We start from the raw sequence: 57,671 nt of genomic DNA, 5'->3' as shown, positions 1-57,671 counted from the left end.
TTTGGTGCCGGAGATACTCCTTCCAACAACGCATTAAGCATCCGTCATACCACCAGAAACTTCCCCAACCGGGAAGGCTCAAAACCTGGAAGCGGACAGATATCCTGTGTTGCTCTTATGGATGCCAGATCTATTGCAGCAACTGCAGCAAACGGCGGCTATCTCACCTCTGCCGAGAAATATGCAGACGGTTACGAAGTCCCTGCTTATGAATTTGATTCCTCATCTTATGACAGAAGGGTTTATCAGGGATTTGGGAATCCACAGGAAGAATCTGAGTTAGTAAACGGTCCAAACATCAAAGACTGGCCGGCGATGAGTTCTTTGACCGAAAACATCATGCTGCAGGTATGCTCAAAAATCATGGATCCGGTTACAACTACAGATGAATTGATTCCATCTGGTGAAACTTCATCTTACCGCTCCAATCCACTGGGACTTGCGGAATTTACCTTGTCCCGCCGTGACCCGGAATACGTAGGACGTTCCAAGAAAGTAAATGAACTGGAGCAGATTCGCAAAAGCGGTGACTGTCCGTTAGAAGCCAGTGAAGACCTTAAACGTGCCTTTCATGCACTCCGCCTTTATTTAAATCAGCCGGAGCTGAAAGCCTCAGAAACAGAAATCGGAAGTGTTCTATATGCAGTAAAGCCAGGAGACGGCTCCGCCAGAGAACAGGCCGCAAGCTGTCAGAGAGTACTTGGAGGCCTGGCAAATATCGCCCATGAGTATGCAACCAAGCGTTACCGCTCCAATGTGATGAACTGGGGAATGCTTCCCTTCCTTCTTGATGAAGAACCGGATTTTGAAGTAGGTGATTTTATCTATGTAGCCGGAATAAGAACTGCCCTGGATGGAGATATGAATCACATTCCTGCCTATGTAATTAAGAATACCGAAGGAAATCCTATTCGTGAAATCAACCTTCATATAGCGGATATGACACCGGAAGAACGTGCAATTGTAAAGTCGGGATGTCTGATTAATTACAACCGCGAAAAAATTCAGAAATAGCATTATCAAAAGCCCCTGTTGGGAAACCGGAATCATATCCTTTCCCTGCAGGGGCTTTTTTATGCAGAAAGAATCTGCCTTTCTTTTTGGGGGTGAATCATTAAATCACTTTCACTCAGAAATATCATTCATTGTCAATAAAATCAATCACCGATGATATTACGAATCCGTACGGGTGTACGGTAATTCCAGGTGGATATCTTTATACCGCTTCTTCTGCTGGCAGCATTTACAATCTGACCATTTCCAATATAAATCCCCACATGATTGATGGTTCCTCTGCTATTGGCATAAAATACCAGATCTCCAGGCTTCATATCCCCGGATTTAACTGCAGTTCCCATACCTGCCTGAGAACCGGAATAGTGTGGAAGTCCGATACCAAAATGTGAAAAGACTGACATGGTAAATCCGGAACAGTCTGCTCCCTTTGTAAGGCTGGTGCCGCCCCATACATATGGATTGCCGAGGAACTGCAAGGCATAATTTACGATCTGCGTTCTCAACGATGCCTGTGCGTTGGCTTTTTCTTCCAGAGGCGAGAATTTAACCGCCTGCGGAAGGGAATACCGTACATCCACAAAATCAGTGGCTACATAGGCACTGCTGTCTTCTTCCAGTTCAATTTCAACCCAGCCGTCAATCTGCTTTAAAACAGGGTAACGTTCATTATTGGATAACTGAGTCCATATCTTGGAGTCCGTGCTTGGCTCAGATCTTGCATTGAGCATATCAGTGCTCACAATGGCCATCAGCTCTGCTACCTGCATGGCCTCATCCTTCGCTGCCTGTCCCGTTAAAATGTAATCAGATTTCACATAACCGGTTATGCTTCCGGACTGGATCTTATACCACCCGTCAGCAGTCGTCTCCAGGATATCGCCTGCCGCTTTACTCGGCATCTTGGCAATAATCTTGCCATTTTCATTAGGTTCTTCTCTTACGTTTAAATAGTTATCCACATCAGATATTCCAATGTTTTTATAATAATTAAAGACCATAGCCTTTAAATCCAGTTTTCTCGCTTCATTTAAGGAATATTCCAGCTTTACAAAATCCGAAGACAAATAACCGGAGGCAATCTGTACCCAGCCATCCGTCTGCCCTAATACTTCATACCGCTCATTTTCCAGAGCCTGCCCCACAGAATCCGAATCTTTAGATGGTTCTTTTCTGATATTCATACTGTCAGCACTGACTACTGCTCTTAACTTGACCAGACTCTCTGCTTTTTTCTTCGCTTCCTCTCCGGTAATCACATAATCGGATTTGATATACCCTTCGATTCCTCCGGAAGATATCTTATACCAGCCGTCTTCTGTCTTTTCCAAAATATCGCAGGCACCGTCTCCCTGCAGCTTTCCAATTACCTCCGCTTCTGTACTTGGGGCTTTTCTGACATTTAAATAACCGGTTGCTTTTACAATTCCAAGATCTTTATAGGATGCTATAACTTTCTTGATTTCTTCTGCTTCCCTGGCTGCTTCTTCGGAAGACTTTGCACTGTCCCCTGATTTACCGGCTTCCCGGGAAAAATCAGCAAGCTTTGACCCATCGGAAGCGGTAGCCAATGCTGCGGGAGCCGCTGCTCCGTTTCTTTTCATAGCCACTCCGGCTGCTGTGACGGCTGCTATCAGAATAACACCGGCACCGCCAATGATCAAAAACTTTTTATAATCACCTTTATTACGTTTTTTTCTTGCTTTATCCAAACGAATTACATAATCCTTTTTATCGTTATTATCCATTCTGTCTTTCTCTCCATCCTCAAACATTCTATCGGATCACCGATTCAGACTATGAGTCTATTCGACTAAGTATAGCATATTATGCCATGTTTTGCGATATTTGACATACAAAAAAATATTAAGATTTTGTTACATCATTAAAAAATCAGTAAGTTTTAGTAAATAACAGACATAAAGAAAACATGGGCAGATGCCGTCTTTACATGCAGCACCAAACCCATGTTATTAGCCTTTTTACTTTGCCAGTATCATCCGGTCGTTAGCGAATTCTTCCCCACTCGCTTCTTCAAACTTCTTCAAAAGATCTTCCACTTCCAGATTCATCTTTTCTTCTCCGGACACATCGTAAATGATACGGCCTTCATGCATCATAATCAGACGGTTTCCGATCTGAATGGCATCCTTCATATTATGAGTGATCATTAGTGTCGTCAGATTCTGTTCTTCCACGATTTCTTTCGTGATCTCAAGAACCTTTTTTGCCGTCTTAGGATCAAGAGCCGCAGTATGTTCATCAAGGAGAAGTATCTTGGGCTTGCGTAAGGTCGCCATTAAGAGAGTAAGCGCCTGCCTTTGTCCTCCGGAAAGGAGTCCCACCTTATTAGTCAAACGGTTTTCAAGACCAAGCCCCAGTTTTTTAAGGGCTTCCTGATAAAACACTTTTTCACTGGATTTAATTCCCCATGCAAGGCTTCTGTTTTTCCCTCTCCGGTAAGCAAGAGCCATATTCTCCTGGATCTCCATACCGGCAGCCGTTCCCATCATGGGATCCTGAAAGACCCTGCCGATGTATTTGGCTCTCTTATATTCTGGAAAAAGGGAAATATTAACGCCGTCAATTTCAATCTTACCGGAATCAATGGGATAGACACCTGCAATCATGTTAAGGGTGGTGGATTTACCTGCTCCATTTCCGCCAATGACAGTAACAAAATCCCCTTCATTCAGATGGAGGTTGATGCCGTTCAATGCTTTTTTCTCGTTGATCGTATTTTTATTAAACGTCTTTTTTACATTCTTAATATCCAGCATAATTACTCTCCTCCTTCCGTATAAGATGCTTTTAAGCGCCATCTTTGAATGACTACCGGAACGCAGAGCGCAACAGCGACAATCACAGCAGATAAAAGTTTCATATCGTTGGCATTCATACCCATTCTTAAAACAACGGCACGAATCACAAAATAGATCACGGAGCCTACGACTGCAGAAGCCAGCTTACTGCCAAAGGAGTGGAGTTTTCCCATGAGCACTTCACCGATTACAATTGCAGCCAGACCGATTACAATCGCACCGGTTCCCATACCAATATCGGCATACTTCTGGCTTTGACAGACCAGACCTCCGGAAATGCCTACAAGCCCGTTGCTTAAGGTCAGGGCTAAAAGCTTGGTCCAGTTGGTATTTACTCCCTGTGCACGGATCATGGCCTCATTATTGCCGGTTGCACGCATGGAACTTCCGATTTCCGTTCCAAAGAACCAGTACAGAAGCCCGATCATAATGATGGCGATCCCAACACCGATTATAAGGGCTGCCGCCTGCTTTCCAAGACCTGTCATATCAATAAATTTAGAGACCACGGTATCGGTCTTTAACAACGGAATATTACTTTTTCCGCCCATGATCCTAAGGTTGATGGACCAGAGTCCGATCTGAGTCAGGATACCTGCTAAAATTGCAGGTATATTAAAGATCGTATGTAACAATCCAGTCACCGCACCGGCCGCCATTCCCGATATACCTGCTACGAGCAATGCAACCCACGGGTCCATCTTAAAAACCAATACCATGACTGCGCATACACAGCCGCCCATGGCAAAGCTTCCGTCAACGGTTAAATCTGCAATGTCTAAAAGCTTATAGGTAATGTAAACTCCCAACACCATAATTCCCCATAATACGCCCTGTACCACTGCATCCTGTAAGGATACCAGCAAACCACTCATCTATCATTCCTCCACATATATTCTCTTTTTACAGGCATAAATGCCTTACATAAAAAATGCAGCCACCATTTTTTATGTAAAGCATCTATGGGTGATCCAGGCGGACCAGTTGCATGGACCGCCTGTTATTCACCTGTTTTGATTTGTTATTTCAGGTTGGAAACATCAATTCCCAATGTTTTTGCTGTTTCTTCATTGACAGAAAGCTTGCACTTTTCTGCAGGAAGGTATTCAATGGGCATCTTGGAAATATCTTCCCCATCTTTTAAGATCTTCACTGCCTGCTGGCCGGTCAAGTAACCCAGTTCAAAGTAATCAATTCCGTAAGTAGCAAGTCCGCCTGCCTTAACCATGCCTTCTTCTCCGCAGATGGTCGGAAGGCCGTTTTCATTGGCCACCATGGCTACAGTCGTCATTCCGGCTGCAATGGTATTATCTGTAGGTGCATAGATAGCATCAACCTTGCCTACCATAGAAGTTACAACGGTCTGAATCTCATTGGAGCTGGATACGGTATAATCAACTGCTGTCATTCCTTCTGCTTCAATTGCTTCTTTTGCCATCTTCGCCTGAATCTCAGAGTTGGACTCTGCGGAAGCATAAAGAATTCCTACCGTCTTTGCTTCAGGAAGAATCTGCTTTAACAGAGAAATCTGCTCTTTAACAGGAGTCAGATCGGAAGTACCGCTTACATTGCCTCCCGGAGCATCGTTACTTTCAACCAGGTCAGATGCTGCCGGGTCGGTAACTGCAGTCACCAGAACCGGAATGTCGCTGGTAGCACCTGCTACTGCCTGAGCAGCCGGTGTTGCAATGGACAGGATCAGATCATTACCGTCATTGACCAGCTTACTGGCAATGGTCTGGCAGGTAGACTGGTCTCCGGCAGCATTCTGCTGATCTACGGTATAATTAATGCCGGAATCATCAAGCGCCTTGATGAACCCTTTATTTGCCGCATCCAAAGCGGTGTGCTGTACCAGCTGGAGAACACCGATCTTATACTGCTTGCCGTCTGCCGTTTTTTCTCCGGTCGTCTCTGTCCCGCCGGCAGATTCCTGAGCGGTCGTATCTGCGGAGGTTCCCTTGTCCTCCGGGGTTTTTCCGCCGCATGCAGCGAGGGACATCATCATGGCACCAGCAAGAATCAGTGACAATACTTTCTTCGTTTTTTTCATAAACTTCTCTCCTCTACCTTTCAAAATCTTGTCCTGTTTTGAACTTATCTGGTATCATACTACAAAAAACACCCCTCGTCAATTTTATTACTTTAATTTTGTTGGATTTTAAAGCGTTAAAGTATATTTTTGTTAAAAATGCACTATAATTTCATCTTCAATTCAGATTTTTTTACAACAAAAAACCGAAGCATAAAATACTCCGGTTTTCATAGCTAACTGGTTAAAAATCCCTTTCCAATGATTTCACTGGAATTTGAAATCAAGATAAATGCAGTTGGCTCTACTGATCGTATATAATTTTTAAGCTTTAACGCCTGTGACCGCTTCATGGTGGTTAATATAACGGTCTTCTTATGACGGCTGAATGCTCCCTGTGCTTCATAAACAGTAGCGCTCCGGTTCAGTCCGTGAATAATATAATCACAGATAGGCGCCGGATCATCACAGATAATACTGAAGCACTTACACAAATTTATATTCTCGATGATATCGTCAATAACCAGGGACTTTGCCATAAGGCCCAATGATGAAAACAGCCCTGTCTGAGGACCGAATACAAAATAAGCCATGATCACTCCCGCCAGATCCACAAGCAAAAGCACGGTTCCGATGTTGTAGCTGGTATAACGCTTAAGAATCATAGCGATCACGTCTGTGCCGCCGCTGGAGGCTCCCGCATAAAATAACAACGCGGAGCCCACACCCGGCAAAAGAATGGCAAAAATCAGCTCCAGAAGCGGTTCTGAGGTAAGAGGTCCTTTCATTGGATATAACCGTTCCAGAAGGTATAAGGATATGGACATCAGGATCGTAGCATAAACAGTTTTGACGCCAAAGCCCTTTCCCAAAAACAAAAATCCAATTACCAGCAGCACCCAGTTCACAATATTCGTAAACTGACCGGCCGACCAGTGTGTGAATGCACTGATCACAGTAGCAAAGCCTGTAACGCCTCCAAAAGCAAAATTATTTGGAAATTTGAAGAAATAAATCCCCACTACCATTATCCAAATGCTGAACGTAATCAATCCATATTCCTCAAGCGTTCTCAGTGTTTTATTTTCTATCCGTTTCATGACAGTATTCAAGTCTCCCTCCGGCTCATTCTGTCCGGTTTCGTATCATTTTTTATGAAATCAGGCCGCTTTTTTTGACCTCTAATAGAATATAACTCAAAGGGAAAACAATTACAAACATCAATCTATCTGATAGTCTCACAATGTTTCTATTGTGAGGCCGGAACAAAACCAACGCTGGTCAAAAAACGTTCAAATCCCCTGCGTCCTTCCTCATTGCATTTATACACACCGGCATCCTCCAATACCCGTTCAAATACCCGTCCAACTTCCTTATTCAAGATATCTTCCACGTTATCTCTGGTTACTGATTCATAGCCCGGAAGGAAAGCCTCCACCCAATCCGCATGCTTTTCAATCTCCGGGTTTGATCTGATATCCTTTCCTTCTACCATGTATTCTTCCAGAAGATTCAATTCTTCCTTCAGTCTGGAGGGGAGAACGGCAAGCCCCATGACCTCGATCAGTCCGATGTTCTCTTTCTTTATATGATGAAGGTCCTGATGGGGATGGTATACTCCTAACGGGAATTCTTCCGTAGTTATGTTATTTCTCAAAACAAGGTCCAATTCATACATTCCGTCTTTCATTCTTGCAATAGGGGTAATGGTGTTATGAGGCTGCCCCTGGGTCTCAGCAAAAATAAAGGCTTCCTCATCGGTATATTTCCTCCATGCATCAAGAACCTTTGTTCCAAGGGCAATCAGTTCCTCCGGGTCCTTGCTTCTGGTACGAAGAACTGCCATCGGCCATTTTACAATGCCGGCTGTTGCCCCTTCAAAGCCTTTTATGCAGTATTCCGTCTCCATTTGGGCCTTTGCCATAGCAAAGTCATAATTGCCTCCCTGAAAATGGTCATGGGATAGAATGGATCCTCCTACGATGGGAAGGTCTGCATTAGAACCCAGGAAGTAATGAGGAAACTGCTTTACAAAATCAAACAGCTTTACAAATGTTTCCCTCTCGATCTTCATGGGGATATGCTGTCCGTTAAATATAATACAGTGCTCATTATAATATACATAAGGAGAATACTGGAAGCCCCATTGGCTGTCATTGATGTTTAACCGAATGATGCGGTGGTTATTCCTGGCCGGGTGATCGGTTCTGCCTGCATATCCCTCATTCTCCATACATAAGAGGCATTTGGGATAACCGCTTTGTTTGGCAAGCTTTGCTGCTGCAATGGCCTTTGGATCTTTTTCCGGTTTTGATAAATTAACGGTAATATCTAAATCTCCGTATTTGGTGGGAGTGATCCACCGCATATCCTTTTTGATCCGGTACCTTCTGATATAATCAGAATCCTGAGACAGCTTATAGAAATATTCCGTGGCAGCAAGAGGTGACTGGTGATTATAAAGCCCCCAGAACATCTGCTCCACTTCACTTGGTCTTGGCATCAGGCAGTTCATAAGCCTTGTATCAAATAAATCACGATAGGTAACGGTGTTTTCTTCGATCAGTCCCATATCCCAGGCATAATCCAGCAGTTCTTTTAAAACGGCCTCCAGATCAATTTCCGAAAACTCTTCATCCGGTTCCTTATACTCGTCCAGTTTCAACACATCTAAAATCTGATTCACTACATAATTGCGGTCTGCTTCTTTGATTAAGCCTGTATTGAGTCCATACTGCACCAGCTTTTTCATTGCCATGTAAATCATTCCCGCCATTCCTCCTGTTTTCTTTTACCTAGTTTTCCTAATTATATCGTTCTGAAACTGGTAAAACAATAGAATATCTTTTGATTTTACTGCATTTTTCTTAGATAACTGCCAATTCGGTCAATGATCATGTTTCCCAGAAGGCCGATAATAAGACCTGCACCTGTGCCTGCGATTAAAAGCATTGGCAGATAATAAAAGACTCCCGCCTGCTTAACAACGTATGCCGCCACACAGATCTGTCCGATATTATGCGCCACGCCGCCTGCAATGCTGATTCCAATGGTTCCGAACCATTTATACCTTTTGCACAGCACCATAATCAGAATGCTGAGTCCAAAGCCTCCAAGGCTGTAAAACACTGCAAACAGATTGCTGAAGGTAAATCCCACCAGTAATATCCTTAAAACAGCTACAACCATCGTCCCTTTTGTTCCAATGGTGTAAAGGCCTACCAGAGTCACCAGATTTGCAAGCCCTAATTTCATTCCGGGAATCCCCATGGAAACAGGTATCAACGTTTCAACAAAGCTGAGAACAAAGGCAAGTGCGATTAACATTCCATAGAGCGATGCCATTTGTGCTGATTTTTTTCCCTTCATGGAACCCTCTCCCTTTACTTCTTTTTTACCTATGTAAAATCCCGGAGAGCGGTTATTTTCTATCAAAACCTATCTCCGGGATATATAATCTGACCTGTTATCTGGAAGCCTGGGTCAGACAGTCTTTTACGCCATTTACAAAACCGTTAAGGTTTATGCTGACAGAGGCAATGGCATCAGTATATCCTTCTGCATTCGTTAGGCCGTCTACTCCCTGATGCTCCAGCACATAAGCTGCCACTGCTTCTGCCTGCTCATGCCACTTGGGGCCGTTCTCCGTCATGACATATTTGCCTTCCATGGAGAGCTGGCTCTTTTTGGATCCATCCTCTTTGATACAATCCCAGGTAAGGCTCGTAATCGCATTTCCTTTAATGGTCATTACCACCTGATCCTTGTAGCCGTTTTCATCGTATTCCGGAGCTTCGTAGGAATAGGTTCCATCCTTTAAAGAAGACTTTGTCTCTTCTGAACCACCGGAAGCCTGGCTTAAGCAGTCTTTTACGCCATTTACAAAACCGTTAAGGTTTATGCTGACAGAGGCAATGGCATCAGTATATCCTTCTGCATTCGTTAGGCCGTCTACTCCCTGATGCTCCAGCACATAAGCTGCCACTGCTTCTGCCTGCTCATGCCACTTGGGGCCGTTCTCCGTCATGACATATTTGCCTTCCATGGAGAGCTGGCTCTTTTTGGATCCATCCTCTTTGATACAATCCCAGGTAAGGCTCGTAATCGCATTTCCTTTAATGGTCATTACCACCTGATCCTTGTAGCCGTTTTCATCGTATTCCGGAGCTTCGTAGGAATAGGTTCCATCCTTTAAAGAAGACTTTGTCTCTTCTGAACCACCGGAAGCCTGGCTTAAGCAGTCTTTTACGCCATTTACAAAACCGTTAAGGTTTATGCTGACAGAGGCAATGGCATCAGTATATCCTTCTGCATTCGTTAGGCCGTCTACTCCCTGATGCTCCAGCACATAAGCTGCCACTGCTTCTGCCTGCTCATGCCACTTGGGGCCGTTCTCCGTCATGACATATTTGCCTTCCATGGAGAGCTGGCTCTTTTTGGATCCATCCTCTTTGATACAATCCCAGGTAAGGCTCGTAATCGCATTTCCTTTAATGGTCATTACCACCTGATCCTTGTAGCCGTTTTCATCGTATTCCGGAGCTTCGTAGGAATAAGTCCCGTCTTTCCATTGGGATACTGTTTCTTTGCTGCTTTCTTTACTTATATCAGCCTTTGCCCGGCTGTCAATGGCTTGATAGAGAGGATCTGAACCAAAAATTGTAGCACCGGCCAACAAAATCATTACTCCCAGTCCAATATACCCATTTCTTTTCGTATTTGAGTTTCCTTTTTTCATAACTTCCTCCCGCCTGATATACTTTGATTTTATTTTAACATACGGTACAATCATCTATCAATCACTTTATTGATTATTTATCTTTGGTAAGAGTAGAATTTATGTGCTATAATGAAATAAGATTAGTTTCTTTTTATATCGTTTTAATTTATAAAAAGCAAAAATAAAAGAAGAAAGATTACATGACATGATATTAAAAAAACACAAAAAAGAAATTCTTTTAATTGTTATAATTTTATCTGTATCCGGGGCTTTGCTTCTGGTAAATCAGATTCTTTTTGCAAAACCAGCCGGAAAAGCAGAAATATCTGTGGATGGCATTGTGATACAGACGCTGGATCTTTCCCAGGATGCTGATATTACAGTAGAAGGCTATAACGGGGGCACGAACCAAGTCGTCATAAAAAACGGAAAGGTCCATATACTGGAAGCCTCCTGCCCGGATAAAATCTGCGTGCATCAGGGATGGGTAGAACTTACAGGGGAAAACATCGTATGTCTGCCCAACCATTTGATCGTACGGATCATCGGAGAATGATTATTTATTCACTTCTTTTATCTCCAAAGAAGAACAGGGCAACCGTACCCGGCCCGGTATGGGAACCGATTACGGTGCCTACACTGTTTATCACCACAGGACCGGAAAGTTTTAAGAAACGCTGTTCAATCTGCGCTGCCACCTCTCTGGCATCGCTTTCACAGGCAGAATTTGATATAAAACATTTCCCGTTGTAATTAAGACCTCCGGCTGCATGAAGTTCCATCATACGGACTATTTCCTGGATTGCTTTTTTCTTTGTCCTAATCTTTTGCACAGGGACCAGACGTCCGCTTTCGTTAATGTTCATAAGAGGACAAATATTAAGCACAGTTCCAAGCATGGCGGAAGTTGCAGAAATTCTTCCTCCCCGTTTAAAACTTGTTAAATCGGTGGAAAAAAACCAGTGATGCACAAATAACCGGTTTTCCTCTGCCCATTTTTTCGCTTCCTCCAAGGAAACATCTTTATCCCGTAAATCGGCTACAGCATCAACGAGCAGTCCATAGCCTGACGATGCACCAAGGGAATCCACGACTTCTATCGTTCTGTCCGGATATTTTAACTGCATCTCTTCTCTTGCCACGCAGGCGGAATTGTAAGTTCCGGATATGCCGGAAGAAAGGGTGAGGTGCAGCACGTCTTTTCCTTCCTTTAAAAACTGCTCAAAGAACTGGCAGTACTCATCCACATTGACCTGAGATGTTATCGGCATGGCTCCTTTTGCTATCCGGTCATAAAATTCTTCAAAAGAAATGCTTTCCCCTAAATCATCGGAATACGTTACTCCGTCCATCGTATAATGAAAACAAACATAAGGAATCTGACGCTGTATAAAATAATCCCTGCGCATATCAGCGGTTGAACAGCAGGTCAAAATAAATTTTCCCATAAATAATTCCTCCTGGTATGGTTTGTTTCCATTTTAACATACTTTTCCCTGAATTGGAATCTTTACCGTAAATTCCGTTCCCACATCAAGTTCTGATTGTACGGTAATAGTTCCATGATAAAAATTCACAATATGTTTAACAATGGATAGCCCCAGACCTGTGCCGCCCTGCTTCTTGCTGCGTCCTTTATCTACCCGGTAAAAACGTTCAAAGATCCGGCCCAGAGAATCTTTTGGGATTCCCATCCCGTTATCCTTTACCTGGATGATTACATTCCGGTCTTCTTCTGTTACCTTTACCCACACTTCTCCCCCTGGCTTATTGTACTTTACCGCATTTGTAATCAGATTTCCAAACAGCTCCTTCATCTGCTGCCCGTTGGCATAAATGCAAAGGGGTTTGCAGTCCATATGAATCAGTACCTCATGGGAGGCTGCCAGCGGCTTTATGGATTCAATAATATCGTCCAGCACAATAGAAAGACGGACATCACTCATTAAAACTTCCGCCTCTTTTGTCTCCAGCTTGGAAATCATCAAAATGTCATTGATCAGATTATTCATATTAACGGCTTCTTTTTTAATGCGGTTAATAAAATCCTTTTTCTGTCCTTCATCTGCGATGATTCCGCTTTCTAAAAGTTCCGCATATCCCTGCACAGAAGTAATGGGTGTTTTCAGCTCATGGGAAGCATTACTGAAAAATTCCTGCCGGATCTGTTTTTCCATTTCAATCTGATTCAAATAATCCTTGACATTACTTGACATCTTTGTGGTGGTTTCCGCAATGATATTAATTTCCGGATACTGGTAGGTTTCAAAGGAAAGGTCCGTATAATCTCCGTTTACCTTTAACATCTCCTGGGATATCTCTTTTAAAGGTTTTGTAATGGATTCGGCAAAGCTGTCTGCCGAAAAAGCGGAATACATGATGGCAACGAGAAAGCTGAGCCAGACCGCCGGCAACAAGAGCATTAAGTATTCCTTCATGCCCGTATAAGGAGTGGCCATGCGCAGAATATAATCTGACTCAGCGGAGCGGATGGCCACATAAAGCATGTTCTCTTTCAGAGTATCGGAGTACCGTCTGGAGTACCCCTCTCCCTCTTCTTTTGCCTTTTTTACTTCTTCCCGTTCTGAATGGTTATCAAGAGAAGCTACCGGAACATCAATGGTATCAGCGACTACGACCCCGTCCATACGGATAACAGTAAACCGGCTTTGCTTACCATTTAAGACTGTCTTCAGTTTCTCCACCTCACCGGTAATGTCCCCGCTGTAATTAATGATCTTATCAATGGCACTCAGAGTATAAAGCATATCTTTTCTGGAATTCTTAAGCAGTGCACTGCTGGAAGCAATATAAAATATAAATGTACTGAGCAACAGTACTACTAAAATAACCTGGAGAAACTTTGCAAAAATTGCCCGTCTCATGAAACCCTCCGCTTCTTGATTTACTCTTCTGTCCGAATGAACCGGTATCCTACTCCCCTGACAGTCTTAATACAGGCACTTCCTTTTTCACCTAACTTTTGCCTTAATGTACGGATATGCATGTCCAAAGTCCTGGTTTCTCCGTCATAATCATATCCCCAGATCTGATTGAGCAGTTCATCTCTGGTAACCACTTTGTTGTGATTTTCCATCAGATACTGGAGCAGTTCAAATTCCTTGAGGGTCAGCTCTACCTTAACGCCTTCGCAGTAAACCTCTCTGGTTTTTTTATTCAAGGTCAGACAGTAAAGCTCCAGCTCATCTTCCGGTACATTGACTCTGGTACTGCGGCGAAGAAGGCTTCGGATTCTGGCAGCAAGCTCCATGACCCCAAAGGGCTTTGTCATATAATCATCTGCTCCGCCATCCAGACCTGCCACCTTATCAAATTCCCTGTCCTTAGCAGTGAGCACCAGAATCGGAAGATCTTTTAAAGATTCTATTTTGCGAATCCTGCGAATTGCTGTCAGTCCATCCATCCCCGGCAGCATCAAATCAAACACTGCAAGAGAAGGTCTGTCTGATTCAATCTGCTTTAAGCAGTCTTCTGCCATCTCAAAAGCAGCCACTTCATAGCCAAATCCTTCCAGGGCTATCTTTATCAAATCTCTGATGTTATCATCGTCTTCTATTACATAGATTCGTTCCATTTTAATCTCCCTTTCCTTACATTTCATCTCTTACAAAACCAGCAATATTATGGGCATGGTCTGAAATACGTTCCAGATTGTTTAAAGCATCCAGAAAAATAACACCGTTTTCCGGCTTACAGGCCTGTGATGACAGCCTTTCAATGTGACGTTCCCTGAATTCCTCCTCCAGATTGTCCACAAATTCTTCACTCCGGACAACCGCACGGACCTCGGTCATATCGGCTGTCTCTTTTGCCTTTATGGCATGTACAAGAGAAGAACGGACGGCATGAAACATCTCCCTCAGTTCTCTGTCCGCTTCTTCGGAAAACACAATATTCCGCCTTGTTTTTTCCACTGCCAGTTCGGATAAATTTTCACAGTGGTCGCTGATGCGTTCAAAATCGCTGACCGTATAGAAAAGATTTTTTACAGTAAGATGCTGATCTTCATTTAAAGACTGATTACTGATCTTTATGAGATAGTCTGTGAGGATTTTTTCATATTCATCAATCTTTTGTTCCATTTTTCTTACTTGTACCGCTTCTCCCGTGTCATCTTTTAAAAGGACATGGGCAGCCAGATCAAAATTCCGAAGTGCTGCGTACCCCATTCTGACCACTTCGTAGTTTACACCTTCAATGGCAAAGGACGGGGTGTCCAAAATCCTGCTGTCCAGGTGACGCTTCATCTCTTCTTTAGAATCCAGGGTGCTTTCTTTTTGTATGCGGTCCTCTCTGACAAACATTCCTGATGCTTTGACCAAAAGGTTTGCAAACGGAAATAAAAGAATGGTATTGCTGACGTTAAATACCGTATGGAATATGGAAATTTCCACGCTGTTGACCGGAGCGGCAGCAAAGACAGGATTCCCTCCAAAGACTGCCGCCATCAGTACACCAAAGACTGCCGCACCGGATACATTAAATAGAAGATGAATCACTGCTGCCCGTCTTGCCGTAGCGTTTGCCCCAACACTTGAGTGAAGAGCCGCTGCACAGGATCCGATGTTTTGTCCTAAATTAATAAATACGGCGGTCTGCCAGTTTACAATTCCATTGGATGCCAGAACCTGTAATATTCCCACGGATACAGATGAACTTTGAATCAGGCAGGTAACCAAAAGACCTGCTGCCACACCAAGAAGCGGATTTTCTCCCAGAAAAGCAAATATATGAAGCAGAGCCGGATTGTTGCGGTAAACTGCTGCGCAGCCGGACATAAATCCAATACCGATAAATAAAAGGCCGAATCCTACCAGTATTTCTCCGATCTGCTTCCTTTTTCCATTCTGGGAGAGAAAACCTAACAGCGCTCCAACAACAATCAGAACCGGTGAAAAAAGCTCCGGCTTTAACATCTCCCCCCATTCATTCATGGATACGATCCAACTGGTAACGGTAGTTCCTATATTGGCACCCATGATGATTCCGACCGCCTGAGAAAGATTTAAAATCCCCGCATTGACGAAGCCCACTACCATGACGGTAGTTGCTGAACTGCTGAAAATAATCGCAGTAATTCCTGTTCCAAGAAGGATTCCCATAATCCGGTTCCCCGTCAGGGCTCCCAATAGCTGCTGCATTTTGTGACCGGCCGACTTTTGAAGACCATCCGCCATTCGGTCTATTCCATAGAGGAATATTCCAAGTCCTCCTAAGAATTTTATAAACATTTGAAAATCTTCCATCGACATAGTATTCCCCCCGATCCTACAACAACATGTCTTGTAAGTACTATATCAAATCTATGTAAAGTATCATGCCCTGAAAGGTAAAATCTTTGTAAATTTTTTTATTCATGTAAAATTTCTTTATAAACCCGCAAAACATTCTTATAAAAAACAGCTTCAATTTCACTGTCTGTAAAACCAGCCTTTTTCATGGCTGCCTCTAAAACAGGCAGATCTTCCGGAGATTTTATCTCCAGATTCCCGCCGATTCCATCAAAATCAGAACCCAGTCCAATGCACTGAATACCGCCAATCTGCTTCATATGCTTCATATGGAAAACCATATCCTCCACGCGGCTGATGACTCCTTCTCCTTTTTTCCAGTCACGGAGAAACGCCGCACAGTAATTAAGCCCTGTTACTCCTCCCCGCTCAGAAAGGCGGCGAATCATATCATCAGTTAAATTTCTCGGATTGGAAGCCACCGTCCGGGCATTGGAATGGCTTGCTACAAAGGGTTTGGTAGTATAGCGGAACACATCTTCAATTCCAGCATCAGATAAATGGGATACATCAACGATAATGCCCAGCGCTTCCATTTCTCTTAAAAATTCAATCCCTTTTTCGGTAAGTCCGTGCTCAATATCCGGTTCAAAGAATGCCTCGCCATGTTCCTGCCAGATGCGGTTCGGATAGGCCAGCTCATTCTTGTGATTCCATGTAAGTGTCATCATACGAACTCCAAGCCGGTAAAAATTCCTTAAAAATGCAAGTTCCCCCTGGCAAACACCGCCCTCTTCAATGGTGAGCATGGCGGACATCTTCCCTGCCAGCCGGTTGTTTTCGATATCTTTATAGGAAGTAACAACGCCGATCAGATCCTTATTTTTTTCTATTTCCGTATAGAAAAGATCCACAAGCTTCATACAGTATTCAAAAGGACGTTCGTGTCTGGGCAATTCTGTAAATAAGGCAAAATTCTGCAAATAATAATCTCCTTTTTTCATACGCTCCAAATCTATATGGCAGTCATTTTTTAAAAGGGAGTATTCCTTGCCCTGTTCCCGTCTGTAAAACAATTCTGAAATAGTATCACAGTGCATATCAATAACTTTCATAATTTCTATCCTTTCCCCATTCCATTAATTTTTTGCATACACAGAAGGAGTAACCCATAATGAGCTACTCCTTCTGTAACTATGCAAATAGCATCCCTGTTATGTTATATTTGCAAAAAATTATTCTTTTGTTAATGGTCCTTATTTGTTATTGCAATTCCCTGAGCCTCGATCTTTTTTCTGATGTTAAGCATCCTCTCATCGGTGTTTGCAATCACATCCGCACAGTCCCGCAGCTCTGCGCTTATTTCTTCCGAGTAATTTTCCACTTCTTTTTTATATTTTAACTGATGGTCAAGACTGGCCCAGAAATCCATGGCAATGGTACGGATCTGTACTTCCACTCTCATCATTTTTTTCTGGTCTGAAAAAAATACCGGAATCTCTACAATCATATGATAACTGCGGTAGCCGTTGTTCTTTGGATGACGGATATAATCCTTAATCGCAATGATTTGAACGTCATCCTGACGGGTCAGCATCTCAGCCACTGCATAAATATCATCTAAAAATGAGCAGATGACCCGGATTCCGGCCACATCGTCAAGATTTTCCATCATGGACTCTAAAGAAACAGGAAGCCCCCTGCGCTGCAGCTTTTCAACAATACTGACCGGTTTTTTCACTCTTGATTTAATCATTTCAATAGGGTTTCTTGAGTTTCTTACGGATAATTCATCGTTTAAAACCTCTAATTTGGTTTTGAGTTCCCGGATCGCACAGGTGTACATCATCATAGCTTCCTGAAACTGATATGCCTGCTTTAATAATGGGTCAGGAACCTGAACCAGGTTCGGAACGTTCACAATAGACTGAATCAGTTCGCTATTAGGGTTCATGCTTATATTCATATTTACACCTCAATCGTTAAGAAACACTCTTAAGCCTTTTCAGCTGCTAAAACAGCAGCGTCAAACCAGGGAGCTTCCAAGTATTCAACCATGCCTCCATCCACTGCTGCCGCGATTTTAGGATCGATTGGGATTTTTGCCAGGACATCAAGCCCATGGCTTTCTGCCACTTCGTCGATATGGCTTTCCCCAAAGACTGCAATCTTTTTCCCGCAGTCCGGGCAGTTTAAATAGCTCATATTTTCAATAAGCCCAAGGATCGGCACGTTCATCTTTTTTGCCATGTTTACTGCCTTTGCAACGATCATGGAAACCAGCTCCTGAGGAGAGGTTACAATGATGATGCCATTCACAGGCAGAGACTGGAATACGGTAAGCGGAACGTCACCGGTACCCGGAGGCATGTCCACGAACATATAATCAATATCTTCCCAGAGCACGTTCTGCCAGAACTGTTTTACCGTTCCTGCTATCACAGGCCCTCTCCAGATGACCGGGTCTGTTTCATTGTCTAATAAAAGATTGGCAGACATAACTTCGATTCCTGTATTGGAAATTGCAGGAATCATAAGTCCGTTAGGTGCCATTCCTACGCCTGCATCGGAAAGACCAAATGCTTTTGGAATGGAAGGACCTGTAATATCCGCATCTAATATAGCCGTCTTATAACCCTTGGCTTTCATGCGGACTGCCATCATGGTAGTCACCAGTGATTTGCCCACTCCGCCCTTTCCGCTCACAACACCAATTACTTTTTTCACTTTACTGGCAGGATTTAATGGTTCTAAAAAACTCTGGGGTCCTTCCTGTCTGCTCGGACAGCTTTCCCCGCAGCTATTGCAATTATGAGTACAATCTGTATCACTCATGATTCATTCCTCCTAACAAATAATCTAATACATAGAGTGAGGTCCCATGGACGATCCTCTGTTTTCGTCAGACACATACCCTTCATCCGCAATGAGAATAAAATACGGATACTTAAGATTATAGTATGAAAAAAGATTTCTGTCCATGGAATTTATACAGACGAATACAAAACAATGGCTTATTTTTAATACAATATCACCAATGAGCCGCTTATTTTGTTCTGGCAGCCCAGGGGTTCTGAATGATCCGAAAAACTCCCAGGGAATCCAGGGACTTTATCATAGAATAAAAAATCAGGGAATCAATGGGCCACATCACAAAGTTTTTTAATGCTCTTGCCGGAAGAAGTACCATAAAGCCTTTTCCATACAGTATGGATAAACAAAGGGTGTTTAAAAGCAGATTACAGATCAGCATGACGACCAGTTTGGAGATCAGGACCCGTTTTAAGGTGACGGGCCTCTTATAATAGAAGCAGCCATACATAATACCTGATAGTACGGTCACCAAGGTAAGTCCCGGGAAAAATGGGCCATTGGGCTTTAATAAGTATTTAAGCACATCCAAACTTCCGGAAAACAAACCGCCTACAACAGGTCCAAACAGATAGGAAATCATTCCATTGGGAATCGAGGCGAACCCTATCCTGATGTAATTTCCGAAATTAACGGAAAACATACCAAGAATAATTGCTATGGCGCCAAACATGGCGGCAGTGGTGATGGTTCTTACATACTTAAGCTCTCTGTAAGAATCGGTGAACAAAGTGACGAATTTTTTCATAAAAAAATACCTCCTTTGCAGACCTCAGACTACAACCGGAGATAAATAGACTTATCTTCTGATGCAGCGGGATGCGACTTGTGTACCGCAAGAAAATCTTTTCGTCCGAATGACAACTCCCTGTTCATTCAGCACTTAACGCACACCAGTCTACTCTGCGACTTTTCATATTTTATTTTGTAACGTCATCAGTATATCATATATATAAAATAAAACAAGTATTTTTTTGTTCTCATTCAAAAGCAATTGACAAGCCGTTAAATTAAGTTTAGGATAAAACATAGCTGAAAATTCGACAAAAACGCAGGAGGCGTAGTTATGAAATACTTAAGACAATTCAGCATTATTCTTTTTATATCCCTGATCGGAGAAATCATTCATTTGTTCGTCCCTCTTCCCATCCCTGCCAGCATTTACGGCTTGCTGATTATGTTAATCGGGCTGGCAACAAAGCTCATACCTTTAAGCGCAGTGGAAGACGCCAGTATATTTCTTATTGAGATCATGCCGGTAATGTTTATTCCCGCAGCGGTAGGGCTTTTGGATTCCTGGGGGATTCTTGGTCCCATATTGATACCGTTCCTTGTGATAACCCTGATTTCCACTGTCATAGTTATGGCGATTACCGGTAGAGTGACCCAATTTTTCATTCGGATTGACCGGAAGAGAAAGGACGACGACAATGAGTAACACGATAAACAGTTTTTTATTTTTCGGCGCAGCAGTAAGTTTACTAAGCTATGAACTGGGACTTTTGTTGAAACGAAAGTTTAAATCCCCTGTTTTTAATCCGCTTTTAATATCTATCGTGGTTGTAATGGCCCTTTTATCTGTATTTAAGATCAAATATGAAGTATACAACCAGAGTGCAAAATACATCAGCTACCTTCTCACTCCAGCCACGATCTGTCTGGCCATTCCTTTGTACCGTCAGATAGAACTTTTAAGGAAGCATTCCAAAGCAATACTGGCAGGAACACTGACAGGTGCCATCACGACCATGGTCACAGTACTGCTGTTAGCCATCGTATTTGGCTTAAATCATCAGGAATACGTCACATTTCTTCCAAAATCCATTACAACAGCCATCGCCATGGGCGTTTCGGAAGAGATGAAAGGATTTGTAACTATTACAGTTGCAAGCATCATTATAACTGGAATTTTAGGCAATATGATTGCAGAGACTGTCTGCCGGGTGTTTCATATTACCGAACCGGTTGCCATTGGAATTGCCATTGGTGCCTCTGCCCACGCCATAGGAACTACAAAAGCCCTGGAAATGGGAGAAATTGAAGGGGCCATGAGCAGCCTTGCCATTGCTACTTCCGGACTCTGTACCGTGGTTTTTGCATCTGTTTTTGCCAACTTTTTATAATTATCAATGATAAAAATAATAATGTTACATCATGGAGTTACAGCAGCTCATAAAAAAATCATATCGATAACATGAAAAACGTCTTGATACAGGCTTTAAAAGTCTGTGTCAAGACGTTTTTATGTACATTATTCTTTATTGAAGCTATGCTGCAACAATCCTTTTTAATAATAGCTTCCAGCTGCTGCAATAATACTTGCAAAAACAGTCAGATATAATATGAATACAAGTACAACACTGACTGCTGTGATAATCAGGTTCGCTCTGCAGAAATTTTTGCGGTTCTCATTGCCATTTCCAAAAGCCCAGATGAACATCATGATAATGTTTACACATGGTATCATCATAATAATCAGAGTAATCACCCACTCGCCCATGGTCATTACACTTTTGTTTGGGTCTGCCTGAGTAGAATACTGGTTTCCCTGATAGCTTACATTGTTATCGTTTTCCATACTTTTCCTCCTTGGTAAACTTTGTTTTTTATAACGCCTCATATTATAGCATAGATTTTCATAATTTGGTATAAATTTCTTGTTTATATACCTGTTATCGACTGCAATCCCCTTAAAATGTATAACAGAAGGCTGTTATCATAAAATACATAGGGTTCTCTATAAGGAAAGTACAGCTTCATCCGCACGATATACAAAATAAGAGAAATGGCTACACTGACAAGCAGCAGCACACCGGCAAACCTTTTATCTCCTCTGTTAAACCAGCTTACACGAATTTCATTCAACAGGCATAAAAAAATAAGCGGTGCCGATGGATTCAATTCGATACATCCGGATATATCCCCTTTTGCCAGGTGAAGAAGTGCTCTGGTGCCTCCGCAGCCAGGGCAGGGAATTCCCGTCAATCCCCGGAATGCACACAGACCTCCTGTCATGGCATACATTACGGCGCAATACACTGCAAATAAGACCAGAAGTGGGATTGAGACTCCTGCTTTGCTTTTTTTCTGCCTTTTTTCTGCATTTATATCCTTTGTAACATTCACCATGCACCTCCTATATAATGGAAAGGATGGAATCCAGCCCAAACCTTGAATCGGTGCAGAAGATACGATCCAATGCATTTAAATTCAGATCAGAATGTTCCACCTCTCTGGAGAAACGATGGGAAAGATGAACGAATTCAGAAAAGTCCAGCCTGCCCTCCCTCATTTTAAAGACCGCCTGTGCCATCTCCTGGATAAGAAGGGTACTCACCACGGCAAGTTTCATCTTAGCATAAGGCTGTCCATCATAAACGGAACCGCAAAAATAAGTGAATACAAAATACACCAGGAGCTGTTCACTCCACAGCTCCCACTGGTTGTTCTGCTCCTCATCTTCCATTAAATACTGATAAAAAGAACGGCGGTTGGCTTCATAGGCAGCAGCTCCCTCGTCAAACAGCAGCGTCTTTAAGGTTCCTATGTACCGGGGCCAATCGGCATTCAAAACTTCCAGTTCCTGAAACAAACCAAACCAGGACAACATTTTTTCAAACCGGGCCGAACCGCTGCTCTTACGTGCGAAGAGCTTCGCCTCAACAGCCTTCCATGCAGTTTCCCTTGTATACCGTTTTAAAAGTTCATCAATCTTATAAAGACTGTCTTCCCGAATTCTTCTTTGAATGTCATGCGTCAGTCCAAGTGCCATTGCCATACGCAGGCCGCATGCCATACTCCGGTTTTGAAGGATGGAAAATATCACAGCTCTGGAATCCAAAAGTTTTCTATACAAGAAGAAATCAAAATCTTCATAGGACTCCCTTCTGTCATCTTCCTTTGTCAGAAAACGGACTTTCTCCTGCGTGCCAAGAATCAGTCTGGCTGCCTCTTCACAGGACAAGGACAGGGATATTTCTCTTACTCCTTCGTATTCTTCCGTGTGCCGGGGATAATCCCGGCAGGTCTTACAGAGCATCTTCGGTCCGGCTTCGGCATACATATCGCAGAGGTTGTCCTGATTTAAAAATACACACCGGCGGCCATACTGCCTAAAAGAACGGTTCTTCCAGTCAATGGACCGGCGAAGCCTTTCTCCAAACGCCCCCTTTTGCAAACGGTAACGCCTCCTGGAACGTTCATCGATCATGATGGCCCAGCCGGCACAGCAGGTATCGGAACAGGCTCCCGCCGAGCAATGAAACTTATTATAATAATGAGGTATGGTAAACTGCATGAATGGTTACTCCCGTTTTTTGATAAGAATTATACCGCATTTAAAAATGAGGTTCAACCCCAAAAGAGTCAAACCTCATTTTTAATCTTTATTTTACAGTTTTCCAAAGGCCAGGAACAAAAACAGGATTCCGCTTACCCAGGATAAATCCCAATTTTTCCTGGCTGCCAGTTCATGTCCCAGGATGAGACCCATATACATGACCAGGATTCCAACCAGAAGGGATACCAAAGCAGCCAGACCAGGAGAGATAAACAAAAATCCGGATAAACTTCCTGCCACCAGACTGTCCATGGACATCGCCAGAGAAAACATCACGGTTTCTTTCCATGACAGTGATTTTGATTCATCCCAATCCGCTGCCATAGGGTTCCCATAAATATTTATGATGATGCTCAGACCGGAAATAGAGAATGTAAGATCTTTGCGAACATTCACATGATTATTGATGTATTTTTTAATAAAGTAATCCAAAAGCTTAATAACTCCTAAAAAGAACAGGCATGCAAAGCCCAATCCTTTGGCAAAGGCTTCCGGTACCAATCCATGAAGTACGCTGCCAAACAGCAGGGCAGCCCCCAGACATCCACTGCATATAAGATTGACTGCAATCACCTTTGCAAGTGATATGCGAAGCCGGTTTGCCCCATAGGCAGCGCTGGCAACAAAGCTGTCCGTAGAAAGTGCAAGTACTAGAATGAATATATCACGCATATGCCACTGAACTCACCTTTTTCTTTTAATATATTCATTCCCCGTTCATTTGGAACCCTTTCAAACTAATGAATTGCTTTAATTCCAGGATAGTACCGGATGAAAACCTTTGCAAGGATCTTGTTCTCCGGCACATAGGGATCCGGCCAATACCTGGCATCAGCAGAATTATTCCGGTTGTCCCCAAGCATAAAATAACAGCCTTCCGGCACTTCAAAATGGTAGTCTTCCGTATCCATTTTCTCCGGCAGATAAGGTTCATGAAGAGGAGTTTCAGAACCATTAATATATATCTGGTTGTTCCGTATATCCACCGTCTCCCCCGGAAGACCGATGATACGCTTTACCAGACGGGTTTCTTCCGGCCCTGGCCCTGTCCTATGATCAAAGATAACAACGTCTCCCCGTTTTGGATCTTCTCCCAGCTTATAAGCGAGTCTGGAGCCGAATATCCGGTCTCCCGGCATAATCGTAGTCTCCATAGAACCGGTAGGAACTCTGCTGTTTGCGATAATACATGTATTGATGAAAAAAGCAATGGCAGATGCCATTACAATAATCCTGACCCATTCAAATAATTCTTTCTTCCAGTTGCTCTGCCGGCTTTCCTTCATAATTAACTTGTCCTTTATCCGTTTGTTTTCTTATATTGTATCAAATTTGTTTTTACGGTTCAAGCCATTTTGGGCTTGCAAAAAAGCAGGGCTTGTTTGACTCCCTGCTTTTTCACATCAGACACCATATTTTTTTAATTCCGCCCGCAGCCGTTCCAGAGCTTTTTTTTCAAGCCGTGAAACGTAAGATCTGGATATCCCCATCAAATCGGCAATCTCACGCTGTGTATACTCTTTTCCACCGTTAAGACCATACCGCATGCCAATAATGGTTTTCTCATTGTCTTTCAAGCAGCTGTCAAACGCCTGATACAGTTCCTTGATATCCTGTTTTAAAATAATTGTTTCCAGGGTTTCTTTATTTTCCATTTCAATTACATCAACAAGACTTACGGTCTCTCCATCCTTGTCTACGCCGATGGGTTCAAACAAAGAAACCTCTTTGGAATATTTTTTATTTGCACGAAGAAGCATTAGGATTTCATTTGCTATGATCTCCCTGCGGCTCCTCTGCTCCATAATAGTACAGATGTATGCATTTTCCATCCCATACTGCCTTTTTCACCAATGCCTTGATTGCCATCCGCTTCTGCTCCACATCCATAATATCTACAGTACCCTTAAAGGTTAATAAGGTCTGTTTTAAAAGATCAAATTCAAGGTGGGAAAGTTCTTCTTTTACTGATGCCCGTTTAAGCTCTGTCAGCCTCTGCCGGTTTTCTTCTTTCTTTTTATGGAGCTCTTCGATCTGCCTTAATATATACTCTTCTGCTGCGGTTCCTCCTGCTTTTTTTAAGGAAGATACAAGACCAATGATTTCAGCGTCCATATTTTCAGATTCTTCTTTCAAACGATGGATATGGGATTCCACTTCCTCCTTGTCCTCTTCCAGAAGCTTTCTGCTTTTCTTTAGCTGCAGCTGAAATTCCTCCTGATCCTCAGAGATATTTTTAATTTCCTCAATGACCAGCTGATCCAGTGTATTCCCATTGGGATTATTCATGCGGCAGCACTTCATGCGGCTTTTTTCCTTCAGAGAACACAAATAAGAATAAATCTGCTCTCCATTGGAATTTAACCGCCCCGACAATTTGGGCCTCATATAATTTCCGCATGCACCGCAAAACAGCAGACCTGACATCAGTGCCACATTGCTTCGGGGCTTTCGGTAATTTTTTGATTTGTTCCGGTCAAGCAGCTTCTGGACATTGACCCACAAGGCGCCGGGAATCAGGCCCTTATGCTTTCCAACGGCTACGATCCATTCCTCCATTTCCTTCATCTCATGGGCCTTTCCTGGCTTTTGAAGCGTACGGTTGTAGGCAATCACACCAAATGTCCCGTCAAATTCTTCTTTTTCTGCAAATAAATCCACCTTTTTTTCTTTTAGATATGTATATGCATCCGAATCGGCCACCATATAAACCGGATTGGTCAGAATCCCTTTTATGGCAAACCGGCTGAATTGACGGTTATATTTTGTTTTATATCCGTTTTGAAGCAGGTACGTTTCTGTCTTTGTAAGAGAACCGGTCTCCAGAAACTTTTCATAGATTGTCCGTACCAGCTTTGCTTCTTCCGGAATCAGCTTCAAGTGATAGGCTTTCTTTACCTTTCCTTCTATGGTCACCGATGAACTGCTTTCCGATTCGTAGCCGGTAGGCGTATTTCCTCCAAGCCATCTTCCGCTTTTGGAAAGCTCGTGCATATTATCACGGATACGCTCTGCAATGGTTTCCCTTTCCAATTGGGAAAAAACAGAAGCAATATACATCATGGCCCTGCCCATGGGAGAGGATGTATCAAATTGCTCTTTGATGGAAATAAAGGATATGTGCAGATCATTGAGTTCCTCAATGAGGCTGGCAAAGTCACCGATGTTACGGCTGATTCTGTCCAGCCGGTAGCAGACAATGGCCGTAAACTTCTTTTTTTTCGCCTCCTGCATCATAATTTTAAACTGAGGCCGTTCCAAATTGCCTCCCGAAAAACCTTCATCTTCATAGATGTAAGCGCTAACGGCATATTCCTCTCCATAGTGCGAGGATATATATTGCCTGCAAAGTTCAATTTGATTTCCGATACTTTCGCCTTTTCCTGTAAATTTTGATTTTCTCGAGTAGATCGCAAACTGATTTTTCTCTTCCATTGCTTTGCCTCCCCGCTGCCAGAATACCTTCCTGCTGCCAGGTACCCTCTTTTTTCAAAACTCTTTTCCGCAAACATACCGGACACGCAGAACATCATACATTATAATAACTACATTTCCGAAAGTATATATCATGAATATGATCGTACACCACCCCAAAGAGGAAGCGGATCAGAAAGAATTGGGAAAAAAAGCAGCTCTCATTCATAATCAGGCTATTCTGCGTCATTTAAAACAGCTTTCTTGTCCCAATTATCAAAAACAAGCTCTTATAAAAGAGATCCGTCCAGATAAACCGTAAAAGAAAAGGAAAAGCCTATCATACCCCACCCATCAGCAAAGGGTATGATAGGAAAACTCTTTCTGTCCGAATGCTCTTTATTCTGCTGCCAGAGAACCAACGACCGGAAGGACACTTAATACAATGGCTCCAGGATGGCACATCTGAAACTCATTGCTCAAATCCCTGCCCGCAGTCAATCCAAAGAAATGGTTTCCACCCGCCCAAAGGGGATTATTGGTCACGTCATATACGACCCCATTTACCGCCACATAAGCCGGTGCTCCGTCTTTTCCAGTATACTGTGCCAGTTCTTCCAATGTAAAAACTCTTGGTTTCTCTTCTTCCGGAACCGTATCATCTCCTGGAACCGTACCTTCTTCCGGAACTGTACCTTCTTCGGGAACTGTACCTCCTTCCGGAACTGTACCTTCTCCTGGAACCGGGGACCCATTCTCTTCTTCCAGAGCGGCCTGATTGATCTGGCTGAAATACTGAATATGGTTTTCAAGCATGATCACCTCACTGCTTATACTGTCCAGAATATCATCCTTGTTGTAAAGATTTGAATGCAGCTTTTCCACGTCAGAATTAATCTTTTTTAAGCTTTTGCCTACATAATTTAAAAACAGTTCTAATTCCATATCAATACCTCCATAAAAGAATACAGGATTATTGCTTGACCAAAAAGGGGTTAGCCGCATGGGTCTGTTAAAATATATGTAGCGGTATGCCCTTTCACGCATAATGACATATTTTCTCCCTGCTGATATTGCTATGTATATGAAAGACCAACGGAAATATTCTCTGCGTCCGCTTACATCTTTATCTGTCAGCAATTCTTCCTTTCAATCTTTAAGCAGATTCCGCCTCTTTAAGAGCCATTGTGATAGGATATCATTTTCCACACATTTGGCCGCATATGTGGCCAGCCTTGAGCCTCTGTCCGGGTGGAAGGTGTTTACGGCTTTGATCAGACCAATGGTTCCCACAGAAAGGAGATCTTCCATATCATAATCCGTATTCTGATATTTTTTTGCCACATGGGCTACCAGACGCATATTCCGCTCGATGAGTGTGGCTCTCGCCTCCTGATCCCCTTCCTGGTATCGTTCCAGACACTCTCGTTCCTCTCGCGCAGTTAAAGGTTTGGGAAAAGTTTTCAAAGAAAGCCACCTTAAACTTACTTACTCTCATTTTATGCCGCCCTTTCCATGAAAGTGCTTTTACAACAAATATAGGCTGGTACTTCTTTTATTACGGCTGAAAGCTGCTGCAAAAAAACCGGACAGAAGATGCAGTCATATCCTGCCTTCCTGTCCGGTTTTATAAAAACCATATTAATGATGGAACAGACGAATTCCTGTAAATGCCATTGCCATTCCATATTTATTGCATGTTTCTATTACCTGGTCATCACGAACAGAACCTCCCGGCTGGGCCACATACTTCACCCCGCTTTTATAAGCCCTGTCAATGTTGTCGCCAAACGGGAAAAATGCATCGGAGCCTAAAGAAACGCCGGTAAGCTGATCCAGCCAGGCCCGTTTTTCTTCTCTTGTGAATACCGGAGGTTTCACCTTAAAAACTGACTCCCATCTTCCATCAGCCAATACATCCATATACTCCTCACCGATGTAGACATCGATGGCATTGTCCCTGTCTGCACGGCGGATTCCGTCTACAAATGGCAGGTCAAGAACTTTAGGCGCCTGACGCAAATACCAGTTGTCGGCTTTGTTTCCTGCAAGTCTGGTACAATGAACTCTTGACTGCTGCCCGGCTCCAATTCCAATGGCCTGTCCGCCCATGGAGTAACAAACTGAATTTGACTGTGTGTACTTTAAGGTAATAAGGGAAATGATCATATCCATCTTTGCAGAATCCGGTATATCCTTATTCTCTGTAACTACATTTGATAAAAGCTCCTCATTGATCTTCAGTTCATTTCTTCCCTGCTCAAACACGATTCCGTATACCTGCTTTTTCTCTACCGGTTCCGGTTTGTAGTCCGGGTCGATTTCGATCACATTATAATTCCCGTTCTTTTTTGCTTTTAAGATTGCCAGCGCTTCCGGCTCGAATCCGGGAGCAATAACTCCATCGGAGACTTCACGCTTAATGATCTTGGCCGTATCCACATCGCAGATATCAGAAAGAGCGATAAAATCTCCAAAAGAAGACATGCGGTCAGCCCCTCTGGCGCGCGCATAGGCACAAGCAAGGGGAGAAAGCTCTTCCATATCATTCACCCAGTAAATGTTCGCAAGAACAGGATCAAGAGGCAGGCCTACGGCGGCTCCTGCGGGAGATACATGCTTAAAAGAAGCCGCTGCGGGAAGTCCGGTTGCTTCCTTTAATTCCTTCACTAACTGCCAGCCGTTAAAGGCATCTAAAAAATTAATATATCCAGGACGTCCGCTTAACACCTGAATGGGAAGTTCTTTTCCTTCGGACATATAGATCCGTGACGGTTTCTGATTGGGGTTACAGCCATATTTTAATTCCAGTTCGTTCATCCTCAGCACTCCTGTTATTTGTTCTTATTTACAATTCTGGTTTCATAGGTCTGGGTCTTTATATCAATATATCTTACAAACAAGGAAACCTTGTTCTCACCGTTTAGATTCTCCCATATCATTTCCGTAAATTCATCAATATCATTCAGTGTTTCTACAAGTTTCGGTTCTCCCTCAAAGCTGGGAAGCGGATTCCCGTCATGCATATAGGTGTGGATAAAATGTGCTTCTCCTGCTGCCGGATTCTCATAAGCAAAGGTATAGCGGTTGCAGGAATCGGGATTCCCATGATTGCTCTTAAGAATGGACATGGCATAATTGAACTGTCCCCCTTCCGTATGCAGAATTCCTGAGATACGGGGTGTAAAATTAGGACTGTCCGGTTCAAATTCTCTGCAGCGAAGAGACTGTTCAAAGGTAAGCTGGGTATCCATGCCCTCATATATCGTGTCGGTCTGATCTCCATTGGTCACTATGGTCTTGTTTCCCAGGATTCGTACCGGTGCATAAATAATCAGGCTGGGGTCCGTCAGTTTGGAAGGATCGAAAGCCTGGGTACGGATTCCCTCCCCTTCTTCCACAAATACACGGTTGCGGCTGTTCTCACTTCTGCCCATAATAAAATATGTGGCCACTGCCTTTGTTCCATCCGGAGTCTTGCCGATCACAATTCCTCTGCCCGGATAAGAATTGTTCTTTAAATCGTCCTTTAAAGAAATCAAATTCATAAAATTTGGTCCTCCTTCATCGCATATACGCAAAAAACCGCCTGGGCATCCCATAGCGGTGCCCAGGCGGTCGGCTTTCATTCGTATCGTGCTCCCCGTGGTGATCTCCACTTATCCGCCAGTCGCACGTACCATGTTAAACATCATATACGATACTTCTTTAAAAAGCAAGTACTTTTTCCAATCCGGTCAATCATTGCGGATCGCAGCCAGAGGGCTCAGTTTCATGGCTCTTAATGCCGGGAAAAATCCTGCCGCCATACCAACAAAGACCGCAAAACCAATGGCAGTCATTGAGAGCCAGAGCGGGATTCTGGATAAATCTCCAGGCATATCCGACATAAAGCGGCCTGCCACAAGCTTGTTAATAAGTAATGAAACTCCATAGCTGAATGTAATTCCAGTCACTCCTCCCAGAAATCCAATAAATCCGGACTCCAGAAGAAACATGTTTCTGATATTATTCATATCGCAGCCCAATACCTTAAGAATCCCGATTTCCTTGGTTCTTTCGTAAATGGACATCATCATGGTGTTAGCAATGCCAATTGCCGCAACAAACAGGGAGACGGCACCGATTCCTCCCAAAAGCGCCTGAACCATCTTGGCCTGCTTCTGAGACTGTTCCAGCCATTCCATATTGCTGTTCGCCTGATATCCCATATCTGTAATGGCCTTTTGCACGGCTGATACATTGCTCATATCATCTACCTGCACAATCGCCTGATTATAGATGAAATAATTATAAGGTTTTCCCTTTTTTGTGGTGGGCTGGTTTGGAATTGGCTTTTTCTTGAAAATATGTTTTAACTGGGTCTTCAGCGCATCAATATCAACGTAAACATTATAGCTGTAATTGTTGTATTCATCCACACCGCCTTCCACCAGGCCGCAGGCAGATAATAAATACTTTTTTGGCGGTTTGACGGGAGTTTTGCCGTCAGATGATCCGCCGCTTTCCGCCTGATAATAGGCATCCATATCAAATATGGCAAACAAAGGCCGGTTCATAAAATCAATGTCAGGTATGGAGGAAGAATCATTGTAAAAATTATTATTATTACTTTTGGGATTGTAGAAATTTCTGGCAACCATATTCCCTATGACCATCTCGATTTCCTGTTTCCCCGGCTCCGGAAGCCTCCCCTCCTTTAAAGGGATGTTCTTTAAGTATGCCTGGCTGACTCCCATAAGGTTAATATTGCCCTCATAGATTCCCTGCTTCATCAGCACATTCACTTCCAGAATCGGAGAAACCCCGGTAACATGGCCGATACGTTCCATCTGTTTGATCACATCATCCGTCATGTAATTGGGGTCTTTGCCGTTATCTCCCGATCCCTGACCGGCACTGGAATAAACCGAAACCTCCGTAAGACTGCCATAAGAAGCAATCTGTTCCATGGTAAGCTGATTAAAACCGATCCCCAAAGACACCATGACTACAATGGAAGCTGTACCAATCAAAACTCCCAGAACCGTTAAAAATGTCCTTAGCTTCCTGCGTCTTAAATTATTCACACTCATGGAAAGCAAATCGCTAAATCTCATCCTCTATATCCTCTTCCGCTGTTTCCTTTTTCTTTTTGAGTTTTTTAAGAACAATGAACGTACCTGCACCGCCAATGACCAAAACCGAGATAACACAGGCAATGATAATGTTTTTATATCTGGCGATCCCCTGAGGCTCCATATCGGCAGGCAGCGTTGCGAAATCTTCACCTCCGAAATCAGTTTCCGCAGCTTCCGTTACCATAAGGGTAATTTCTTTTTCAACCGGCTCGCTGACCACTCCGTTTTCATCTTCATAGGTAATAAGAACCTTTATTTTCCCATTGTCTGCGGTTGCGGCCGTACCGCTGATCATGGCATCCACATTCCCGGTCTCCCCTGGTTTAATGTTGCCTACATAGCTGCTGGCCGGCTGAATGGAATCTCCTTCAAAATTAACCATTACATTGTAAAGAATCACTTTTCCCGTGTTATTAATGGGAAACATAACATTGGTCTCTGAACCTACGGAAATTGAGTCGGGCATTACATCTATGGTTCCTGTATTCAACCGGGCAACCTGCCTGACCGGAATATTTACCGTGACCTTTTCTTCCGCATTCTTAAATTCCGGGCTGTCATACTTTTCATTAATAGTTAAGGCATAGGTCCTCTGATCCACCCAGGCACCTGCCCGCATCTTAACTTTAACATCTGTGGTCTGACCCGCAGAAAGCGAATTCACAACAATGGCCGAGGAACTGGCATCTGTGGTAAATACCGCACTGTCTGAAACCTTTTCCGATTCAAGGCTGAAGAGAATATTGGTTGCTGCAACATTTTCAGAAGCGTTCTTCATATGAAGCGTCAGTTCAAATTCGTCTCCGGCGTAAACGGTCTCCGGATTTGTCTGAAATCCATCTACGATAATTCTCGCCTTGGTTCTGTCATTGGCGTTAAATTCTCCGGTGTCTTCTTCTTTTTCCTTATTCTGAACTTTTACAAAAAAGGTTCCCTGAGCCTTTTGGATATCTCCCTCCGTACTGTCCCGGTACTCAATGGTAAAAGCGATTGGGTAATATCCGCTGTAAACGTCCTTACGGATGCTCATACTATAAGGAACGGATATCATCTCCCCTCCGCCGATCCGGTCATAATGTTTCGTATAGTTTCCGTCATTAATGTCAAAAGGGAATTTGGTGCTGTCCGGATCCACAGTCATTCTGATATTTACGTCGAAAGCAGTTATATCAGAAGAGTTGCGGACATTCATATTGTAATTCATTACCTCCGGATAGATTCCAAAAGGAGTGCTCTGGTCCTCTCCAAGTTCAAACTGTATGGTGCCGTCTGTACTGCCGGATGCGGTGGTGCCGGAGGATTTTGTGATCCACACATTAACTTTTTCATAAGCGGCATGGGTTCCCCCTACCTTTATCTCTAAAGGAACGGTATAATATCCTTCTGAAATATCTCTTCGCACTCTGGCACTAAGGGAAAAATTTTTAGAACTCCCACTTTTCACTTTCCCTAATATCTTTGCGTCAAACGTACTGGAATTGATTTCAAAAGGGAACATATCACTCGTACGGGTCGTAGTATTTTCTTCATCTGCATCTTCAGTTGCTTCATACTCCGCTTCAGCTACAGACCGGTCAAAAAGAACAGCTACACCATTTAAATCATTACTGGTATCGTTTGTAAAAATCATATTAATAGTAATATTTTCTCCCGTTTTTCCGGACGGGGTTTTCTTTACATCTATAAATTCATTCTTACTCAAATCATACTGCGCAAACGCCGGGACATGCACAACAGAAATCATCATGAGAACTGCCAGCAGCCACACAATCCCCTTTCTAAATCTGTTCATTCCCGTTGTCCTCCTTTGTATCCTCATGATGCTGCTCCTCAATCTTAAATATTTTTCCATCCACGATGTGAAATTGCCGGTCTGCAAATTTTGCAATATAATTGTCATGGGTAACCATAACAAGTGTCTGGTTCTGTTCTTTTACGATTTTCTGCATCAGATTCAGAATCTCTTTTGTTGTCTTGGAATCCAGATTTCCAGTTGGCTCATCGGCAAAGATGATCTTGGGATTTACTGCAAGGGCTCTGGCAATTCCCACTCGCTGCTGCTGCCCTCCTGACATCTCATTTGCCATATGTTTCATCTGTTTTTCAAGACCCACCAGCTTTATGTATTCCCTTGCCTTTTCATTTCTTACCTTTTTGGGAACTCCCCGAAATGCCAGAGGCATTGCCACATTTTCCTCCGCATTCATGGTTTTGATTAAATTGTAAGACTGAAAAATAAAACCCACATGCTTTCTTCTAAACCCTACCAACTGGTTCTCCGACAGCTTTTCAATGTGATGTCCTCCGATAACGATCTCTCCCTTTGAAGGCTTTTCAAGACCAGCCATCATGTTAAGAAGCGTCGACTTTCCCGAACCGGAAGGCCCGACAATCGCACAGAACTCCCCCTTATATATGGTAAAATCCACGCCGTTCAATGCATAGACTTTGGTATTCCCGACTTTATACACCTTGTACAGATTTTTTACTTCAATCATAGGTGTCTTACTTTCTGCCAACACAGTTACCTCCTGACATTCATTTGCACTCCCATTATACAACATGCAGCCCTTCCTGGTCTTACTTTATTTTCTTAATCTTCCTTACATATTCCTTACAGGATGGATGGTAAAACAAGTATAAAATCCGTGCAAAAAGATTATAGCATAATTTGAAAAAAAGTGTGGAAATATTCCAATGAATACTATATAATGGGATAGAATTTGAAACAAACTCAGTGGATAAAGGAGATTCTTATGAGACATTTACTTAACCCGTTAGACTTTAGTGTGGAAGAAACCGGACAGCTTTTAGATCTTGCAAAAGATATTGAAGATAATCTTCCAAAATATTCCCACGTATGCGATGGAAAAAAATTAGCGACATTATTTTATGAGCCAAGTACAAGAACCCGTTTAAGTTTTGAAGCTGCAATGCTTAATCTGGGAGGCAGCGTACTGGGCTTTTCTTCTGCTGATTCAAGTTCTGCCGCAAAAGGCGAAAGTGTTTCCGATACCATTCGAGTCATCTCCTGCTATGCGGACATTTGTGCCATGAGGCATCCCAAGGAAGGCGCACCGTTAGTAGCTGCCAGACATTCGGGAATTCCTGTAATCAATGCCGGAGACGGAGGTCATCAGCATCCGACCCAAACCCTTACCGATCTGCTTTCCATTCGTTCTTTAAAAGGCCGTTTAAACGATTTGACCATCGGATTATGCGGTGACTTAAAATTCGGACGAACCGTCCACTCTCTCATTAATGCTCTGGTCCGCTATGATAACATCAGATTTATCTTAATCTCCCCCCCAGAACTTCGGGTACCTGAATACATCCGGGAAGATGTACTTAGGACCAATCATATTGAATTTTTGGAAATGGACAGCCTTGATGATGCCATGCCCGAGCTTGATATCCTCTACATGACCCGCGTTCAAAAGGAGCGCTTCTTTAATGAAGAAGATTATATCCGCTTAAAAGACTGCTACATTCTGGACCAGAAAAAAATGAAGCTGGCAAAGGACGATATGTATGTTCTTCACCCCCTTCCCAGAGTCAATGAAATCTCTGTGGAGATCGACGAAGATCCCAGAGCTGCCTACTTTAAACAGGCTCAATACGGCGTCTACGTGCGTATGGCTCTGATCATGACACTATTGGAGGTAGAAAAATCATGTTAAATATCAGCGGATTAAAGGAAGGAATCGTATTAGATCATATTGAAGCAGGAAAAAGTCTGGAAATCTATTATAATCTAAGTCTGGACAAGCTGGACTGCCAGGTCGCAATTATAAAAAATGTAAGAAGCAATAAGATGGGAAAAAAGGATATTATTAAAATCGAAGGCGGATTAAACCACATCGATTTGGATATTCTGGGTTATATTGACCACAGTATCACAGTCAACATTATACGGAATAATGAAATTGTTGAAAAAAGGGCACTGAGCCTGCCCCGGAAAATCACCAATGTGATACAGTGCAAAAACCCCAGATGCATCACCTCCATCGAGCAGGGCCTGCCTCATGTCTTCTATCTTGCTGATGAAGCAAAAGAAACCTACCGTTGTATGTACTGCGAAGAAAAATACTCAAAATAAAATGTACCCGGTGATTCTGCCTGATCCTCCTGGCATTCACCGGGTTTTCTTTAAATGATTTTTTTTAATAAAATATCTCTGATAAGACCACCGTATTTTTCTTTTGTCATAACAACTTCATACCCCTGTCTGACCGCATTGTTTTTGCTGTAGACATTGTCGGGGTGGATGGTACACATCAGATACTTATATCCCCTCCTTCTTACATCCCTTTCAGCCGTCTGCATCAGTGAATACTGCAGGCCGTTTCCCCGATACTCAGGCAGAATGGCAATGGACTCCATATGAGCCACCTTTTTTAGTTCCTCTTTTGGCAGACCGATATCCCTGCCAAGGTTATCTTCCTGTTTCCCTGGAAACCGGACAACAAACACGCCTGCAATATTTCCTGAGTCCTTAACAATGGCTTTGTATCCCATCCCGTTATCATTCTGAAGCACCTCACGGATATTCTCTGGATTATCCTCCACAAACCAGTCCTTCTTTTCCATTTGGTCCCATACCCTGTGAATCACATCAGCCAGCGCCTGAAACTCATCAGCCACCGCTCTCTCAATGGAAAACTCCATAAACCGGCCCTTTCTTCTATTAAATTAACTTAAACATTTCTAGTGAACCGGCAGCCAGGATAATTGGTACAGCCATAAAAGTCCCCAAACCTGCCGCTGCGCCGTCTTAATTCTCCCCCGCATTGCGGGCATATCTCGGCCGTCTGATTTCCTGCTTCCAACAATTTACCCATCTGCTCATAGCACTGCTGATTCATGGCACAGTCACTCAATGCCCTGTGAGCCCCCTCTGTACTGATATTAAAATACGAGGAAATATCCGTCAGCCTGTGGCGTCTGAGCTGAGGAAGGCAGCTTTTTGCCATATAAAGTGTGTCCACATAATCATTGGGTACATCCTTTTGAAGCAGTTCCTCTGCTGCTTTATAGATAAAAAGCAAGTCAAAAGACTGGATATTGTGCCCGACCAGGATCTCCCCTTCTATAAAGGACAGAAAATCCGGAAGTACCTGGATTAACCGGGGCGCAGTCTTTACCATCTCGTCGGTTATTCCATTCACCTTCGTAGCTCCGGCCGGTATATGAGTTCCAGGATTTATAAGGGCCGTAAACTCCTCCACCGGTTGATGTCCCTTCACCTTGATTGCTGAAATCTCAATGATAGAATCTTCCTGCGTACTGATTCCTGTTGTCTCCAAATCAAATACCACATAGTTTTCAGCGAATTCATTCAGACGTCTGCCTGTAACCTGTCTGACAGCCATAATTTCCTCCGTTCTGTATATAGATATGTATGATTTCTTTCCTTGCCAGATGGGGAAAATCAAAACATTTCTCCAGGTACAAGTCTTTGCAACACCTCTATTATACCGTCCGGCGCTTCATCCATCAAGCTTCCAGGCAAAATTCTTCGCTTCTGATATTGTTTCTCAAATCAAATACCGGTTTCCCCTGCTCCCAGAGTATGGTCATCAGATATGTATGACGGTTGGGATCATAAAGGGGATCACCAATGATCTCATCATACTGTCTGGCATGATAAACCATAATATCCGTTTTTCCATCTTCACTTTTTACAAAGCTGTTATGTCCCGGTCCGTAGATTCCCTTATCAGGATCGGATTTTAAAACCGGATTCCGCTCCTTCTTCCATGCATTCCTGTCCAGTATATCTTCTCCTGCATCGATGCTTAAAAGTCCCATGCAGTAACATGCGCCTGTGGCACTGGCGGAATAAGTGATGTAGATCTTATCTTTATGCTTTAACACAGCGGCTCCTTCATTGACCCAGAAGCCTTTTCGTTCCCAGTCATAATCCGGGGCAGTAAGCGTCACCTGATCGGTAGAAAGCTTCCATGGTGTTTCCATTCGGGCAATATACAGATTGGATATCTTTTTCCCCACACTTACTTTCTCCGCCCAGACGCAGTACCAGTCCCCTTTATGCTCAAATACGGTCATATCAAGGGAAAAATCCTGAAATGAAAATTCATCATAAGCCTGCATCATTCCAAGTTCTTTCCAGTTTCCTGTCATTGGATCAGCCTCTTTGCATTCCAACACATAAGGACGGATTTTCCAGATGTCATCCACAGCTCCTGCTGCAAAGTAAATATACCAGCAGCCATTGATGCAATGCAGCTCCGGAGCCCAGATATGAGCGCTCATGATTCCTTTTGAGTGCCTCTTCCATACGGTTCTTTCCCCGGCATCCCTTAGTCCGGGAACCGAATCAGAGCAGCGCAGTATGATCCGGTCGTATTCCGGCACCGAAGCGGTAAAATAGCAGGTTCCATTGGTATGCCTGTATATGTAGGGATCCGCTCTCCGGGTGATAAATGGCTCATTGTACAAAGTCCTTTTAAAGTTATTCTTATCCATCCTCTGCCACCTCTATCCTTTCACAGCCCCTGCCATCATTCCCTCAATAAAATATTTCTGGAATGCTACAAACAGAACAAATATAGGTATGACCGAAAAAACGGAGCCAACGATCAAAAGGCTGTAATTATCCCCGTAGGGGTTGATCAGTGTATTCAATCCCAGGGTCAGCGTATACTTACTTGATGACCGGATAACCAGTAAGGGCCAAAGATAATTGTTCCATGCATTCATACCATTTAAGATGGCCATTGCAGAAAATGCCGGTTTCATCAGGGGTATGATCAGCCTGAAAAAAATCCCATATTCTGTGGCTCCGTCTATCCTTCCGGCTTCCAGAAGAGACTGGGGAATGCTGACCAGATACTGGCGGAAGAAAAAGATTGTGGATGCATGGGCAACAAATGGAAGGATAATGGCCGTATAATTGTCCATCAGCTTCCAGCTTGACATCTGCTTATAAAGAGGGAGCATTACCACCTCAAGGGGGATGGACAGAATCAATAGGACAATGAGAAACAATACCCTTTTCCCCTTAAATTCATAAGCTGCAAATCCATATCCCACAAAAGAACTGACAAGCAGGGTACTGACCACCGTGATTGCTGTCAGGCAGACACTGTTAAAGAACCATTTCCAGTATTCATGCTGTCCCGTAAAAAGCAAAATGTAGTTATCCAGACTCATTCTTGCAACGTTGATATCCAGATTGAGTCCATACTGCATAAGGTCACTTCCGGGCTTGAAGCTTGCCACGAACAGTACCCAGATAGGAAGAAGGATTAACAGGGCAAGAATGGTGAACAAAATCACCAGTGCTATGGAGATACCCTTTTTTCTGCCTTTCTCTCTCATACTAATCTCTCCCTTCTTCAAAGGTGCCTGTAATCTTAAGCTGCAGAAGGTTCACCAGCATGACAACAATGAGAAGAATCAGGCCAACCGCACACGCATACCCCAGGGCTCTCTTTTCAACTCCCTGCCGGTATAAATACCCCACGATGGTAAGCCCAATGTTATTGGGAGAATTATTTCCTTTGAACAGCATATTGCTCTCGAGAAACATGGATAGTCCTGCATAGATGCTGATGGTAAGGACATAAACCGTGGTCGGCTTTACCAATGGAACGGAAATCTTTTGAAACTGCTGCCATTTGGAGGCCCCATCAATCGAGGCTGCTTCATACAATTCGGAAGGAATACTCTGCAGGCCTGCAAGGAAATAAAGAATATTAACCCCCGTCCATCTCCAGCAAGCCAGAAGAAGAAGTGCAAAAAAGCTGGTTCCTGCTCCTTTTAACCATTTTATGGAATCAATTCCGAAAAATCCAAGGACCTGGTTAAACAGTGAGGTGGAAGCCTCTCCGAATATCAAACGAAAGACCGTACCTGCAACCACAACAGAAGTCAGGGCCGGTATAAAATAAATGGATTTAAAAAGATCTGCTTTCTTCATTAATTTACTGTTTAACAGAGTTGCAAACAGCATGGGAAAAGGAATCAGCAGAATAAGAGTCCCCACCATATATTTAAAACTGTTCCATAATGCCTTTAAAAATATTTTATCAGACAGCAGCCGAGTATAATTGTCGAATCCAACCCATTGTTCTTTTAACACATCCTGAAAGCTCAACAGAACCCCGTTGCAGATAGGAACCAGCCAGAATAACAGCACCGTAATTACAAACGGACATATAAATACATAAGGAGCTATCTTTTTCGAGTAAAAGAATCTCTTCATTTTTTATACCCCTCGAAATTCATTGTCAAGGGTTTCCTGTGACTGTGTGAGCGCTTCCGTCACATCCATACCGTCTTCAAAGATGCTGTTTAACGTAACGTTGCAGAATTCATTGTTAATGGATGGGTATTTTTCATCGGTATAAGACTGCAGGATGCCAATGCTGTCCTTCGTCTTAAGCAGGCTGTCAAAAGGATAATTGGTAAAATATTGGATAAACTTGTTATCCGGATTCTGTGTAAGGGCTTTATCGGTCCATACTGCCGTATTAACAGGGTCAAATCCAAGCACATTCCAGACTTCTTTGTTAGATTCTTCTGACAGTTTAATGAAAGCCATTACATCTGCCGCCAGCTCTGCATGTTCTGAGCTTTTTACAATGGCTGTTCCGGTTCCGCCTCCGCCAATGGTTTTAATCTCCCCATCATTTTCATTCCAGACAGGAACATTTGCAATCGCCACCTGTTTCTTTATATCACCCATATAATTGACATATCTGGAGGTCTGCCAGAAAGGCATGATCTGTACCGCATAATCACCGGTATTATAGAAGGGATATGCTTCCTCATTATCCGGCTGGCCCCCTGGAATCGTAGCAAATGCACCGGTTTCCTGCATTCCCTTAATATATTCCAGCACCTCGGTCATCTCTTTGCTTGTCAGATTCAGTTTCCCATCTTTATCGATGTAGTCTCCTCCCTTTTGAGCCAGCATTAAGTTGACCATCCACTGGGCCGAGGTTTCCACACAGGAAAAATATTTTCCTGTAGCTTCATGATACTTCACACCGGCTTCCTTAAACTGGTCCCAGGTCTTTATATCCTCATAGTTGATTCCGGCATCCTTTAAGAGCTTATCATTATAAAAGGCCACGGTAGTTCCTACGTGTGTGGGAAGGCCATATTCTTTTCCATCCTTTGTATAAATATCAAGCCTTGACTGTACAATGTTTTCTTTATATGGTTCAATGGCGTCATTTAACTCCATCAGGCCAATCTTCCCTGTCATGAATGCCGGAAACTTTCCAAGTTCAATATCCACAACATCCGGTGCTCCCTCTCCGGATTCCAGTGCAAGAGACAATTTATTATGCATGTCATCATACTGCATATTGCTGAGCACCAGTTTTACTTTTTTGTCCGGATGGGCCTCATTCCACTTTTCTGCCATTGCCACATAGAAATCCTGATGTAGCTCGATAAATGTCCACACATTTAACGTAGTAACATCATCTCCCCCTACCTCCATTGCTTTTTTTCCTGCAGACGACACCCCTTTGCTGGTTTCTTTTGCATCCCCTCCAGTCGTATTGCTGCACCCTGCAATCACGGATGCAGTAACCGCCAGGCACAGCAAGGCTGCTAATCCCCGTTTTTTCATTATAAATCCTCCTTTTCCAGTTACAACTATATCAAATCAGATGATACCATCTGTATGATTCTTACAGAATTAATTCCTTCATCAATGCCGTAAGTCTATGGCTTACACCCATTCCGGTGCAATTTGTGTTCCTTTTTATATGAAACGTTTAACAATACCTTCTGACCGCTTCCGTATTGACAGACATTTTCTGCTTCTATAACTGCATACTATCACATTACAAATACTCTGTAAAGTAATTTTGCACAACTTATTCAACAAATTAAAACGTTTAATTATGTAATTTTTACATTGTTTTTGTCATATCTTGTTATATGAGCCATATAAAGCAATCTCTTAAGTGTAAAAGTTTGATAGACCTTCCGCTTTTATGTTAAAATAAACAGAACGTTTTACACGGTATTTTTCCGTGCAAAACGTTCTGTTCATAAGCCATAGGGCCTTATTATGTGATATTCTTTATTGATTTGCGAACCAGCAGACTGCATCCCACATAGGAGACATTCTCAGAACCTGCTTCCATAATTTTTCCGTTTATAAGATCAATGATCCGTTCACTTGCCTTATATCCAATATCATGGAGCGGTAAGTTTACTGTAGTCAGAGGCGGGCGGTAATAACCTGATAATTCCCTGCCATCGTATCCCGCTATCGAGATATCTTCTCCAACCATCAGCCCCAGTTCGTCAACACGGTCATAGACGCCTCCTGCCATTAAGTCATTCATGCAGAAAATTGCCGTTACGCCCTTTTCCAAAAGCAGATTGCTGCAACGATAGCCGGCTTCTCTGGTCCAGTCCCCTTCCAACACCAGCCCCGGATCATACAAGATTCCGTTCTGAAACAGAACCTGCTGGTATCCGATCAGGCGCGCCTGTGCATGAAGGCTGTCCGGCTTTCCGGTTATCACACCGATCTTTCTATGTCCCTGTGACACCAGATATTGCAGCATTTCGGAAGCACCATGGACATCATCGACAACAATAGAAGGAACCTTTTCGCTTTTGGAATACCCATACGCCATAACTGCCGGAACGGACAGTGTGTCAGGAATGCAGCGTATGATTCGTTCATGGGCGGCTACGTAAATGATTCCCTCCACCTGTTTTTCCATCAGCTTCCTGATTTCAAGACCTACCGTTTTATAATAATCATCCCGGTTGTAATACGTATCATTATACTTTTTAAACAGCCTTAAATTAGTCAGAAGAATCTGGTAGTCCCGCTCCTGGCAATAATCTGTGATTCCATCTATAATATCCGGAATGCTGAAAATCGTCATGTCCTCAGCGATGACCCCGATGCTTCTGGTCTTTTGCATCTTTAAACTCTTAGCCACAACATTGGGAGTATAATCCAGTTTTTCAGCCATCTCCAAAACTGTTTTTCTCGTTTTTTCACTTGCACCAGGCTTATTGTTCAATATATTTGATACTGTAGCAACGGATACACCGCAGTATTTTGCCAGTTCTTTGATTGTTGCCATTGTATGCCTCCGGGTCCTTTTGAACTAATTAACTCAAATTTTCACGCAATTGTCAAGAGGCGACGGAAAAATGTTAAACGTTTTACCATTTCTATGTACAAAAATGTCTCCCTATTGGGATAACATATGGGGACTTTGATACCTTATCTGAAATAATATGTGATTTCATTCCAAAAACATCCATAATCAACGTTTCGGTAACGATGGCACCAGGTTCTCCCTGAGCGATCAGTTTTCCATTTTTCATTGCAAATAAATGATCTGCGTAGCGGGCAGCAAGATTAATATCATGCAATACCATTACGATCGTGGTTTGCTTTTGCTGATTCAGATCGGCCATTAAATCAAGAATTTCAATCTGATAATTGATATCCAGAAAGGTGGTCGGTTCATCAAGGAATAAAATATCGGACTGTTGCGCCAATGCAGTAGCAATCCATGCCCTTTGCCTTTGTCCGCCTGACAGCTCATTCATTCCACGGTCCGCAAGCTCAATGATATCCATGATTTCCATTGCTTCTGTTACTGCTTCCAGATCCTGTCTTGTCTGTCCCTGGAGGAACTTCTGATGGGGGTATCTTCCGCGTGCCACCAGGTCACTTACCGTAACTCCCTCTGGGACAATCGGGTTTTGTGGCAACAAGCTGCAGATTCTGGCAAGCTGCCTGGGCTTCATGGATAGTATCGGTTCTCCATCAAGCGTTACCCTTCCTGCCCTCGGGGTAATTATTCTGGTCATGGCCTTCAATAAGGTAGACTTGCCGCAGGCATTGGCACCTATGATCACACTGATTTTACCGTTGGGTATTTCAAGGCTCACATCATGCAATACAATTTTTTCATCATAACCCACAACCAGATTTTCTACTTTTAAAATATGTTCAGATTTCATTAAAATTCTCCATGTCGATTCATTCGTATCAGCAAATAGATCAGATAGGGGGCTCCCAGCAATCCTGTAATTACGCCTACCGGAAATCGAATTGCAAATGCCTGCTGCCCAATCATATCTGCAGCCAGAACCAAAACAGCTCCAAATCCCCCTGCTATGACCGGGGAGGAATTCCCATATCCTGTCATACGTTTTGCAATGGGCCCAGACAGAAAGGATACAAACGCTATGGGTCCGGTAGTTGCAGTAGCTACCGCAACAAGAATGACAGATGCAACCAGCAGAATTCCTCTTGCCTGGTTTGTATGAACCCCCATCGTGATTGCAGATTCCTCTCCAAGCTCCAGTATTTTTAAAGCTTTTGAATAATATAAAATAAATGGTACGCAAACCACCGTGACCAGCAATAATAAATAAACTGACGGCATTTGTACTCCATTCAAACTTCCGCTCATCCATCGTATTGCACCTGCAATATCATTTGCATTTCCAATTAAAAGAAAATAGCTGACTGCGGAATTCATTAATGCCTGAAATCCAATTCCTACCAATATCAGACGTCCTGTAGAGTACTTTTTTAATTTGGACAGGAAATAAATCAAAATTGCTGTTACCGCAGCTGCCAGTATCGAACCTCCAAACACAACGCTGCCTCCAGCATGAAGGATTACGATACAGAATACTGCACCGGCGCTGGAAGCTGATGTAATTCCAATAATATTAGGATTCGCCAGAGGATTCCGAAGCATCGTCTGAAACACGCTTCCTGCCAGCCCGAAGGAAAACCCGGTGATTATTCCAGCCATCATCCGCGGCAATCTTAAGGTGAGAATGGCAAAAACCCCATGTTCCATATCTTTTCCAGCCAGAACTTGTACTACGGTTTTCAATGAATAAAAAGTATTGCCAACCGTCATCATTAGTCCGCAGAGAATAACAGCCAATACCAGGAGAACAGCCTCTACAATCCGATATCTTTTTTTTCTTTTTTTCTGCCCCTTTTCAATAAGAGCAATATGATCGATATGATTCGTCATAGCTTCGTCCTCATTGCTGCATAAATTAATATCGGAGCACCTACAAATGCTGTCACCACTCCCACCTCCAATTCTCCAGGGTAACTTAACAGGCGGCCAACTACATCTGAAATTGTCAGAATCACTGCTCCTGTCAACGCTGACAGCGGAATTGTGTAACGTAAATCCGCTCCGGCAAACAGGCGGACCAGGTGCGGTGCCAAAAGGCCAATAAATCCGATTGGCCCGGCAAGCGCCGTAGCACTTCCACACAAAACAACTCCTGTCAGTGCCGCACAGATACGTACAACTCCAGTCCGCACGCCTAAACTTGTGGCTGACTCATCCCCCAGAGCCATTGCATTTAATGCCGGCGCAAGGGCAATTGCCATGACAATACCGATTCCCATAAATGGTGCCAGCAAAAATACATAGTTCCATGTTCCTGCGCCGATACTTCCCACCTGCCAAAAACGGTATTCTTCTATCACATAAGAGCGTGGAATCATAACCGAACTGATAATACAGGACAGGGCCGCACTTGTTGCTGCTCCGGCAAGAACGAGCTTCATTGGCGTGGCTCCGCCTTTTCCCATAGAGCCAATTCCATAAACCAGTACAGAGGTAAGCCCGGAACCAGCCAAAGCAAGTGCAATATATTCACCGGGAGCCGATATATGTAAAAAAGCAATCCCGCAAACCACAAAAACGGAAGCCCCTGTATTCACACCTAAAATCGAAGGATCAGCAATCGGATTCCTTGTAACAGCCTGCATAAGTATTCCGGATACCCCAAGTCCTGCTCCGCAGAGCAAGCCGAAAATTGTCCTTGGGATCCTTTTTCTAATAACGTTTACTCCGTATTCTGAAATCCCGGGATGAAAGATTGCATCTATGATTTCACTTACCGTAACCTGCCTGGAGCCCAAAGCAACGGACATCATTACGGTTAATACCAACAAAACCATAATAACAAATAAAGTTATTAAAATTTTTTTTGGCAGAAACAGCCCATGCTTCCTGCAACTGTTTCTATCATCTTTTTTATACTTTTGTGTTTTCATTACTTCTGAATATTACCTATTCCTTCTGCAAGTTTCTCCACATATGCATCAATCATATAATCAAAAGAAAGCGGGGTAATCGTAAGGGCTGCAGATAATGCACTTCCATTTTCAATACTGACGATTGCATTATTTTTCAAAGCAGGGATTTCTCCAAGCACGGCATCCGCTGCCGCCGCTTTATAGGCTGATTCAGAGCTGTAGCCGATAAGGAAATCTGCATCATATAACAAATCTGCATTTTCAGCACTTAAATCAAGGGAATAGCTTCCCTCCTTCATGTACTGGCTCACACTTTCCGGATATGTAAAACCAAAATCATAAAGGATCTGACAACGGGTATCCTCCGGTGAATAGGCATGAAGACTGGATAAGTCCTTTTCATTAAAGGAAACCCATACAAATTTCTTTCCTTTAAATTCAGGGTGTTGAGCGGTCTTCTCTGCAATTGTATCCTTCATGGCTGAAATTAAAGCTTTGCCCTTTTCCTCCAGCCCAAGTACTTTTGCAGTAATGCTGATCCATTCCTCTGTACTGATGGTCCATGCTGTTTCCGGGTATGCTACTACCGGTGCAATCTTACTCAGCAACTCATACTCTTCCTGAGTCATTCCGGAATAAGGTGCAAGAATAACATCCGGTTTGCTGTCAGAAACGGCTTCATAATCGATGCCGTCTGTGTCCTGGAATACATTTGGTTCTGTTACGCCCAGCTCTTTTAACTTTTCCTCTGTCCAGGGCAGCATTCCACTCTCATCCTGAACACCATAATTTGCCGCCGAAAATCCAACAGGTACCACACCAAGAGCCAGTACAACATCCTGATTGCCAAATGCTAAGGTAACAACTCGTTCCGGCTGCTTCTCAATCACAGTTTCTCCAAATGCATGTTTAATAGTTACCGGATATGCAGCAGATGCGCTCTCCTGTGCTTCTGGTTCAGCTGCAGCTATGGTTGTTTCTTTCTCTGTTTCATTAGCCGCCCCCGTCTTTCCTTCCTGGGCTGTCTTTGCATTCCCGCATCCAGTTACAGCAACTATCACTGCCAGAACTGCTGTAATACTGATTATTTTATTTTTCATGTCTCCTCCTTAAAAAGATTTTATTATTTTATTTTTAGTTAGCTATAGCTAACCTAATCAAGTATACGTACCTTTAATTATCTTGTCAACATATTTTTATTAACTAAAATATTTTTTGTTAATAGAATTGAGTTTTTCATAAACATTTGTTATACTTAACTCAATATAATTAAAATCGGCAGAGGAGAAGTATTATGGCAATCATGAAAGATGTAGCAGCCAGAGCAGGAGTGTCCGTCTCCACCGTAAGCTTTGTTTTAAATGGTATCTACAAACAGCATAAAGTAGCAGAAAGTACTGCAAAAAAAGTATTGAGGGCAGCCAAAGAATTAGGGTATCATGTCAATAGTTCCATTGAATTATCCCCAAGTTCTTCTGTCAGGCAAAAAATTATTGGAATCTTTTTTCCGCAAGAGAATCATGCAACCGATTTGGGCAAGATAACCGAGAATATTTATCAGTACACCGCAATGCAGAATCTGGCCTGTAATATTATGATTATACCGTATCAACTAAAGCGGCTTCCGGAAATAATTAAAAATATTGATTGGAAAAATCTAGATGCAGGGATTGTTGTTATTTCCCATTTAAAAGAGCCGCTGAATTCAGGAGATTTTCCTGATGAGCTCCCACTTGTTTTTTATAACTATTCTGATTCCAGATTTAACAGCGTATCCTGTAGTTCCACAGAATCCAGTAAACAGCTCTGTGATATTATTCATACGAAAGGGTATAAGGATATTGCAGTCATAGAAGGTGAAAACTCTCCCAGAATCTGTGATTCTTATTTTAAACAATTCCTCGAACTATGTGAGCAGTCCGGAATTTTTGTCTCTGCGAAAAACTATATCTCTGTAGAAAATTCTTTTTATGGTGGTGCCATTGCTGCAAGAAAGCTTCTAAATTTCAACAGCCGTCCTTCTTTGATTTTATCTGCAAATACCGTATTAGCACAAGGGGCGATCCCTGTATTTGCAAGAAACAAGTTCTTTATTCCTTACAATACAGAGCTTGCCACTTTTGGATTAGATAGCGAGTTGCCTTATCTTCAAAATCATATTCCATCTTTAACGATGGTTGTTATCCCTTCCATAGAGATGTTTCATATCGCTACAGACCTGGCCTTTCAATTAATAGAAAATCCAGAAATAAAACCGGTTCACCGGATTTGCCAGTGTAAACTGGTTTTAAACGAAAGCTTATCGATTTGAGATTATTTCGGTGGGGCCATCTGCGCCCCACCGACTCCTGGCCATTTCGACCAGAAGCCCCAGGGCTCGGTCAGGGATATACATACAAAATAGCTTTATATACAAACTCCGCACCTTAGCCCTTAGCCTGGTATTGCTCATTCCAACTTTGTTCTTAACGAACAAGATAACTCAGAAATAATATATTTAAAAGCAGACCCATTTGCATTTTAATGCTTGCACCAGACCACGATTCATACAGTATATGTGCCTTTGTGAGATACCTACGCAAAAAAACAAACAGAGCAGCCGGAAGATTAATCCTGCTGCTCTGTTTTGCGTCATTCTGTTTTGAGTCATTCTCTTTTTGGTCTGTTTTCAACCGGATCTTTGGTGCATTCTCATCCGGATATTAACAATTGTTTAAAGTTTTGAGCAAGACGATAAGCCGGGTTATGTCGTTGAATGGCCATCTATCTAGGCCTGCCGTCACCAGCAGGCTCAAGCGACCTACCCGGGAGCAGACGGGCCGCCTTACGCTCCCTGTTCGGTCTTGCTTCGGATGGGGTTTACATGGCCCCTTCTGTTACCAGAAGGGCGGTGGTCTCTTACACCACCTTTCCACCCTTACCGCATGATGCGGCGGTATATTTCTGTTGCACTTTCCCTGGAGTCACCTCCGCCAGACGTTATCTGGCATCCTGCCCTGTGAAGCCCGGACTTTCCTCACCTGCAGCCTTTCGGCTTTGCAGCTGCGGCCATTTGTCTTACTCAAAACTACAATAGCTTATCATATATTTCTTGATTTGTAAAGTCATACCTTACACCTTAAAACAGCTTCCTCCGATAAACTCACGTATGATGGAGTTACGTGGTATATCTTCACTGTTCACACCAAGAAAATAATCCAGGAATTTTAAGAGGCGCTTTGCCTCCATATATTCCGGTGACTCTCTCGGGATACCAAATAGCAATGGCTCTGCAAACTGCTTCAACACTGCCAGTTCATAAACCGTTGCGGAATTAAACATCACATCTGCAGATTCCTGGAAAGGAAAGATATAAGATTCTTCTCCATGCCGGACCGTAGGCCACATCCGTATCGTATCCTGGGCAGACGCCCCTCTGGTTCTGGCATCCCGCACCATCCGGCGGATCAGGCGGCAGTCTGTGGTCGGAATCCGGTTATGCTCATCAACGTTAAGCTGTGTCAGTGCGCTAACGTAAACACGAAACTTACTTTCTTTGGGAAGAGAATAAGACAGCTTATCATTTAAGCAGTGAATTCCTTCAATGACCAGTATATCGTCTTTTCCCAGCTTTAAATAATCCCCCCGGTATTCTCTTTCCCCTGTCTTAAACTGATACCTTGGCATTTCCACCGTTTCCCCGGAAAGAAGAGCCGTCATATCTTTGTTAAACTGCTCCACATCAAGGCTTTCCAGCACTTCAAAATTGTAGCTTCCGTCTGGATTTTTGGGACTGTTTACACGATTTACAAAATAATCATCGGCGGCAATGGGATGAGGAATCAGTCCCTGGGCCTTTAGCTGAACGGACAGGCGATGGGAAAAAGTCGTTTTTCCGGAGGAAGAGGGACCGGCGATCATAACAAATTTCTTGCTTCTGTCTGCGCCTATTTTTTCCGCAATCTCAGCAATCTTTTTCTCCTGCAGCGCCTCCTGGATCAATATCAGTTCGTTGATATTTCCCTCTGCAATTTGTTCATTTAAAGCGCCTACATGAGAGACATTAAGCCGTTCTCCCCATTTTACACTTTCTTTTAATACCTGATAGATCTTTTGCTTATTCTCCGCTTGAAAAACAGGAACCTCTTTTGGGCTTTCCTTTTGGGGAAGCATGAGCATAAATCCATCATCAAATAATACCAGATCAAAATATTTGATATATCCCGTATTCTGCACCATGTATCCGTAGTAGTAATCTTCAAACCCGCCTATGCTGTAAATATTCACTCTGGATACCCGGCGGTAACGGAACAGGCGTTCTTTGTCATACATGCGGTGCTTATGGAACAATTCAATGGCATCGTCTGTATTCACACTCCGTTTCATAATAGGGATCTTACGGCTTACGTATTCTTCCATACGGGCCTTTACCCGCCTAATCAGTTCTTCCGTCAGTTCAATCTCTCCCTGAGGCTTAATGTAATAGCCCTTCCCAAGAGAAAAGTCCACAGTTACTTTTTCAATATGTTCCGCTCCTGCCACATCATAAAATGCTTTCATCATAAGGAAAATTGCACTTCTGTGATAGGTCTGGATTCCCGGCTCATCTTTCCCTGTATAGAAATGGAGGTCACAGTCAAACTGTACTGTTTTATGAAGCTCCCTTAATTTACCGTTTACACTGACCAGCAAGATATCATTTTCGTATTGAGGCTGATATTCCTTTGCAATTTCCTGATACGTCATTCCAATGGGATACTCCTTCGCTGCTCCGTCAATTGTTACAATTGCCATATTCTGCCTCCTTATACCAGTGTTTCAGGAAATACCACTTCCGCCTTTTTGATGGCCAGAGCCGTACCCGCTTCCTTTTTCAGATAGTCTTCCATAAAATCAAGAAAAAGGTATTCCAGGCCATAATGGCCCGCATCAATAACAGCCATATGATTGGCTGCTGCGTCAATGCCGCTGTGATGGCCGATATCTCCTGTTATAAGCACTTTCACTCCGGCGTTCAGCGCAGGACTGATCATGCTTCCTCCTGCTCCCGGACTGATGCCTACAAAATCTACAGTCTCTAAAAGTGTATCCTCCCCATATATGGTGAGAAACGGAAGTGAAAACCGCTCTTTGACCAGCATGGCCACTTCCCGTATCGTCATTTTCTTATTCAAATATCCAGTTTTCCCAATTCCATAAGAAACCTCTCCAAGCATGCCCGACGGCTCTAAAACCTTTACATCCGTAAGCCCCAGCTTCTCTGCGGCTGCATCTGCCATACATCCTGGCGCCGCATCAAAGTTGGTATGCATTGCATAATAAGAAATATCATTGACAATCAGCTTTAAAAGGCGTCTGCCGATAAAATCCTGATCATTGATTTTCTTTAATGGTTTAAAAATAAGCGGATGATGGGTAAGAAGCATATCCGCTCCCCAACGTACCGCTTCCTCCACCACTTCATCGGTGGCATCCACTGCAAGAAATACTTTATTCACATCTTTGTTGCTTCGCCCGGCCAAAAGGCCCACATTATCCCAATCACAGGCACAGCTTGCAGGTGCCAGCCGTTCCAGCTTACTTATCAGTTCATCGCATCGCATCTTGTGCCTCCTTATTCCAGGACAGCTCCGTCTCAAGCTCCTTCATTCGTTTCTTTGCGGCCTCACTTTCACCAGCAGAAAGCCCGTTTAAGATTCCTTTGATCTGCTCTTCTTCTTTTTCCAGATATTCTGTCAATACAGGATTCTTTGACTCCAGAAGACTCTTTCCATACCGGTATGAAATCTCACGGTCCTCGTTTCTGTCAATATAAGAGCCACGGACCGCTCTCATGACAACGTAATACTTTCCTTCTTCCTTTATCATAGTCTCCTCTTCAATGAAAAATGCCTGTTCTATAAGGAACCGGCGCATCTTATGAAGCTCTGACTGGGGAGATAGCACCCAACAGGGAATGTGGTCCCACAGGCGTCTGCCTTCTTCCAGGATATGTATCATCAATTCTCCGCCCATTCCGGCGATGACGACACAATCTGCTTCGTCTTTCTCTAACTTTAAAAGTCCGTCGCTTAAACGGACTTCAATGGCATCAATAAGACCAGCCTCCCGGATATGGGACTGGGCCCTTTGCAAAGGCCCCTTCCTCACATCCATTGCAATGGCATGATTTGCTTTTCCTTCCTGTACCAGATGGATGGGAATATATCCGTGATCCGTTCCGATATCCGCGATCCTGCTTCCTTCCGGGACAAAGGCTGCAATGGTTTCCATTCGTTTTGATAACTTCATCTCAAACTCCGTCTTGTATCTTTAATCATCCAGATAATCCTTAAGCTTTTTGCTTCTGCTGGGATGGCGCAGTTTACGCAATGCTTTTGCTTCTATCTGCCGGATTCGTTCTCTTGTAACATTAAATTCTTTTCCTACCTCTTCCAGAGTTCTGGGGCGGCCGTCGTCAAGGCCGAAGCGAAGCTTTAACACCTTCTGCTCCCGCTCCGTAAGCGTATCCAAAACCTCCATCAACTGCTCATGCAGCATGGTAAATGTGGCAGCATCTGCCGGAACTGCCACCTGGTCATCCTGTATGAAATCTCCAAGATGGCTGTCCTCCTCTTCTCCGATGGGAGTCTCCAACGAGACAGGTTCCTGTGATACCTTCATGATCTCCCGCACCCGTTCCACCTGCATGTCCGCTCTTGCTGCAATCTCTTCCGGTACAGGTTCCCTGCCCAGTTCCTGTAAAAGCTGTCTGGAAACGCGCACCAGGCGGTTGATTGTCTCTACCATATGGACCGGAATCCGTATGGTGCGGGCCTGATCAGCAATCGCTCTTGTAATGGCCTGCCTTATCCACCAGGTAGCATACGTACTGAACTTATATCCTTTTCGGTAATCGAATTTTTCAACAGCCTTAATAAGCCCAAGATTTCCCTCCTGGATCAAATCAAGGAACTGCATCCCCCGTCCCACGTAACGCTTTGCAATACTGACTACAAGACGTAAATTGGCTTCTGTCAGTCTCTGCTTTGCATTATCATCACCCAGTTCGATATTTTTTGCCAGTTCAATCTCATCTTCACTGGACAGAAGCGGAACTTTTCCGATTTCTTTTAAGTACATGCGGACCGGGTCTTCCACACTGACACCTTCCGGAACAGACAAATCGATGCTTTCCATATCGATTTCCTCTTCCTCAATCTCTTCTTCAATAAAGAGATCTTCATCCAAATCAAGTTCTTCCGCTCCGATTTGAAGTACATCCACCTTATGGGTCTCCAAAAAATCGTAAATCTGATCCAGTTTATCTGAATCCAGTTTTTCTCCGCCAAAAATATCCAGAACTTCCTGATTTTCTAATACATTCCGTTTCTTTTTTCCTAACAAAAGAAGCTGATTTAATTTTTCTTCAAATACCGCAGCCGATTCCTCTGCCTTTTTCTCTGCAATCTGCTCCTCTTCGGTTTTTCCTGCCCCCACCATCTTATCTGCTGTCTTCTTCACATTTTCGTCCATGTTTTTCCATCCTTCCACAGCCTGCCTATAGTGTACACCCTAATCCAGCGAAATATGCAAATCCTTTAACGCAGCCTGTTCCTTTATGATTCTTTGCAGTTCCTCAATCCCTGCTGCATGACGGCTGGCATAATCCAGACTGTTCTTTTTCACCTTCATAATCGTTTCCGAAAACGCCTTTTTCTGTTCTTCATTATTCAGGGACTCTGTTAAACTCGCATGAAAAAGACCTGCGACTGCCCGGTATTGATCATCGTCATTAATGAAATGATTTAAAATCTCAGCCGGATTTAATGTTCCGGCAGCGTGTCCGTCAAAAACCATCCGTGCCACCTTATAATACAGTTCTTCTATAAAATCTTCCGGAGTAATTACTCCATGAATCTTATCAAATAGTACCGGATTTTCAATCAGCCAGGTAAGAAGCAGCCTCTGGGACTGTTTCACACCATCTTCTTTATCCTTTTTTTTCTGAACCTTTAAACCTCCTTCGTCTTCCCCTCTGGAAGCATGACTGACAGGTCCAAGAGAAGCTCCCATACGGTTGACCAGACGCTTTAGATCTTCATAATTAATAAAGTATTCCCGGGAAACCGCTTCCAGATAATTCTCCCGTTCCAGCGCCTCCGGAAATTCCAGAAGTTTTTTTGCCACCTGGTTATAAAACTCTGTCTTCTGTTCCGGATCGTCCATCAGATAATTCTTTTTCAAAACGTCTATTTCATACAGAAAACTGTTCCGCGCCTCTGATATCCTCTGACGGAAAGCCTCCGTTCCTAAATTCTTAATAAATTCATCAGGGTCCTTGTAAGGCTGCATATCAAGCACCCGTATGGACATTCCCACATCCTTAAGAATCGGAATGGCACGGAGTGCTGCCTTTATTCCCGCCCCGTCACTGTCATAGGCGAGAACCACCTTATCGGTATACCGTTTTAAAAGCTGAGCGTGCAAAACCGTAAACGCGGTTCCAAGAGAAGCCACCGCATTGGTGAATCCTGCCTGGTGCATGGCGATCACATCGATATACCCTTCGCAGATCAATATGTACTTTTCTCTGGATAATCTTGCATAATTAAGACCGTACAAATTCCGGCTTTTGTCAAAAAGCTTTGTCTCCGGTGAATTAAGATACTTAGGCTCCCCTGCGCCCATGACCCGTCCCCCGAATCCGATGACCCGGTTATTCACATCCATAATAGGAAACATGACCCGGTTCCAGAACTTATCGTGAGCTCCGCGTTCTTCAATGGTCACAAGTCCGGTCTGTTTTAAAATATTATCATCGTACCCTTTTCCTTTTAAATACCGGTAAAGATCATCGCCTGTCTTATTGGAATACCCGAGGCCGAACCGGACGATGGTCTCATCGCTTAGCTCCCGCTCTCTTAAATACCGGTATCCAATCTCTCCCTGAGGGTTTTTAAGCTGATAATAGAAATAGCTGGCAGCCAGCTTATTGATTTCTAAAAGTGCCGCCCTTAAATCCTCCTGAGCCTTTGCTTCCCTGCTGTATTCCGCAACCGGAAGCTTGACTCCTGACCGGTCCGCCAAAACCTTTAATGCCTCGGAAAAGGAGTAGTTTTCATATTCCATCACAAATGTTATGGCGTTGCCTCCGGCCCCGCAGCCGAAGCAGTAATACATCTGTTTGGCCGGCGATACGGAAAAGGAAGGTGACTTTTCATTGTGAAAGGGACACAGGCCGAAATAATTGCTTCCCTTTTTCTGCAGTTTCACATATCCCGAAATCACATCTACGATGTCATTCTTCATCCGGACCTCTTCAATTACTTCTTCCGAATATCGCATGAAGCCTTAATCCTCCTTCCTTTCTTTTACAATGATCTAAATGGCCTTCCATGCCTTCGGAACAAAAAGTTCTTCAAATTTATCTATGGCATAGCTGTCACTCATGCCTGCAATATAATCGCAGACTGCCCGTTCCTTATTTACTCCCTGGCTCTCCATAAAATAGCGGTATTCCTCCGGCAATTTCTCCGGTTTATCCATATAGTATTGAAATAACATAACAATGAGATTCTGGGCTTTCCCCTCTTCTCTCTTGGGAATTTCATTTTTATAAACATTGTTAAACATCCAGGTACGCAGTCCCTGCATGGCTTCCTCCATATGAGGGGACATGACGATCTCCTGCTTTCCAAGGCTGTTTCCTATAATATCGTGAATCAGATTATTCAGTCTTTCCCGGACGCTGTGGCCCAATACCCCGGTAAAATGCTCCGGCAGATCTTCTTCCACAAACATCTTTGCCCGAATGGCATCATCAATGTCATGGTTTATGTAAGCGATCTTATCTGACAGACGTACGATACAGCCTTCAAGAGTGGATGGATGACCGCTGGTACGGTGGTTTAATATTCCATCCCTTACCTCCCAGGTAAGATTAAGCCCCATACCGCCCTTTTCCAGAAGCTCTACCACACGGACGCTTTGCTTGTAATGCTCAAAGCCTTCCGAACATATCCGGTTAAGAACCGCCTCTCCGGAATGACCGAAGGGAGTATGTCCCAAATCATGTCCCAAAGCTATGGCTTCCGTCAGATCTTCATTCATACGAAGGGATTTCGCTATGGTCCTGGCTATCTGAGATACCTCCAGTGTATGGGTCAGTCTGGTACGGTAATGATCCCCTTCCGGTGCCAGAAAAACCTGAGTCTTATGCTTCAATCTTCGAAATGCCTTACAATGGATAATCCGGTCCCGGTCTCTTTGATAGACAGTCCGGATGTCGCAGGAATCTTCCACTCGTTCTCTGCCCCTGCTGTCTTTGCTGAAGGAAGCATAAGGACTTAAATATGCTTCTTCCCATTGTTCCGTGGATTCCCTGATATTCATTCAATCACATCCTTCGCCCATAGTTATGGTACATTATATCATATTTTCTGTAATTATAATACCCTATATTAAAATATTTGCAATTCTGATCACCGGTTTTCAGCCATATTTTTCCGATAGGTACTGGGCAGACAGCCATACCTTTTTTTGAATGCCTTGGAAAAAGCTCTGCTGTCCGCGAATCCATGATTCATGGCGATTTCTCCGATTTCATGCTCCGTTCCCACAAGTTCCCGGACCGCATATTTGACACGCAGATCAATCAGAAAGGTCCGGTAATTGACCTGCGCATATTTTTGAAAAATCCGCGACAGATAGGTAGGACTGAAACCAAAACGAACGGCAACCTCCTCAAGCTTTAAATCCTGATCGTAATTATCTCTCATGTATTGTGTCACATCCGATAATTTGTCAAGCTGCTTTTTTTGCCGGAGTGTGTCCTTATCCAGAGCTTCCGTCTTAAATTCTGTTATCAGCAGATAGAGCAGTTCATAGAAATGGCTTTTCACTTTCAGACGGTAGCCGTACTCCTGTTTTTCATAGATGGAAAACATGGTGGTCACAAGATTTACCAGCTTTATATTCTGAATGTCACTTTTCTTCTCGAAATTTAAGTATCCGTCTTCCCCTAAATACTCTTTAAATGTACCTCCCGGAATCTGGAGAACAATGGTGAGGTTTGGGTTTGGGCAATCAATCGAATGAACTTCATTGGAATTCACCAGAACAAAATCCTGTCTGGCAAGAGGTACGTGATTGTTATTGATATAAAAATCGATTTCCCCTTCCTGAACCAGAAAAATCTCCATGGAATGATGCCAGTGCTTTGTTACTTTATACTTCCCGTCTCTGCCCTCAAAGACAAAGAGACGGAAAGGCAGATCATCATTGGGTATGATCAGCTCATATCTGACTTCCATTAGACACCTCCCGAAAAATACTGACTTTATTATAAATCATTTTCGTTAAATTTCCAATGGTTTTCACAGCCCCCTATACCGGGAGGCTGTCACTGACGCATAAGACACCATATCCCAGTTCCGGATTGGGATACTGGCTGACACCTGGAAGTTTTCTTGTTCCCCGGATTAAATATGCCTTTACTTTTTCTCCAAATAAAAACGGATCTCTGCCGTCTACGATCCCCCACTGCATAAGGAGGGCAGCACTTCCGGTCACAAATGGAGTTGCAAACGAAGTACCGGTCACCGTATCATAGCCGCCGCCGGCCCTTGCTGCAATGATTCCAACTCCAGGAGCCGCCAGATCCGGCTTTACCTGATTGGTTCTCCTGGTATATCCTCTCCCTGAAAAATCCGCATAGGACTGATAGGTATCATCATAGGCACCTACAGAAATCACCTTGGAAGCTGTTGAGGGGATGGTAAGGGTGGTTTCCGGTGTTGGCCGTAAAAAACGGGTGGATTCGTTAAGGACTCCTGCCGAGGGAAGCCATAGGTCATAATTGCCTTCCACGATCTGTCTGGGAGTCAGCCGGAATCTCCAGACTCCGCTGTCTATATAAGTTTCAAGGGGAAGAAAATCCAGGTATATTTCCTGGGCTACGCTGTAAGGTCCTGGTTTTCCATAGTACAGCAGGATCTGGGTATTTCCATAACGGATAGTCTGAGGTCCCAGTCTGCTGCTGATGGGACCGATCACCTCTCCCGGAGGCGTAATGATA

General features: G+C 43.4%; 55 protein-coding genes, 1 other RNA gene, 2 pseudogenes and 2 riboswitches (2 of these 60 running past the window's edge). Of the genes and pseudogenes, 8 read left to right on the top strand and 50 right to left on the bottom strand.

Features of this window, described 5'->3' with window-relative positions; all coding sequences use genetic code 11:
* A protein-coding gene (locus tag ACLTWA_RS00845) for a hydratase (RefSeq protein ID WP_412325664.1) crosses the window boundary here: on the top strand, positions 1-1,014 show its end. It extends 1,296 nt beyond the left edge of the window; only the last 1,014 of its 2,310 coding nucleotides appear in the window; its start codon lies beyond the left edge, outside the window; its stop codon occupies positions 1,012-1,014.
* Between the two features lie 143 nt (positions 1,015-1,157).
* Here the strand turns inward: ACLTWA_RS00845 and ACLTWA_RS00840 are convergent, their stop codons facing one another.
* The 8 genes from ACLTWA_RS00840 to ACLTWA_RS00805 all read right to left on the bottom strand — a co-directional run bounded on the left by ACLTWA_RS00840 (position 1,158) and on the right by ACLTWA_RS00805 (position 10,606).
* Positions 1,158-2,762, bottom strand: coding sequence for an SH3 domain-containing protein (locus ACLTWA_RS00840; protein WP_412325663.1), 1,605 nt, complete (start codon positions 2,760-2,762; stop codon positions 1,158-1,160).
* 234 nt (positions 2,763-2,996) lie between these two features.
* Positions 2,997-3,794: an ABC transporter ATP-binding protein gene (locus tag ACLTWA_RS00835; protein ID WP_412325662.1), complete on the bottom strand. Its 798-nt coding sequence runs from the start codon at positions 3,792-3,794 to the stop codon at positions 2,997-2,999.
* Between the two features lie 2 nt (positions 3,795-3,796).
* Positions 3,797-4,711, bottom strand: coding sequence for an ABC transporter permease (locus ACLTWA_RS00830; protein ID WP_412325661.1), 915 nt, complete (start codon positions 4,709-4,711; stop codon positions 3,797-3,799).
* A gap of 146 nt (positions 4,712-4,857) precedes the next feature.
* Entirely contained in the window at positions 4,858-5,889 is a 1,032-nt protein-coding gene (locus ACLTWA_RS00825) for an ABC transporter substrate binding protein (RefSeq protein WP_412325660.1), read from the bottom strand.
* Between the two features lie 215 nt (positions 5,890-6,104).
* On the bottom strand, positions 6,105-6,968 hold the full coding sequence (locus ACLTWA_RS00820; protein ID WP_412325659.1) for a YitT family protein: 864 nt from the start codon (positions 6,966-6,968) through the stop codon (positions 6,105-6,107).
* 149 nt (positions 6,969-7,117) lie between these two features.
* The gene (gene galT, locus ACLTWA_RS00815) at positions 7,118-8,635 is read right to left on the bottom strand and encodes a UDP-glucose--hexose-1-phosphate uridylyltransferase (protein ID WP_412325658.1); all 1,518 of its coding nucleotides are present in this window, start codon (positions 8,633-8,635) and stop codon (positions 7,118-7,120) included.
* A gap of 86 nt (positions 8,636-8,721) precedes the next feature.
* Entirely contained in the window at positions 8,722-9,237 is a 516-nt protein-coding gene (locus ACLTWA_RS00810) for a Gx transporter family protein (RefSeq protein ID WP_412327148.1), read from the bottom strand.
* Between the two features lie 97 nt (positions 9,238-9,334).
* The gene (locus ACLTWA_RS00805; RefSeq protein WP_412325657.1) at positions 9,335-10,606 is read right to left on the bottom strand and encodes a hypothetical protein; all 1,272 of its coding nucleotides are present in this window, start codon (positions 10,604-10,606) and stop codon (positions 9,335-9,337) included.
* A 187-nt stretch (positions 10,607-10,793) separates the two neighbouring features.
* Between ACLTWA_RS00805 and ACLTWA_RS00800 the strand changes: the two genes are divergently transcribed.
* Entirely contained in the window at positions 10,794-11,144 is a 351-nt protein-coding gene (locus tag ACLTWA_RS00800; RefSeq protein ID WP_412325656.1) for a NusG domain II-containing protein, read from the top strand.
* A 4-nt stretch (positions 11,145-11,148) separates the two neighbouring features.
* Here ACLTWA_RS00800 and ACLTWA_RS00795 read toward each other — a convergent pair whose 3' ends face one another.
* From ACLTWA_RS00795 to ACLTWA_RS00760, 8 genes are all read right to left on the bottom strand, one after another.
* Positions 11,149-12,036: a DegV family protein gene (locus ACLTWA_RS00795; RefSeq protein ID WP_412325655.1), complete on the bottom strand. Its 888-nt coding sequence runs from the start codon at positions 12,034-12,036 to the stop codon at positions 11,149-11,151.
* Between the two features lie 33 nt (positions 12,037-12,069).
* The gene (locus ACLTWA_RS00790) at positions 12,070-13,473 is read right to left on the bottom strand and encodes a sensor histidine kinase (RefSeq protein WP_412325654.1); all 1,404 of its coding nucleotides are present in this window, start codon (positions 13,471-13,473) and stop codon (positions 12,070-12,072) included.
* Between the two features lie 20 nt (positions 13,474-13,493).
* Complete coding sequence (locus ACLTWA_RS00785; protein WP_412325653.1) at positions 13,494-14,183, bottom strand: response regulator transcription factor; 690 nt, start codon at positions 14,181-14,183, stop codon at positions 13,494-13,496.
* 16 nt (positions 14,184-14,199) lie between these two features.
* Positions 14,200-15,861, bottom strand: a complete 1,662-nt coding sequence (locus ACLTWA_RS00780) for a Na/Pi cotransporter family protein (RefSeq protein WP_412325652.1) — start codon at positions 15,859-15,861, stop codon at positions 14,200-14,202.
* 98 nt (positions 15,862-15,959) lie between these two features.
* Positions 15,960-16,955 carry a dipeptidase gene (locus tag ACLTWA_RS00775; protein ID WP_412325651.1) on the bottom strand — a complete coding sequence of 332 codons (996 nt, stop codon included), beginning with the start codon at positions 16,953-16,955 and terminating at the stop codon, positions 15,960-15,962.
* Positions 16,956-17,086: 131 nt separating this feature from the next.
* Positions 17,087-17,806 carry a GTP pyrophosphokinase family protein gene (locus tag ACLTWA_RS00770; protein ID WP_412325650.1) on the bottom strand — a complete coding sequence of 240 codons (720 nt, stop codon included), beginning with the start codon at positions 17,804-17,806 and terminating at the stop codon, positions 17,087-17,089.
* A gap of 29 nt (positions 17,807-17,835) precedes the next feature.
* Positions 17,836-18,675, bottom strand: coding sequence for a P-loop NTPase (locus ACLTWA_RS00765; protein ID WP_412325649.1), 840 nt, complete (start codon positions 18,673-18,675; stop codon positions 17,836-17,838).
* 211 nt (positions 18,676-18,886) lie between these two features.
* Positions 18,887-19,459, bottom strand: coding sequence for a folate family ECF transporter S component (locus ACLTWA_RS00760; protein WP_412325648.1), 573 nt, complete (start codon positions 19,457-19,459; stop codon positions 18,887-18,889).
* 62 nt (positions 19,460-19,521) lie between these two features.
* Positions 19,522-19,619: riboswitch (THF riboswitch) on the bottom strand.
* A gap of 158 nt (positions 19,620-19,777) precedes the next feature.
* Between ACLTWA_RS00760 and ACLTWA_RS00755 the strand changes: the two genes are divergently transcribed.
* Both ACLTWA_RS00755 and ACLTWA_RS00750 read left to right on the top strand, forming a co-directional pair.
* Entirely contained in the window at positions 19,778-20,149 is a 372-nt protein-coding gene (locus tag ACLTWA_RS00755) for a CidA/LrgA family protein (RefSeq protein ID WP_412325647.1), read from the top strand.
* Complete coding sequence (locus ACLTWA_RS00750; protein WP_412325646.1) at positions 20,142-20,834, top strand: LrgB family protein; 693 nt, start codon at positions 20,142-20,144, stop codon at positions 20,832-20,834. Before ACLTWA_RS00755 ends, ACLTWA_RS00750 begins: the two co-directional genes overlap by 8 nt.
* A gap of 164 nt (positions 20,835-20,998) precedes the next feature.
* On the opposite strand, the gene ACLTWA_RS00745 is transcribed toward ACLTWA_RS00750, so the two are convergent.
* From ACLTWA_RS00745 to ACLTWA_RS00715, 7 genes and pseudogenes are all read right to left on the bottom strand, one after another.
* Positions 20,999-21,289, bottom strand: coding sequence for a hypothetical protein (locus ACLTWA_RS00745; protein WP_412325645.1), 291 nt, complete (start codon positions 21,287-21,289; stop codon positions 20,999-21,001).
* 83 nt (positions 21,290-21,372) lie between these two features.
* Positions 21,373-21,840: a DUF2752 domain-containing protein gene (locus tag ACLTWA_RS00740; protein WP_412325644.1), complete on the bottom strand. Its 468-nt coding sequence runs from the start codon at positions 21,838-21,840 to the stop codon at positions 21,373-21,375.
* Between the two features lie 7 nt (positions 21,841-21,847).
* The gene (gene fliB / locus ACLTWA_RS00735) at positions 21,848-23,008 is read right to left on the bottom strand and encodes a flagellin lysine-N-methylase (protein ID WP_412325643.1); all 1,161 of its coding nucleotides are present in this window, start codon (positions 23,006-23,008) and stop codon (positions 21,848-21,850) included.
* A gap of 93 nt (positions 23,009-23,101) precedes the next feature.
* Complete coding sequence (locus ACLTWA_RS00730; protein ID WP_412325642.1) at positions 23,102-23,722, bottom strand: sporulation protein; 621 nt, start codon at positions 23,720-23,722, stop codon at positions 23,102-23,104.
* Between the two features lie 65 nt (positions 23,723-23,787).
* Positions 23,788-24,336, bottom strand: a complete 549-nt coding sequence (gene lepB, locus ACLTWA_RS00725) for a signal peptidase I (RefSeq protein ID WP_412325641.1) — start codon at positions 24,334-24,336, stop codon at positions 23,788-23,790.
* Between the two features lie 117 nt (positions 24,337-24,453).
* Positions 24,454-24,828: pseudogene (locus ACLTWA_RS00720) on the bottom strand (sigma-70 family RNA polymerase sigma factor); the annotation flags it as partial.
* Positions 24,818-26,485, bottom strand: coding sequence for a recombinase family protein (locus tag ACLTWA_RS00715; RefSeq protein ID WP_412325640.1), 1,668 nt, complete (start codon positions 26,483-26,485; stop codon positions 24,818-24,820). The gene ACLTWA_RS00715 and the pseudogene ACLTWA_RS00720, both read right to left, overlap by 11 nt.
* A gap of 133 nt (positions 26,486-26,618) precedes the next feature.
* On the opposite strand from ACLTWA_RS00715, the gene ACLTWA_RS00710 reads away from it, so the two are divergent.
* Entirely contained in the window at positions 26,619-26,786 is a 168-nt protein-coding gene (locus tag ACLTWA_RS00710) for a hypothetical protein (protein ID WP_412325639.1), read from the top strand.
* Between the two features lie 77 nt (positions 26,787-26,863).
* Here the strand turns inward: ACLTWA_RS00710 and ACLTWA_RS00705 are convergent, their stop codons facing one another.
* From ACLTWA_RS00705 to ACLTWA_RS00675, 7 genes and pseudogenes are all read right to left on the bottom strand, one after another.
* Complete coding sequence (locus tag ACLTWA_RS00705; RefSeq protein WP_412325638.1) at positions 26,864-27,409, bottom strand: cytochrome b5 domain-containing protein; 546 nt, start codon at positions 27,407-27,409, stop codon at positions 26,864-26,866.
* Positions 27,410-27,628: 219 nt separating this feature from the next.
* Positions 27,629-27,931 (bottom strand): annotated as a pseudogene (locus ACLTWA_RS00700) (sigma-70 family RNA polymerase sigma factor); the annotation flags it as partial.
* Between the two features lie 174 nt (positions 27,932-28,105).
* Positions 28,106-29,284 (bottom strand): phosphoribosylaminoimidazolecarboxamide formyltransferase, encoded by a 1,179-nt coding sequence (locus tag ACLTWA_RS00695; RefSeq protein WP_412325637.1) that lies wholly within the window; start codon positions 29,282-29,284, stop codon positions 28,106-28,108.
* 14 nt (positions 29,285-29,298) lie between these two features.
* Positions 29,299-30,012, bottom strand: coding sequence for an IMP cyclohydrolase (locus ACLTWA_RS00690; protein WP_412325636.1), 714 nt, complete (start codon positions 30,010-30,012; stop codon positions 29,299-29,301).
* Positions 30,013-30,065: 53 nt separating this feature from the next.
* A riboswitch (ZMP/ZTP riboswitch) is annotated at positions 30,066-30,148 on the bottom strand.
* A gap of 53 nt (positions 30,149-30,201) precedes the next feature.
* Entirely contained in the window at positions 30,202-31,563 is a 1,362-nt protein-coding gene (locus ACLTWA_RS00685) for an ABC transporter permease (RefSeq protein ID WP_412325635.1), read from the bottom strand.
* Positions 31,553-33,376 (bottom strand): hypothetical protein, encoded by a 1,824-nt coding sequence (locus ACLTWA_RS00680; protein WP_412325634.1) that lies wholly within the window; start codon positions 33,374-33,376, stop codon positions 31,553-31,555. Before ACLTWA_RS00680 ends, ACLTWA_RS00685 begins: the two co-directional genes overlap by 11 nt.
* A complete protein-coding gene (locus ACLTWA_RS00675; protein ID WP_412327147.1) occupies positions 33,363-34,082 on the bottom strand; it encodes an ABC transporter ATP-binding protein in 720 nt (239 codons plus the stop codon). Before ACLTWA_RS00675 ends, ACLTWA_RS00680 begins: the two co-directional genes overlap by 14 nt.
* A gap of 258 nt (positions 34,083-34,340) precedes the next feature.
* Between ACLTWA_RS00675 and pyrB the strand changes: the two genes are divergently transcribed.
* Positions 34,341-35,264 (top strand): aspartate carbamoyltransferase, encoded by a 924-nt coding sequence (gene pyrB, locus ACLTWA_RS00670; protein ID WP_412325633.1) that lies wholly within the window; start codon positions 34,341-34,343, stop codon positions 35,262-35,264.
* On the top strand, positions 35,258-35,683 hold the full coding sequence (locus tag ACLTWA_RS00665; protein WP_412325632.1) for an aspartate carbamoyltransferase regulatory subunit: 426 nt from the start codon (positions 35,258-35,260) through the stop codon (positions 35,681-35,683). Before pyrB ends, ACLTWA_RS00665 begins: the two co-directional genes overlap by 7 nt.
* 50 nt (positions 35,684-35,733) lie before the next feature.
* Here ACLTWA_RS00665 and ACLTWA_RS00660 read toward each other — a convergent pair whose 3' ends face one another.
* The 11 genes from ACLTWA_RS00660 to ACLTWA_RS00610 all read right to left on the bottom strand — a co-directional run bounded on the left by ACLTWA_RS00660 (position 35,734) and on the right by ACLTWA_RS00610 (position 46,734).
* Positions 35,734-36,252 (bottom strand): GNAT family N-acetyltransferase, encoded by a 519-nt coding sequence (locus ACLTWA_RS00660; RefSeq protein ID WP_412325631.1) that lies wholly within the window; start codon positions 36,250-36,252, stop codon positions 35,734-35,736.
* 29 nt (positions 36,253-36,281) lie between these two features.
* Positions 36,282-36,956, bottom strand: coding sequence for an exonuclease domain-containing protein (locus ACLTWA_RS00655; RefSeq protein ID WP_412325630.1), 675 nt, complete (start codon positions 36,954-36,956; stop codon positions 36,282-36,284).
* 124 nt (positions 36,957-37,080) lie between these two features.
* Positions 37,081-38,073: a family 43 glycosylhydrolase gene (locus ACLTWA_RS00650; protein WP_412325629.1), complete on the bottom strand. Its 993-nt coding sequence runs from the start codon at positions 38,071-38,073 to the stop codon at positions 37,081-37,083.
* Between the two features lie 12 nt (positions 38,074-38,085).
* Complete coding sequence (locus ACLTWA_RS00645; RefSeq protein ID WP_412325628.1) at positions 38,086-38,928, bottom strand: carbohydrate ABC transporter permease; 843 nt, start codon at positions 38,926-38,928, stop codon at positions 38,086-38,088.
* 1 nt (position 38,929) lies between these two features.
* Positions 38,930-39,814, bottom strand: coding sequence for a carbohydrate ABC transporter permease (locus ACLTWA_RS00640; RefSeq protein WP_412325627.1), 885 nt, complete (start codon positions 39,812-39,814; stop codon positions 38,930-38,932).
* A 3-nt stretch (positions 39,815-39,817) separates the two neighbouring features.
* Entirely contained in the window at positions 39,818-41,194 is a 1,377-nt protein-coding gene (locus tag ACLTWA_RS00635; protein ID WP_412325626.1) for an ABC transporter substrate-binding protein, read from the bottom strand.
* Between the two features lie 445 nt (positions 41,195-41,639).
* On the bottom strand, positions 41,640-42,680 hold the full coding sequence (locus ACLTWA_RS00630; RefSeq protein WP_412325625.1) for a LacI family DNA-binding transcriptional regulator: 1,041 nt from the start codon (positions 42,678-42,680) through the stop codon (positions 41,640-41,642).
* A 91-nt stretch (positions 42,681-42,771) separates the two neighbouring features.
* Complete coding sequence (locus tag ACLTWA_RS00625; RefSeq protein WP_412325624.1) at positions 42,772-43,572, bottom strand: ABC transporter ATP-binding protein; 801 nt, start codon at positions 43,570-43,572, stop codon at positions 42,772-42,774.
* Entirely contained in the window at positions 43,572-44,609 is a 1,038-nt protein-coding gene (locus ACLTWA_RS00620; protein ID WP_412325623.1) for a FecCD family ABC transporter permease, read from the bottom strand. Before ACLTWA_RS00620 ends, ACLTWA_RS00625 begins: the two co-directional genes overlap by 1 nt.
* Positions 44,606-45,652 carry a FecCD family ABC transporter permease gene (locus tag ACLTWA_RS00615; RefSeq protein WP_412325622.1) on the bottom strand — a complete coding sequence of 349 codons (1,047 nt, stop codon included), beginning with the start codon at positions 45,650-45,652 and terminating at the stop codon, positions 44,606-44,608. The genes ACLTWA_RS00620 and ACLTWA_RS00615 overlap by 4 nt, the downstream gene beginning before the upstream one ends.
* A complete protein-coding gene (locus ACLTWA_RS00610; protein ID WP_412325621.1) occupies positions 45,652-46,734 on the bottom strand; it encodes an ABC transporter substrate-binding protein in 1,083 nt (360 codons plus the stop codon). Before ACLTWA_RS00610 ends, ACLTWA_RS00615 begins: the two co-directional genes overlap by 1 nt.
* 194 nt (positions 46,735-46,928) lie before the next feature.
* Between ACLTWA_RS00610 and ACLTWA_RS00605 the strand changes: the two genes are divergently transcribed.
* Positions 46,929-47,945 (top strand): LacI family DNA-binding transcriptional regulator, encoded by a 1,017-nt coding sequence (locus ACLTWA_RS00605; RefSeq protein WP_412325620.1) that lies wholly within the window; start codon positions 46,929-46,931, stop codon positions 47,943-47,945.
* 407 nt (positions 47,946-48,352) lie between these two features.
* Here the strand turns inward: ACLTWA_RS00605 and rnpB are convergent.
* The 9 genes from rnpB to ACLTWA_RS00560 form a co-directional block, all read right to left on the bottom strand.
* An RNA gene (rnpB, locus tag ACLTWA_RS00600) (RNase P RNA component class A) lies at positions 48,353-48,698 on the bottom strand.
* A gap of 47 nt (positions 48,699-48,745) precedes the next feature.
* Positions 48,746-50,407, bottom strand: a complete 1,662-nt coding sequence (locus ACLTWA_RS00595) for a nucleoside kinase (RefSeq protein ID WP_412325619.1) — start codon at positions 50,405-50,407, stop codon at positions 48,746-48,748.
* 11 nt (positions 50,408-50,418) lie between these two features.
* Positions 50,419-51,216, bottom strand: a complete 798-nt coding sequence (locus ACLTWA_RS00590; RefSeq protein WP_412325618.1) for a Nif3-like dinuclear metal center hexameric protein — start codon at positions 51,214-51,216, stop codon at positions 50,419-50,421.
* Complete coding sequence (locus ACLTWA_RS00585) at positions 51,203-51,904, bottom strand: tRNA (adenine(22)-N(1))-methyltransferase (RefSeq protein WP_412325617.1); 702 nt, start codon at positions 51,902-51,904, stop codon at positions 51,203-51,205. The genes ACLTWA_RS00590 and ACLTWA_RS00585 overlap by 14 nt, the downstream gene beginning before the upstream one ends.
* 21 nt (positions 51,905-51,925) lie before the next feature.
* Positions 51,926-53,095, bottom strand: a complete 1,170-nt coding sequence (gene rpoD / locus ACLTWA_RS00580) for an RNA polymerase sigma factor RpoD (protein WP_412327145.1) — start codon at positions 53,093-53,095, stop codon at positions 51,926-51,928.
* A 72-nt stretch (positions 53,096-53,167) separates the two neighbouring features.
* On the bottom strand, positions 53,168-54,940 hold the full coding sequence (gene dnaG, locus ACLTWA_RS00575) for a DNA primase (RefSeq protein ID WP_412325616.1): 1,773 nt from the start codon (positions 54,938-54,940) through the stop codon (positions 53,168-53,170).
* Between the two features lie 36 nt (positions 54,941-54,976).
* Positions 54,977-55,987 carry a deoxyguanosinetriphosphate triphosphohydrolase gene (locus tag ACLTWA_RS00570; protein WP_412325615.1) on the bottom strand — a complete coding sequence of 337 codons (1,011 nt, stop codon included), beginning with the start codon at positions 55,985-55,987 and terminating at the stop codon, positions 54,977-54,979.
* Between the two features lie 89 nt (positions 55,988-56,076).
* Positions 56,077-56,907, bottom strand: coding sequence for an AraC family transcriptional regulator (locus ACLTWA_RS00565; protein WP_412325614.1), 831 nt, complete (start codon positions 56,905-56,907; stop codon positions 56,077-56,079).
* Between the two features lie 73 nt (positions 56,908-56,980).
* On the bottom strand, positions 56,981-57,671 hold the 3' end of the coding sequence (locus tag ACLTWA_RS00560; protein WP_412325613.1) for a S8 family peptidase. 1,013 nt of this gene lie beyond the right edge of the window; only the last 691 of its 1,704 coding nucleotides appear in the window; its start codon lies beyond the right edge, outside the window — the gene reads right to left on this strand; the stop codon is at positions 56,981-56,983.

Origin of the sequence: Lacrimispora sp. (genome assembly GCF_046972725.1) — a bacterium.
Taxonomy (GTDB): Bacteria; Bacillota; Clostridia; order Lachnospirales; family Lachnospiraceae; genus Lacrimispora.
The sequence above is the reverse complement of the archived record's forward strand: the minus strand, read 5'-3'. Positions and strand labels throughout refer to the sequence as shown.

Bases quoted from the DNA above. Each gene is read 5' to 3' on its own strand.
- ACLTWA_RS00840 (WP_412325663.1), bottom strand. From the start codon at position 2,762: ATGGATAATAACGATAAAAAGGATTATGTAATTCGTTTGGATAAAGCA.
- ACLTWA_RS00835 (WP_412325662.1), bottom strand. From the start codon at position 3,794: ATGCTGGATATTAAGAATGTAAAAAAGACGTTTAATAAAAATACGATC.
- ACLTWA_RS00830 (WP_412325661.1), bottom strand. From the start codon at position 4,711: ATGAGTGGTTTGCTGGTATCCTTACAGGATGCAGTGGTACAGGGCGTA.
- ACLTWA_RS00825 (WP_412325660.1), bottom strand. From the start codon at position 5,889: ATGAAAAAAACGAAGAAAGTATTGTCACTGATTCTTGCTGGTGCCATG.
- ACLTWA_RS00820 (WP_412325659.1), bottom strand. From the start codon at position 6,968: ATGAAACGGATAGAAAATAAAACACTGAGAACGCTTGAGGAATATGGA.
- galT (WP_412325658.1), bottom strand. From the start codon at position 8,635: ATGATTTACATGGCAATGAAAAAGCTGGTGCAGTATGGACTCAATACA.
- ACLTWA_RS00810 (WP_412327148.1), bottom strand. From the start codon at position 9,237: ATGAAGGGAAAAAAATCAGCACAAATGGCATCGCTCTATGGAATGTTA.
- ACLTWA_RS00805 (WP_412325657.1), bottom strand. From the start codon at position 10,606: ATGAAAAAAGGAAACTCAAATACGAAAAGAAATGGGTATATTGGACTG.
- ACLTWA_RS00800 (WP_412325656.1), top strand. From the start codon at position 10,794: ATGATATTAAAAAAACACAAAAAAGAAATTCTTTTAATTGTTATAATT.
- ACLTWA_RS00795 (WP_412325655.1), bottom strand. From the start codon at position 12,036: ATGGGAAAATTTATTTTGACCTGCTGTTCAACCGCTGATATGCGCAGG.
- ACLTWA_RS00790 (WP_412325654.1), bottom strand. From the start codon at position 13,473: ATGAGACGGGCAATTTTTGCAAAGTTTCTCCAGGTTATTTTAGTAGTA.
- ACLTWA_RS00785 (WP_412325653.1), bottom strand. From the start codon at position 14,183: ATGGAACGAATCTATGTAATAGAAGACGATGATAACATCAGAGATTTG.
- ACLTWA_RS00780 (WP_412325652.1), bottom strand. From the start codon at position 15,861: ATGTCGATGGAAGATTTTCAAATGTTTATAAAATTCTTAGGAGGACTT.
- ACLTWA_RS00775 (WP_412325651.1), bottom strand. From the start codon at position 16,955: ATGAAAGTTATTGATATGCACTGTGATACTATTTCAGAATTGTTTTAC.
- ACLTWA_RS00770 (WP_412325650.1), bottom strand. From the start codon at position 17,806: ATGAATATAAGCATGAACCCTAATAGCGAACTGATTCAGTCTATTGTG.
- ACLTWA_RS00765 (WP_412325649.1), bottom strand. From the start codon at position 18,675: ATGAGTGATACAGATTGTACTCATAATTGCAATAGCTGCGGGGAAAGC.
- ACLTWA_RS00760 (WP_412325648.1), bottom strand. From the start codon at position 19,459: ATGAAAAAATTCGTCACTTTGTTCACCGATTCTTACAGAGAGCTTAAG.
- ACLTWA_RS00755 (WP_412325647.1), top strand. From the start codon at position 19,778: ATGAAATACTTAAGACAATTCAGCATTATTCTTTTTATATCCCTGATC.
- ACLTWA_RS00750 (WP_412325646.1), top strand. From the start codon at position 20,142: ATGAGTAACACGATAAACAGTTTTTTATTTTTCGGCGCAGCAGTAAGT.
- ACLTWA_RS00745 (WP_412325645.1), bottom strand. From the start codon at position 21,289: ATGGAAAACGATAACAATGTAAGCTATCAGGGAAACCAGTATTCTACT.
- ACLTWA_RS00740 (WP_412325644.1), bottom strand. From the start codon at position 21,840: ATGGTGAATGTTACAAAGGATATAAATGCAGAAAAAAGGCAGAAAAAA.
- fliB (WP_412325643.1), bottom strand. From the start codon at position 23,008: ATGCAGTTTACCATACCTCATTATTATAATAAGTTTCATTGCTCGGCG.
- ACLTWA_RS00730 (WP_412325642.1), bottom strand. From the start codon at position 23,722: ATGCGTGATATATTCATTCTAGTACTTGCACTTTCTACGGACAGCTTT.
- lepB (WP_412325641.1), bottom strand. From the start codon at position 24,336: ATGAAGGAAAGCCGGCAGAGCAACTGGAAGAAAGAATTATTTGAATGG.
- ACLTWA_RS00715 (WP_412325640.1), bottom strand. From the start codon at position 26,485: ATGGAAGAGAAAAATCAGTTTGCGATCTACTCGAGAAAATCAAAATTT.
- ACLTWA_RS00710 (WP_412325639.1), top strand. From the start codon at position 26,619: ATGAATATGATCGTACACCACCCCAAAGAGGAAGCGGATCAGAAAGAA.
- ACLTWA_RS00705 (WP_412325638.1), bottom strand. From the start codon at position 27,409: ATGGAATTAGAACTGTTTTTAAATTATGTAGGCAAAAGCTTAAAAAAG.
- ACLTWA_RS00695 (WP_412325637.1), bottom strand. From the start codon at position 29,284: ATGAACGAACTGGAATTAAAATATGGCTGTAACCCCAATCAGAAACCG.
- ACLTWA_RS00690 (WP_412325636.1), bottom strand. From the start codon at position 30,012: ATGAATTTGATTTCTTTAAAGGACGATTTAAAGAACAATTCTTATCCG.
- ACLTWA_RS00685 (WP_412325635.1), bottom strand. From the start codon at position 31,563: ATGAGATTTAGCGATTTGCTTTCCATGAGTGTGAATAATTTAAGACGC.
- ACLTWA_RS00680 (WP_412325634.1), bottom strand. From the start codon at position 33,376: ATGAACAGATTTAGAAAGGGGATTGTGTGGCTGCTGGCAGTTCTCATG.
- ACLTWA_RS00675 (WP_412327147.1), bottom strand. From the start codon at position 34,082: ATGATTGAAGTAAAAAATCTGTACAAGGTGTATAAAGTCGGGAATACC.
- pyrB (WP_412325633.1), top strand. From the start codon at position 34,341: ATGAGACATTTACTTAACCCGTTAGACTTTAGTGTGGAAGAAACCGGA.
- ACLTWA_RS00665 (WP_412325632.1), top strand. From the start codon at position 35,258: ATGTTAAATATCAGCGGATTAAAGGAAGGAATCGTATTAGATCATATT.
- ACLTWA_RS00660 (WP_412325631.1), bottom strand. From the start codon at position 36,252: ATGGAGTTTTCCATTGAGAGAGCGGTGGCTGATGAGTTTCAGGCGCTG.
- ACLTWA_RS00655 (WP_412325630.1), bottom strand. From the start codon at position 36,956: ATGGCTGTCAGACAGGTTACAGGCAGACGTCTGAATGAATTCGCTGAA.
- ACLTWA_RS00650 (WP_412325629.1), bottom strand. From the start codon at position 38,073: ATGGATAAGAATAACTTTAAAAGGACTTTGTACAATGAGCCATTTATC.
- ACLTWA_RS00645 (WP_412325628.1), bottom strand. From the start codon at position 38,928: ATGAGAGAGAAAGGCAGAAAAAAGGGTATCTCCATAGCACTGGTGATT.
- ACLTWA_RS00640 (WP_412325627.1), bottom strand. From the start codon at position 39,814: ATGAAGAGATTCTTTTACTCGAAAAAGATAGCTCCTTATGTATTTATA.
- ACLTWA_RS00635 (WP_412325626.1), bottom strand. From the start codon at position 41,194: ATGAAAAAACGGGGATTAGCAGCCTTGCTGTGCCTGGCGGTTACTGCA.
- ACLTWA_RS00630 (WP_412325625.1), bottom strand. From the start codon at position 42,680: ATGGCAACAATCAAAGAACTGGCAAAATACTGCGGTGTATCCGTTGCT.
- ACLTWA_RS00625 (WP_412325624.1), bottom strand. From the start codon at position 43,572: ATGAAATCTGAACATATTTTAAAAGTAGAAAATCTGGTTGTGGGTTAT.
- ACLTWA_RS00620 (WP_412325623.1), bottom strand. From the start codon at position 44,609: ATGACGAATCATATCGATCATATTGCTCTTATTGAAAAGGGGCAGAAA.
- ACLTWA_RS00615 (WP_412325622.1), bottom strand. From the start codon at position 45,652: ATGAAAACACAAAAGTATAAAAAAGATGATAGAAACAGTTGCAGGAAG.
- ACLTWA_RS00610 (WP_412325621.1), bottom strand. From the start codon at position 46,734: ATGAAAAATAAAATAATCAGTATTACAGCAGTTCTGGCAGTGATAGTT.
- ACLTWA_RS00605 (WP_412325620.1), top strand. From the start codon at position 46,929: ATGGCAATCATGAAAGATGTAGCAGCCAGAGCAGGAGTGTCCGTCTCC.
- ACLTWA_RS00595 (WP_412325619.1), bottom strand. From the start codon at position 50,407: ATGGCAATTGTAACAATTGACGGAGCAGCGAAGGAGTATCCCATTGGA.
- ACLTWA_RS00590 (WP_412325618.1), bottom strand. From the start codon at position 51,216: ATGCGATGCGATGAACTGATAAGTAAGCTGGAACGGCTGGCACCTGCA.
- ACLTWA_RS00585 (WP_412325617.1), bottom strand. From the start codon at position 51,904: ATGAAGTTATCAAAACGAATGGAAACCATTGCAGCCTTTGTCCCGGAA.
- rpoD (WP_412327145.1), bottom strand. From the start codon at position 53,095: ATGGTGGGGGCAGGAAAAACCGAAGAGGAGCAGATTGCAGAGAAAAAG.
- dnaG (WP_412325616.1), bottom strand. From the start codon at position 54,940: ATGCGATATTCGGAAGAAGTAATTGAAGAGGTCCGGATGAAGAATGAC.
- ACLTWA_RS00570 (WP_412325615.1), bottom strand. From the start codon at position 55,987: ATGAATATCAGGGAATCCACGGAACAATGGGAAGAAGCATATTTAAGT.
- ACLTWA_RS00565 (WP_412325614.1), bottom strand. From the start codon at position 56,907: ATGGAAGTCAGATATGAGCTGATCATACCCAATGATGATCTGCCTTTC.